Origin of the sequence: Leifsonia sp. Root1293 (assembly GCF_001425325.1) — a bacterium.
GTDB lineage: Bacteria > Actinomycetota > Actinomycetes > Actinomycetales > Microbacteriaceae > Orlajensenia.
The window spans coordinates 168,020-223,582 of record NZ_LMEH01000002.1 but is presented as its reverse complement, the minus strand read 5'-3'; the positions used below and the strand labels follow the sequence as shown (position 1 = coordinate 223,582).

Sequence of the window (55,563 nt, the reverse complement as noted above, 5' to 3'; positions counted from 1 at the left end):
CCGCTTCGACCGCGAGGCGGCGAACCTGCAGCGCCAGGGTCAGCTCGCCCTCTGGGTTCCGAGCCACGGCCAGGAGGCCGCCCAGGTGGGGTCGGCATTCGCCACCCGCCCGCAGGACCACATCTTCCCGTCGTACCGCGAGCACGTCGTGGGCAAGATCCGCGGTCTCGACGTCGTCGACGTGCTGCGGATGCTCAAGGGACTCACCCTCGGAGGCTGGGTTCCCGAGGAGAACGGAAACTTCCACCTCTATACCCTCGTGCTCGCATCGCAGACGCTGCACGCCACCGGCTACGCCATGGGGATGCAGTTCGACGGCGCCACCGCCACGGGCGATCCCGAGCGCGATGAGGCCGTGATCGTCTACTTCGGCGACGGCGCATCATCGCAGGGCGACGCCAACGAGGCCCTCGTCTTCGCAGCGAGCTACCAGACCCCGCAGGTGTTCTTCCTGCAGAACAACGGCTGGGCCATCTCCGTGCCCGCCAGTCGGCAGTCGCGTACGCCGTTCGCTCTCCGCGGCCACGGCTTCGGGATGCGGTCCAACCGCGTCGACGGCAACGACGTGTTCGCCAGCTACGCCGTCACGGCCAAGCACCTCGACGACGCTCGTGCCGGTCACGGACCCGCTCTCATCGAGGCGATGACCTACAGGGTCGGAGCGCACACGACGGCCGACGACCCGACCAAGTACAGGCTCGACGCCGACCTCGCCGACTGGGTCGCCAAGGATCCCATCGTGCGACTGAAGGCGTACCTCGAGAAGCGCGGCGTCGCCCAGGCCTTCCTCGACGACGTCGAGCAGGAGGCGGCCGACTTCGCCTCCGATGCCCGCAAGCGCGCACTCGAGGTGGTCGCCCCCGACCAGGACGTCATCTTCGACAACGTCTACGCCGAGGCGAACGCCTCTCTCGTCGAGGAGCGCGCCTGGTTCGAAGCGTACGAGGCATCCTTCGAGGAGGCGCAGTCATGACCGACACAGACACCAGGCCGGCGGCATCCGCAACTGAGTCGGCCGCTCGCCGCTCCGGCACCGAGAACCTGCCGCTCGGCAAGGCCATCACGGCCGGCCTCCGCCAGGCGATGCTCGACGACCCCAAGGTGCTCATGATGGGCGAGGACATCGGCCCGCTCGGCGGCGTCTTCAGGGTGACCGAGGGCCTGATCCAGGAGTTCGGCGACAAGCGGGTGCTCGACACCCCCCTCGCGGAGTCCGGCATCGTCGGCACCGCCATCGGCCTCGCCATGCGCGGCTACAGGCCGGTCATCGAGATCCAGTTCGACGGATTCATCTTCCCGGCCTTCGACCAGATCACCACCCAGCTCGCGCGCATGCGCAATCGGCACGAGGGCGGCGTGATCATGCCCGTCGTCATCAGAGTGCCCTACGGCGGACACATCGGCTCGATCGAACACCACCAGGAGAGTCCGGAGGCGTACTTCGCGCACACCCCGGGGCTGCGCGTGGTGAGCCCGTCGACACCGAACGACGCGTACTGGATGATCCAGCAGGCCATCCGGAGCGACGACCCGGTGCTGTTCTTCGAACCGAAGAGCCGCTACTGGCCGAAGGGCCCCGTCGACTTCGACAGCGAGCCCGCTCCCCTGCACGCGACGCGTGTCGTGCGACAGGGATCGGCCGTGACCGTCGTCGGTCACGGCGCGATGGTCACGACGCTCCTCGAGGCGGCCGACATCGCCGCCGAGGAGGGAACGAGCCTCGAGGTCATCGACATCCGCTCGATCTCACCGCTCGACTACGGCCCCATCCTCTCCTCGGTCGAGAAGACCGGGCGCCTCATCGTGGCTCAGGAGGCGTCGGGATTCGTGAGCGTCGGATCCGAGATCGCCGCCACGGTCGCCGAGCGCGCCTTCTACCTGCTGCAGGCGCCCGTGCTGCGGGTCTCCAGCTACGACACCCCGTTCCCGCCGGCCGCCGTCGAGACGCAGTTCCTGCCGAGCCCCGACCGGGTGCTCGAGGCCGTCGACCGCGCCCTGGCGTACTGAGAGGCTGCATCTGATGAGCGACCTGACCTTCCGCCTGCCGGACGTCGGTGAAGGACTGACCGAGGCCGAGATCGTGCAGTGGCGCGTCTCCCCCGGCGACACCGTTGCCGTGAACGACGTGCTCGTCGAGATCGAGACCGCCAAGTCCCTCGTCGAACTGCCTTCGCCGTATGCGGGCGTCGTCGGAGCGCTGCTCGTGGGCGAGGGCCAGACAGTCGACGTCGGCACCGCCATCATCACGGTGGCCTCGGATGCCGCCGGCGACGCCGCGACAGCGCCCGCCGCATCCGCCGCTGCACCTGCCGCGACACCGGTCGAGGCGGTTACCGGCTACACCCTTCCCTCGGAGGCCGCAGCGTCCGAGGCCGAGAAGCCCGAACCGATGCTCGTCGGCCACGGCAGCTCGGCGGGCGGCGGCACCCGCCGTCGGCGCACGCGTACGGCCCCGACGCCCCATGAGCACCTGGCGCCGGCGCCCGTCCACCAGACGACAGCGGCGCCGCTCGAGCGGCCCCTGCCTGCGGCATCCGTCGGCCCGGTGCTGGCGAAGCCGCCCATCCGCAAACTCGCGAAGGACCTCGGCGTCGACCTCTCGATCGTCACGCCCACGGGTCCGGTGGGCGATGTGACGCGCGACGACGTGATCCGCGAGGCCAGCCAGGTGAGCGTGTTCCGCAACATCCAGACGCCGGAGTGGCCCGAGACCCGCGAGGAGCGCATCCCGGTCAAGGGCGTGCGCAAGATGATCGCGCAGACCATGGTCAAGAGTGCATACAGTGCACCTCACGTGAGCTTGTTCGTCGACGTCGACGCCACCCGCACCATGGAGTACGTGAAGCGGCTGAAGGCCGGCACCGACTACGCCGGCATCCGCATCTCCCCCCTGCTCGTCATGGCGAAGGCGATCATCTGGGCCGTGCGTCGCAACCCGACGGTGAACGCGCAGTGGACCGACGAGGAGATCATCGTCAAGCACTACGTGAACCTCGGCATCGCAGCAGCGACGCCGCGCGGCCTCATCGTTCCGAACGTCAAGGACGCTCAGGCGATGAGCATGGTGCAGCTGGCCTCGGCCCTCGAGCAGCTCACCATCACGGCCCGCGAGGGCAAGACCAGCCCGGCGCAGATGGCCGGCGGCACCATCACCATCACGAACATCGGCGTCTTCGGGATGGACACGGGAACGCCGATCCTCAACTCCGACGAGGTCGGCATCGTGGCCCTCGGCACCATCAAGCCCAAGCCGTGGGTCGTCGACGGCGAGGTGCGCGTGCGCCAGGTGACCACGATCGGTGCGTCGTTCGACCACCGGGTCGTCGACGGCGACGTCGCCAGTCGCTTCCTCGCCGACGTGGCGTCGATCATCGAGGAGCCGGCGCTGCTGCTGGAGTAGGCGCCAGTCCGGCGCGCTTCGGACGGTCGCTTCGCTCGGTCCTCAGCGAGCGAGGGGGGAGTTGCGCTACCGAAACTCCGGCGCGCGCCCGATATTCGAGGCGCGCGGCCGAGAATCGGCAGCGTGGCTCGGGTCGACGAGGGCGGGTCGACGAGGGCGGGACGACGCAGCCCCCGCCGTTCAGGGGAACGACGGGGGCTGGAGTCTCGTGGCGGTGAGGTCGATCAGCTCGTCGCGAGGATGTCGATCACGAAGACGAGCGTCTCGCCGGCGAGCTCCGCCGTATTGCTGTCGCTCTTCTCGCCGTAGCCGAGTGCCGGCGGGATGACGACGATGACCTGCGAGCCGACGGTCTGGCCGGCGATGGCCTGGGCGAAGCCGGGAACCACTCCGGAGAGGGCGAACGAGCTGGCGCCGCGGCCCCAACTCTGATCGAAGACCGAGCCGTCGGACCACTTGGTGCCCTGGTACTGCACGGTGACGGTGGCGTCATCCGCGACGACCTCGCCGTCGCCCTTCTTGAGCACGCCGATCTTCAGCTCGGTGGGCGCGTCACCCTCGGGCAGGGTCACGGTCGGCGTGCCGTCGTCGGCGAGCTTCACCGTCGGGAGTCCCTCGGGAGCGGGCTGGTCGGCGCCCCACGCCTTGCTGGGCACGACGTCCTTCACGTCGACCACGACGACGAGCGAGTCGTCGGCCGCGATCTTCAGGTCGGAGTTGCCCGTGGTGCCGAAGGCGTCGGCCGGCGGGATCACGGACACGACGCGCGAGCCCTCGGTGACGCATCCGATGGACTTGGCGAGGCCGGCCATGAGGGAGTCGACGCTGGCGGTGAACGTGGGAACCTCTCCCCCGCCGTATCCGGCTGCGTCGATGCGCTCGCCGGTGGTGCCGTTGAACACGACATAGGCGACGGATGCGCTGCCGCCGGCCGCGAGCTCATCGCCCTTGCCCTTCACGACGACCGAGCGCTCGGTCTCGGAGGAGCTGAGCCCCTTCTCGAAGGTGGCCGTGGGCTCGGCGGCGAGGTCGGTCGAGACCTTCACCGCGTCGGATGCCTTCCCGGACGGAGTCGCGCAGACGTCGACGTCGGCGGCAGCAGCGGCTGTCGACGACGACGGTGTCGGCGAATCGTTCGAGCACGCCGCAAGGGTGGCGACGAGCGCCACGGCGGCGAATGAGGCGAGAACGGGCGCAGTGCGACGACGCATGAGTCACTTTCGATAGAGGGCGTGAGCAGCGACAGGCTATCGGGCGCAGCGGTGAGGCGGCTGGCAGGTGGCTGGCAGGCCCCTATGACCGGTACGCATGGACGGGCCGAGGTGAGGAGACGTGTGGACGGCATCCGACTGCCACGGGACGACCGGCGCCTACTGGTTTTGACAATCATTATCAATAACAGCTATGGTCGAGGACGTGAAGAGACGCATCAGACTGACGGCGGCCCTTGCTACGGCGATCGGCGCAACGCTCCTGCTCGCCGGCTGCATCGGCGATGACAACGGCGTCGGCGGTGTCGGCGCCCAGCTCGGAACGCTCAAGGTGGTGGCAACGACCACCCAGGTGGCCGACTTCACGCGAGAGGTGGCGGGGGATGGGGCATCCGTGACCCAGCTCATCCAGCCCAACCAGAGCGCGCACAGCTACGACCCGTCGGCAGCCGACCTGATGGCGCTGTCGAGGGCAGACGTGCTCGTGCAGAACGGCGCCGGTCTCGAGGAATGGCTCGATGACGCCGTCGAGGCGTCGGGCTTCAGCGGCGTCACCGTCGATGCGAGCACCGGAATCGAGCTCGACGAGACCGACTCGGATGCCGACTCCGACCACGCCGACGAAACCGAGGCCGAGCACGCCGACGAGGCCGACGACCACGGGCATGACCATGCCGCAGGCAACCCGCACATCTGGACCGACCCGAAGAACGCCGAGCAGATGGTGGAGACCATCACGACAGCCCTCAGCACCTCGTACCCGGCGAAGGCGGCAGACTTCCGCACGAACGCCGACGCTTACATCGCGAAGCTGACCGCCCTCGACGACTGGTCGCGCACCAACATCGACACGGTGCCCGAGGCTCGGCGCCTCTTCGTGAGCAACCACGATGCCTTCAGCTACTTCGTCGATGCCTACGACATCGACTATGTGGGAAGCGTCATCCCGAGCTTCGACGACAGCGCCGAGCCCAGCGCAGCCGAGATCGACGAGCTCGTCGCCGACATCAAGGCCACAGGCACGAAGGCGGTCTTCTCCGAGACGTCGCTCTCGCCCAAGACGGCGAACACGATCGCGAAGGAGGCGGGCGTCGAGGTGTACTCGGGTGACGACGCCCTCTACGGCGACTCGCTCGGCCCGGCCGACAGTGACGGGGCGACGTACATCGCCGCGCAGCTGCACAACGTGCGCATGCTCCTGCAGTCGTGGGGCGTGACGCCCACCGCCCTTCCGGCATCCTTGCAAGAATGACCGATGTGACGAGCGATGCCGTGATGGCCGGGGGAGTGGCGGATGCGTCAGCTCCCGTGCTGTCGTTGCGCGACGCCGCGTTCTCCTACGGAGGGGCGCCGGCGATCCACGGCGTCAGCGTCGACGTGCACGCGGGGGAGGCCGTCGCGCTCATCGGCCCGAACGGCTCGGGCAAGTCCACGCTGCTCAAAGGACTGCTCGGGCTGATCCCGGTGACGGCAGGACGCTTCGAGGCGTTCGGTGCCGCCCGCAGCGGATTGACCGGCAGGCAGGCGGATGCCGCTGCCCGTCTCTCGCGCCGCGACATCGGCTATCTTCCGCAGAGCGACGAGCTCGACCCCGAGTTCCCGATCTCGCTCGAGCAGGTCGTGATGATGGGCCGCTACCGCGCTCTCGGCTTCTTCCGCTGGCCCGGCCGCGCCGATCGGGCGGCCGTGGCCGAAGCGCTCGCCACGGTGGGGTTGTCGCACCGGGCGAAGGCGCGATTCGGAGAGTTGTCCGGCGGACAGCAGCAGCGGGGGCTCCTCGCCCGCGCTCTCGCATCCGGACCCCGTCTCCTCCTGCTCGACGAGCCGTTCAACGGCCTCGACCAGGCCAACCGCGATGCGCTCGTCGAGACCCTTCTCCTGTTGAAGACGCGCGGCGTCGCCATGATCGTCTCCACCCACGACCTCGAACTCGCCCGTGAGGTCTGCGACATCGTCCTTCTGCTGAACGCCGAGCAGGTGGCCTGCGGGCGCACCGCCGACGTGCTCACCCTGCCCAACGTGCAGGCGGCGTTCGGCGAGGTGGGCGTCGAGGTCGACGAGCACACCCTCGTCGTCCCCGGCCACGAAGGCCACTGATGGGCGACATCCTCTCCTCCTGGTTCGTGGAGCCGTTCTCCCTCCCGTTCATGGCGCGCGCCCTCGGCATGCTGCTGGCGCTGGCGGTCGTGGCTGGCGTCGTCGGCGTGATCGTGAACCTGCGCGGCCTCGAGTTCATCAGCGACGGCCTGACCCACGCCGTGTTCCCCGGCATCGCGATCGGCTTCGTCGCGGGCGGCCGTGACGGGCTCTTCCTCGGGGCCGTGGTCACTGCGGTGCTCGCCGCCGTCGTCCTCACCCTGCTCACGCGCAGCGGGGTCGCCTCCGATGCCGCCATCGCCATCGTGCTCACCGGCTTCTTCTCCGTCGGCGTGCTGGTGGTCTCGCGCCAGACCGACTACGCCGGCCAGCTCGACGCCCTGCTGTTCGGGCGCCTGCTGACCGTGACGGATGCCGATCTCTGGCGCACCGTCGCCCTCTGCGCCGTCGCCCTCGTCGCCGTGCTGGTCACGCTGCCCGGCCAGCTGTACCGCGCCTTCGATGCGCGGGGGAGCGAGGCGTCGGGATTCCGTCCGCTCATGAACGACTTGATCCTCACCTGCTCGATCGCGCTCGTCGTCGTGGCGGCATCGAGTGCCGTCGGAAACCTGCTGGTGCTCGCAGTGCTCGTCGTTCCCGGAGCCGTCGGGCGCCTGCTCACACGCCGGCTCTGGCTGCTGTTCCCCCTCGGCGCCCTCGTGACGGCGCTCGCCGCCTGGATCGGGCTGGGCATCGGCTTCGGCGTCTCGGTCGACGACGGGATCAGCCTGCCGGCGGGCGCCACAGTCGTCGTGACCCTCGTGTGCCTCTACGCCATCGTGCTCGTCGGCAGACTCGCGGTCGACAGGGTGGCAGGGGTGCGGGGCGCGCGCGATGCGCGCAACGCCACCGTGGGCGCCGACGCCGACCGCGCCACCATTCCCGGGTCCATCGAGGTGAACGCCTGATGGGCTACTTCGAACTCGCACTGCTCGCCGCTGTCGTCATCGGGGCGGCCGGCGGCCTGGTCGGCACCATCGTCGTGCTGCGCAAGCGGGTGTTCTTCGCCCAGGCGCTCACGCACGCCACCTTCCCCGGCGCCGTGGCCGCCGCGCTGCTCGGCATCAGCATCCCGCTCGGCGCCGCCCTCGCGAGCATCGTGATCGTCGGAATCATGGCCATGATCAGCCGGGTGCGTCGACAGGGCACCCAGGTGGCCGCCGGCATCGTGCTCACGGCGGGCTTCGCCCTCGGCGCCGTGCTGCAGGCACTGCATCCCGGGGTGCCGATCGAGATCGAGTCATTCCTCGTCGGGTCCATCCTCTCGGTGAGCACCTCCGATGTGGTGCTGGCATCGACGGTGCTGCTGATCACGGTGCTGGCGCTGCTCGCCTTCGGCAAGGAGTTGGTGTTCCAGACCTTCGACCGCCGTGGCTACGCGGCTTCCGGCTACAGGGAGTGGCCGATGGAGCTGCTCGCCCTCGTGCTGATCACCGCCACCGTCGTCACGGCCATGCCCGCCGTGGGCGCGATCCTGGCCATCGCCCTCATCGCGGCGCCCGCAGCGGCGGCGCGGGTGGTCGCACCGTCGCCTCGCTGGATGTTCGTGATAGCGCCCGTGATCGGGGCGGCATCCGGGATCATCGGCGTCGTGCTCTCGCGGGTGGCCGACGTGGCGGCGGGCCCCACCATCGCGCTCGTGGCGGCCGGCTTCTTCCTGCTCGCACTGCTGGTGCGACGGATGCCGCGGATAGGCTGGAGAAGCGGAGTGGAGACAGTATGAAGCGCAACACGTGGCAACGTGAGGCCGTGCGAGAGGCGCTGGACACCTCCGGCGGGTTCATCAGCGCCCAGGGCCTGCATTCGGCCCTGCACGCCGGCGGATCGCCGATCGGCCTGGCGACCGTCTACCGCGCGCTCTCGGACCTCGCCGACCAGGGCGAGGCCGACTCGCTGCAGTCGCCCGACGGCGAGAGCCTGTACCGAGCCTGCTCGACGACCGGCCACCATCACCACCTCATCTGCCGCAACTGCGGACTCACGGTGGAGATCGGCGCAGACGAGGTCGAGGCCTGGGCGAAACGGGTGGCGGGGGAGCACGGCTTCACCGAGGCCGCCCACGTCGTCGACGTCTTCGGCCTGTGCGCGAACTGCTCGGTGTCTGCCCGCTGACCATCCCCGGTCCGCGCTGGTCGAGTAGCGAGCGAGCGCAGCGAGCACGCGTATCGAGACCCGTCGAGCTCGCACAGCGGTGGGGAGCGGGCGAGCGGGATTTCGGTACGCGTCCGACTTCGTCGGGCGCTACTCAATCAGGGGGGCGAGGTCGGGCGCTACTCGATCAGCGGGCGGCGGAGCGGGGCCGGGCGAGCTGCTGCCCGCCCGGCCCCGTCGTCACTCAGGCGTCACTCGTCATTCGCCCGTTCGAGCGTGCCGATCTTCTTGCCCGTCTCGTCCATGACGGTCATGGAATCCCCGTCGATCGTGGCCGACGTGGCGGTGCCCAGCCAGGCATCGACGTCGTCGCACGCCATCATCGTGGAGGAGAAGGTGCCGAACGTGACGCCGTCGTCCGCCTTCTCCCACGTGCCGTTGAGCTGATTGCAACCGTCGGTGCCTGCGACGGCACCATCGCTCTCGAGCGTGAGCTCGGGTGCACCGGTTGCGTCGGACTCCGCCCAGATGCCGACGGGATCCGACCCGTCACCCCCGGACGACCCGTTCGCACAGCCGCTCACGGCGAACCCGATCACGACGGCGAGAGCGATGAACGGGGTGTAGCGACGCGCGCTCACAGGGCGGCCTTCCCGGTCGAACCGGCCGCACCAGATGGACCGTCCGTGGCGGTCGTGCCAGCCGTGCCCGTGGTAGCCGACGCCGGCGGGTTGACGAGCACGTCGTCGAAGGTCGCCTTCTCCTCCGCGGTGCGCTGGTCCCAGGTGGGTTTGCGCACGGCGTAGAAGATCAACGGCGGCACGCCCAGCGCGATCACGATGGCACCGACGAGCACGGGATAGACCCAGCCGGGGGCTCCGTCGCCGAAGCCGGCCGGCGGGATGAATCCCAGGCAGAAGGCGGCGAGGCAGGCGATGAAGCCGACGGCCGCGATTAACGTCATCGCCGGCACGCGATAGGAGCGCACGACGTGAGGCTGCTTCGACCGCAGCCGGATGGCCGCGGCGAACATCATCATGTACATGATGAGGTAGAGCGCAGCTGCCATGTCGACGAGCAGGATGAACGCCGTGTTGATGTTCGGCACGAAGATGAACAGCGAGGCGAGCAGCGTCACCACGATGCCCTGCACGCTCAGGATGCCGACCTGCACGCCCGCCTTGTTGCGACGCTGGAGGAAGACCGGGAGGTACCCGCTCCGCGCTGCCGCGAGGAGGCCGCGCGACGGGCCGGCGATCCAGGTCACCACCGAGGCGAAGGCGCCCAGGGCGATGAGGAGCGACAGGACCGGCGTGAGCCACGAGACTCCGAATGCGTCGAAGTACGCCTTGAACGCCAGATTGATGCCTGTCGTCAGTCCGAGCTGATCCGACGGCACCACGAGGCCGATCGCGATCGTCGGCACGATGAAGATGCCGAGGATGAGGAACGACGCGATGAGCACGGTCTTCGGATACTGCTTGCCCGGGTTCTTGAGGTCGTTCGCGTGCACCGCGTTGACCTCCATACCCGCGTACGCGAGCACGTTCGACACGATCAGCACGATCGAGGCGATGCCGGTGAACGGCGGGATGATCGACGAAGCGGTCAGCGGGATCTGGCTGGGGTTGCCGCTCGCCACCCAGAAGATTCCGAAGATGATCAGCAGGATGCCCGGGAAGATGGTGCCGGCGAGGCCGCTCCACGAGCCCACCTTGGCGAACAGGTTGCCGCCTTTCAAGGTGATGAAGGTCGAGAACCAGTACAGCACCAGGATGATGATCGCCGTGTAGAGGCCGGAGTTCGCCAGGTTCGGATCGAGGAAGACGAACGCGAGCGATGCGGCGATGAAGGCGATCTGCGTCGGGTACCAGACGACGTTCTGCACCCACTGCAGCCAGATGGCCTGGAAGCCCCACTTCTCCCCGAACGCCTGGCGCACCCAGGTGAAGATGCCGCCCTTCCACCCCGTCGCCAATTCAGCGGCGACGAGCGCGGTCGGGACGAGGAAGAAGATGGCCGGGATGATGAACAGGGTGATCGAACCGAGGCCGAATCCGGCCATGGCCGGCAGGCTGCGGAGCGACGCGACGGCGACGACCGTGAGGATCGCCAACTGCATCAGGGACATGAACTTCTGGGAACTGGCGGCAGGAGCACCGATCGCCGGCTTGTGGGGCACCTGATCGAACGGATGCGCCTTCACGTGCTCCGGCGAGGGTGCGACCGTTCCGTCCGCCCGCTTCGGCAGCTCCGAACCCGTGGCAGCCGCCCCGGGACGTGTTGTGGTCATGATGCCCGCCTAGTGGGTGTACGAGGACACTTGGCCCTCGGTCGGCATGGGGGACTCGAGGCGATCGAGGTAGTCGACTGCCTCCCTGATGTCGAGCATCAGTGACTCCGCGAGGTTGCGGCTCAGCCCGTTGCGCACCACGATGCGCTGCACGACGAGATCCGAGATGTCGTCCGGCATCGGATAGGCCGGGATGAGCCAGCCCTTCAGTCTCAGGCGCTCGGAGAGGTGGTAGAGGTTCCAGTTCTCCGTGTGACCCTTCTTCAGCTGCCATGCGAAGACCGGGATGTCGGTTCCGTCGTTCCAGAGCTCGAAGGCGTCGATCTTCGCGATCTCGCTGGACAGGTAGACGGCGACATCCTGCGACGCCTGCTGCACCTTTCGGTACCCGTCCCATCCGAGCCGGAGGAACAGGTAGTACTGCAGCAGCACCTGTGCGCCCGGGCGGGAGAAGTTGAGGGCGAACGTCGGCATGTGACCGCCGAGGTACGTGACGTCGAAGACCAGGTCGCTCGGCAGGTCGTCGATGGTGCGCCACACGACCCAGCCGAGACCGGGGTAGACGAGTCCGTACTTGTGGGCCGAGGTGCTGATGGACACGACGCGGTCGACCCTGAAGTCCCATTCGAGGTCGGGCTGCAGGAAGGGCGCGATCATGCCGCCGGATGCTCCGTCGACGTGGATCTTCACGTCGAGCCCTGTGTCGGCCTGGATCTTGTCGAGCGCCTCGGCGATCTGCTTCACCGGCTCGTACATGCCCGTGTAGGTGACGCCCATGATGGCGACGACGCCGATCGTGTTCTCGTCGACGTACTTGTCGAGGTCGTGGCCGTCGAGCACCTTGTGCTCGTCGCTGATGGGCACGTAGCGTGCCTCGACGTCCCAGTAGTTGCAGAACTTCTCCCAGCAGACCTGCACCGCGCTCGAGAGGATGAGGTTGGGCTTCTCCGTCGACTTGCCCGCCGCACGTCGCGCGACCTGCCAGCGGCGCTTCAGAGCGAGACCTCCGAGCATGCACGCCTCGGATGAGCCGATGGTCGACGTGCCGATGGCCCCGTCGGCGCTCGGCGCGTTCCACAGACTGGCGATCATCTTCCAGCAGCGCGTCTCGATGGCCGCAGTCTGCGGGTACTCGTCCTTGTCGATCATGTTCTTGTCGGCCGACTCGGCGTAGAGCTTCGCGGCGTACGGGTCCATCCAGGTTCCGACGAACGTCGCCAGGTTGAGGCGCGCGTTGCCATCGAGCATCGCCTCGTCATGAACGATCTGGTAGGCGGTCTCGGGCAGGGATTCGGAGTCGGGAAGTTGGTTGAGCGGGAAGTCCGTCGCCTCGCCTTCCCTGGCGAAGATGGGATTCAGTTGGTTGCGTCCGCTGATTCCGGTGAACGCGTGCGTCGAATCATCGGGCTGCACCTTGGCGTCGGCACTTCCGCGGACCGATGCGTTGGGATTGAGATCTTCCATTGCCTGTTTCCCCCTTGGGATTGCCCGCGCGTGGCTACGGCGGCCAGCCATCGACAGCCAAGCGAGGTGGAGTGGGTGGATCGTGTTGGGTGGAGCGAATCTGAGCGAGTCTCAGCCGTACGGTTTCGTTCTACTCTCTCCGCGACAGAGACGTCAACAGTCCGGGGATGTCGACGGGGTGACCAGCTCGGGCGGTTTGCCCCGGTGGAAGGAGGTTTCTGCCGAGCGGTAGGGTCGGGAACCATGACGGGTTCTCCAGCACGCGCCACACGCCTGCGGCGCGAGGCGTGGGGATTCGCGATCGGCTCCCTCGCGTTCCTCATCGGGGCCCTGCCGCCGTACGCCGAGGCCGTCGGAGCCGTCGTCACGAACGTCACGTTCTTCGTGGGCTCCATCTTCTTCACCCTGGCGGCCTTCGTTCAGCTGAGCCTCAGCGGGCGCAAGGTGTTGCCGCGGCACATGAACCTTGTCGACCGCTTCGACTGGTGGGCTGCAGCCTCCCAGTTCCTCGGAACTCTCTTCTTCAACGTGAGCACGGCCGAAGCGCTGCGCAGCGCTCTCCTCGACCCCGACGCGATCGGGGCAGGATGGCGGCCCGATGCATTCGGATCGGCCCTGTTCCTGATCTCGAGCGGGCTCGCCGTCGTGGCGACACGCGACCGTGGTCGCTTGTGGGATCCCGACGCCAGGTCATGGCACGGACTCTGGCTGAATGCCGTCGGATCCGTTGCCTTCGCAGCCTCGGCTGTCGGCGCCTGGGTGACTCCGGAGACGGGCACGTACCTCAGCCTGTTCTGGGCGAACCTCGGAACCCTGATCGGGGCTGCGTGCTTCCTGACGGCAGCACTGCTGTCCCGTCGCGGATCGGACTGACCGGCGCGTCGACACGGGTCATCGCACGAGTGCGTCCAACACCGCGAACGGACGCTCCACGTGCGCGAAGTGCCCGGTGTCGTCGACGGTTCGGGCCGACAGCTGGGGCACGACCCCGCCCAGTCGCTCGAGGTCGTCGCGTGCGAGGAAGACGTCGTGCTCACCCCGAAGGGCGGTGACCGGGCAGGTCACCATCGGCCAGATGTCCTCCGCGGGGTAGGCGCCTGCGGCATCCGACGCCAGAGTGAATGCCCGCGGGCGCACCTCCTCGGCGAGAGCGTCGTAGACCGACCCGTCGATGTATCCGGGATGCCGGAACAGCGGGGAGGCGAGGCCCCGCATGAAGCCGACCCTGCCGAGCCCGCGCACGACGGCGCGGCCGGCCCCCTCGCGCCAGTCGAGCATCCGCATGGCCTGGCGCATGCCCACGTAGGCGGGAAGTGCGGCGAGGCCAGCTGAGGGATGCCGGATCGCATCGAACACCCCGAACGTCGTCGGCGACACCAGGGTGAGTCCGGTCGTCGCGCGCGGCTCGGTGGCCGCGAGATGCAGGGCCAGGGTGGCGCCGAACGAGTGACCGACGATTCGCCAGCGCTCATAGCCCAGCCCGCGCAGCGCCGTGGCGATGGCACGCGTCACGTGATCGATCGTGAAGTGGGCGGCATCCGAGGGAAACGGGCTCGCACCCCACCCCGGGAGGTCGGGGATCACGAGATTGTCGAGAGCGCGGTCGCCCCGCAGCTCGACGGCCTGCAGCAGCGGAGTGAAGGTCGTCCATGATCCGGCTGCACCGTGCAGCATCAGGGTGGCGGTCTCGTCGGTCCGATCCCGTCGGCCGGTCTGCACCCGCAGCTCCCCGATGGCGGTGTGCACGGTGTGCGTCTCGAGATCGAGGTCGGCTGCGTGCGTGACGAGGCCGAACGGCGCGTAGGCCGTCGAGGTCTGCTCTGCGATCATGGGAGGAGTTCGGAGCTGGCGTCGGAACGGATGCCTCCTACTCCCAAGCCGACCGCGTTTTGCGCGACACGCCGTCGATAGCGTAGACTCTCCCCTTGGCTAGGCGTGATCTCAGCGCCTGGATTCGTATGCCGCCTCCCCGACTCGAAAGAACCCGGGGGAAACGCATGCCGACAAGAGATCTTGGGAGGGGCAACCGCCCCTCGGTATTGGAGGAATCACAATGGCAGCAGTGTGCCAGGTGACAGGAGCCGTTCCCGGCTTCGGTCACAACATCTCGCACTCGCACCGACGCACCAAGCGTCGTTTCGACCCGAACGTGCAGCGCAAGACGTACTACGTCCCGTCGCTTCGCCGTAGCGTCACCCTGAACGTCAGCGCCAAGGGCATCAAGGTCATCGACGCCCGTGGCATCGAGTCCGTCGTCAAGGACATTCTCGCTCGTGGGGTGAAGATCTAATGGCAAAGCAGCAGGACATCCGTCCCATCATCAAGCTCCGTTCGACGGCAGGCACCGGTTACACCTACGTGACCCGCAAGAACCGTCGCAACAACCCCGATCGTCTCGTGCTCAAGAAGTACGACCCCGTAGTGCGCAAGCACGTCGACTTCCGCGAGGAGCGCTAAACATATGGCTAAGAAGAGCAAGATCGCCCGCAACGAGCAGCGCAAGGTCATCGTCGCGCGCTACGCCACGAAGCGCGCCGAGCTGAAGAAGGCTCTCGTCGACCCCAACGGAACCGACGAGTCGCGCGAGGCAGCTCGCGTCGGCCTCCAGAAGCTTCCCCGCAACGCTTCGCCCATCCGCGTTCGCAGCCGCGACGCCATCGACGGCCGCCCCCGCGGTGTCCTCACGAAGTTCGGCGTCTCGCGCGTCCGCTTCCGTGACATGGCACACCGTGGCGAGCTGCCCGGCATCACCAAGTCGAGCTGGTAGCAACCACTCTCGCCTTGATGGCCTGAACATCCTGAACGGGATGCCGATTTCATATCGGCATCCCGTTCGGTGTTTAACGGTCGACCCGCGGATGCCGGCGGACGGCGTGGACGCTGAAACGACCCCGATGTGCCGCATCCGGGGGCGACTGAAGAGACGAATGTGGCCAATGCGACCGATTCCGCGTGTCGCGAACGCCCATACGGGCCCGAAATCCGCGGAATCTCGCGGATCTCTGTTACATTCGAGGCGGTCATCCGACCAAGAGGGGCAGGCGGAAGCGCCCACCCCGCCATCTCGAAAAGCTGTACGGCTCGAAATCGAGTCGGCACGCAGATGTACGTCCGAGGAGGACACTCAATGGCTGACAAGTCGCTTAACAAGACCGAGCTCGTCGCAAAGATCGCTGCGTCAACGGGTCAGAGCCAGGCCACGGTCGACGGCGTTCTCGGCGGTTTCTTCGACGCTCTCGCCGAGTCGGTCGGCAACGACGTCAAGGTCTCGATCCCGGGATGGCTCGCTGTCGAGCGCACCCACCGCGCTGCACGCACGGGCCGCAACCCGCAGACCGGCGCCACCATCGAGATCGCTGCCGGTTACTCGGTCAAGGTTTCGGCTGGTTCGAAGCTCAAGGCTGCTGCCAAGTAGTCTCTGCACCACGCCCGCGAGGGGCCCGGCTTCGGCCGGGCCCCTCGCGTCGTTAACCGGCGGCCCCGCTGATCGAGTAGCGCCGGACGCAGTCCGACGCGTATCGAGATCCGTCAACGACGGCGCTCCTCGACATGGCGGTCGGTTCTCGACGTGGTCTCGATACGCGTCCTCGCTGCGCTCGGTCGCTACTCGACCGGCGGAGCGGGGGGCTGAGCGGAAGGGATCGGCCGGAGCTGGAACGTAGACTTGTCAGGTGAAGCGATCCGCCCGAGTGCTCGGCCCCGCCGTGCTCGTGGCGGCAGCGCTGGTCGCGCTCATCGCCGCCCTCGGCTACGGCGGGGGAGCGGCACCGCAGGCCCTGGAGGATCCGGGCGCCGTCGTGCGATGGGGTCTTCCCGCCGCGAAGCTGCTCGTGAACCTCGGTGCAGCCGGCATGATCGGCGCTCTCGTGCTGGTGTGCTGGGCGCTGAGTCCCGATGAGGACGAGTTCGATGGGGCGCTCGACGTGGCAGCCGCATCCGCCGGCGTCTTCACGGTGGCGGCCGGAGCCACCGGGTTCCTCACCTTCCTCTCGGTCACCAACACCCCGGTGACCCTCGACGATCGCTTCGGAGCCACGCTCAGCCAGTTCCTCACCGCGATCCCCCTGGGCCAGGCCTGGCTCGCCACCACCCTCATCGGCGCCCTGGTGACAGTGCTGTGCTTCGCCGTGCGCAACCACACGGCCCTGGTCTTCGTGACCGTCGTCGCGATCGCCGCGCTGGTTCCGATGGCGCAGCAGGGCCACGCGGCAGGCACCGCCGGTCACAACGCCGCCATTATCGCGCTCGGCCTGCATCTGGTGTTCGCCGCGGTCTGGCTGGGCGGTCTGCTCACCATCGTGCTGCTGCGCACGAAGCTGCAGCCCGGCCGCCTCGTCGTCGTGCTCGGCCGGTACTCGACCGTCGCCCTCATCTGCTTCATCGTGGTGGCGGCATCCGGCTACGTGAGTGCCGCCCTGCGCATCGGCACCTTCGACAACCTGCTCACGCCCTACGGGGTTCTGGTGTTCGGCAAGATCGCCGCCCTCCTGGCTCTCGGATGCTTCGGAGCCGTGCAGCGTCGCTACGCGATCGGACGCATCGCCCGCTCGGCCGAGAAGGGCACGGGCAGCGCCCGCGGCTGGTTCTGGGGCATCGTGGTCGTCGAGCTCGCCTTCATGGGCATCGCCGCCGGTCTGGCTGCCGCGTTGGCCCGCACCGCTACCCCGATCGCCGAGACACCACCAGGTGCCGGAACCCCCGCCGAGCTGCTCACCGGGGAGCCGCTGCCGCCGGTGCTCACGGGCAGCCGCTACCTCACGGAGTGGAACTGGGACCTGCTCTGGGTGCTGGCCTGCGCCTTCGGCGCGTTCTTCTACCTGGCCGGGGTCTGGCGACTGCACCGTCGTGGCGACAAGTGGCCCGTCTTCCGCACCATCTCGTGGCTCGCCGGACTCGTGGTGCTGTTCTACGTGACGAACGGCGCCGTGAACCTGTACGGCCAGTACCTGTTCAGCGCCCACATGCTCGCCCACATGGTGCTCACCATGGGCGTGCCCGTTCTGCTGGTTCCCGGCGCCCCGGTCACCCTGGCCCTGCGGAGCATCCGCCCGCGCAAGGACGGCAGCCGAGGCGGCCGCGAGTGGATCATGCTCGCCGTGCACTCGCGCTTCGCCGGCGTCATCGCCAATCCCATCGTCGCGGCCGTGCTCTTCGCCTCGAGCCTCTGGATCTTCTACTACACGACCCTGTTCAGCTGGGCGACCACCGACCACCTCGGGCACGAGTGGATGACGGGGCACTTCCTGCTCACCGGCTACCTGTTCGTGCAGTCCATCATCGGCATCGACCCGGTGCCCTACAGGCTTCCGTACCCGTTCAGGCTGCTGCTCCTCCTGCTCACCATGGCGTTCCACGCCTTCTTCGGTCTGGCGATCATGACCGGCACCGGGCTGCTTCTCGCCGACTGGTACGGCGCGATGGGCTGGGGAACGGATGCGCTCGCCGACCAGCAGCTGGGCGGTGGCATCGCGTGGAGCGTGGGCGAGATCCCGACGGTGGCGTTGGCCATCGCCGTGGCCATCCAGTGGAGCCGGGCCGACGAGCGCGAGACCAAGCGCCGCGACCGCAACGCCGACCGCACCAACGAGGCCGAGCTCGAGGCCTACAACGCCCGCCTCGAGGCCATGGCGCAGCGGGACACGTCGGTTCGCTGAGGTCGGCTCGCTGGTCGAGTAGCGACCGAGCGAAGCGAGGACGCGTATCGAGACCACGGGACGGGTGGCTCCCGTGCGGGGTGCGCTGATGGTGTGATCTCGATACGCGTCGGACTGCGTCCGGCGCTACTCGATCGGCGGAGGGGGCTGCGTCCGGCGCTACTCGATCGGCGGAGGGGGCTGCGTCCGGCGCTACTCGATCAGCGGAGGGACTGCGTCCGGCGCTACTCGATCGGCGGAGGGGGCTGCGTCCGGCGCTACTCGATCGGCGGAGAGGGGCTGCGTCCGGCGCTACTCGATCAGCGGACGGGGGGGGGTCAGTGCAGCTGGATGTTGAGGTTGCCGTCCGGCCCGATCACGACCGTGGCGCCCATCGAGTAGCCCTCGTCGCGCTCGACGGTCGACTCCTCGCCGTCGTAGAGCGACTGCACTCCGACCGAGATGTGCGCGATCCCCTGCGTGGACGGCATCTGGAAGGCCGTGTCATCCGGAGTGAGGGTCACCTCGGGGTAACTCACGATGCTCCAGACCGGATCACTGATGACCCGGTCGTCGATCACGGTGCCGAAGGGGCAGCCCGTGGGCTGCAGCACCTTCTGGGTGGCGCACTGGTCGAGGAATCCGTTGATCTCGGCCTGCACCTCGTCGACGAAGGCCTGCGTCGGCTGCACGTCGATGGAGACATCCTGAGTGCCGACCTTCGTCACGGTCACGTCCTGAGGCTTGGCCTCCAGCTGCAGCGACGATCGGCTGAACTCGTAGAGGGCCGGCGCCAGCACCAGGTAGTCGGCCGAGTTGTTGAAGCTCGGGGCGGCGTCGGGTGCCGCGTGGGCGCGAGCGTCGAGCGTGAGCCCGTTGACGGTGAAGGTGTCGTCGTGGAGCACCGTCACGGTGAGGGCGGAGATGGGGCTCGTGGCGAACCGCCAGGAGTGGAAGACCCCGCCCCAGCTTCCAGCGCGCTCGACGTCGAAGGTCATCGTCTCGGTGGTGCCGCCCAGCTTCACCCGGTAGGTGACACTGTGGTGCCCCTCGTCGTCGTTCGTGTCGCTCACCAGCTCGACCGAGCTCGGTCCGCGCAGAACCGAGCTGCGCAGCAGCGTGTCGGCGGACTTCGGCGGCAGCCCGGCCGATGCGAGGTCCTCCGGGGCGATACGCACCCCCGGCATGGACAGAGCCGCGCTTGCGTCGCCGTCCTCGATGGCCGAGAGGTACTGCTCCACGAACCCGGCCGCACTGTAGATGCCGCGGTTGAGCGACCCGACCGTGGCGAGGAGTGCAGCGATGAGGAGCAGGGCGAGGGTCAGCCAGAGCAGCACCGCCGCGGCGGGATTCGTTACCCGGCTCTGCGTCGTCACGGATGCCGGCTCCGGCAACACGGCCGTGCCGGCCACGTAGGCACCGAGGCGGGGGCCCGGATCTCCGGCGGCGTGGGCACCGTGGTGCCCGATGCCCAGTTCGCGGTCCGAGACGATCGGCACGGGAACGGTGATGCCGAAAGGGCTCGTCGCAGGAACCGAGGTCGGCTCGATGTCCGGATCGTCCGAGGGATGCACGAGGGCCGGCTCCGGCTCCGGGCCCTGCACGATGGCCGGGAGAGCCTCGGGATCGGAGGCCGGCGTCGGCTCGGGTGCGATCTCCGGTTCAGGAGGGGGCGCGGATGCAGGCGCGCCGTCGCGCTCCTCGTCCCACCCCGGTTCCACGTGGTCATTCTATGGTGGGCCTCGCCGCCGAGCCCCGACGCGACCCGGACAGTACAGTGGGATGACCGTCTCCGTCGTGAAAGGCCGCTGTGTCAGTCCCCGCTCTGTCGGCCGAGCAGGCCGCGGTCTTCGAGGCCATCGAGGCCACCCGCGACCACGTCTTCGTGACGGGTCGTGCCGGCACGGGGAAATCGACCCTGCTCAATCACCTCAACTGGCACACCGAGAAGCAGATCGTCATCGCCGCGCCCACCGGGGTGGCAGCTCTCAACGTGGGCGGACAGACGATCCACTCGTTGTTCCGGCTGCCGATCGGCCTCATCGCCGACCACGACATCGACCAGAACGATGCCACCCGCAAGCTGCTGAACACCATCGACACTCTGGTCATCGACGAGGTGAGCATGGTGAGCGCCGACCTCATCGACGCCATGGACCGGAGCCTCCGTCAGGCTCGCAAGAAGCCATTCACGGCATTCGGCGGGGTGCAGGTGGTGCTGTTCGGCGACCCGTACCAGCTGGCACCGGTGCCGGGAGACGCCGACGAGCGCGCCTACTTCACCGACCACTACAGGTCGATGTGGTTCTTCGACGCCAAGGTGTGGCAGGAGGCCGACCTGCGCATCTTCGAACTCGGGCAGATCCACCGCCAGAACGACGCCGAGTTCCGGCACATGCTGAACGCCGTGCGGCACGGCCAGGTCACGGCGGAGGTGGGCGGACGACTCAACTACATGGGAGCGCGCAGGCCGCTGCCCGAGGAGGGCGCCATCACGCTCGCGACGCGCAACGACGCCGTCAACCGCATCAACGCATCGGCCCTCGCCCGACTGAGAGGCAAGTCGCAGGCCAACGAGGCCGACATCTCCGGCGACTTCGCCGGCCGCGCGTACCCGGCCGACCTGAAGCTCGAGCTCAAGGTGGGCGCCCAGGTCATGTTCCTGCGCAACGACTCGGCCATCGACGGCGGGCCGCGCTGGGTGAACGGCACCATCGGCGTGGTCACGGGCATCACCGACACCGTGCAGGTCGAGGTCGACGGCGAGGTGCATCACGTGGAGCCGGCGACCTGGGAGAAGTTCAAGTACACCTACAACGCCACCACCAAGAAGCTCTCGAAGGACATCGTCGCGGAGTTCACGCAGTTCCCGTTGCGGTTGGCCTGGGCCGTCACCATCCACAAGTCGCAGGGCGCCAGCTACGACACCGCCATCGTCGATCTCGGTCCGCGGGCGTTCAGCCCCGGCCAGACCTACGTCGCCTTGAGCAGACTGACCCGGCTCGAGGGGCTCTACCTCACGCGTCCCCTGCGCCCCAGCGACATCATCGTCGATGACGACGTGCGCCGATTCATGGACTCGGCGACGCAGATCCCGGCGATCGAGGCCGACGCCGCGCTCTGACGGCGCATCCGATTCGGCGGCGCCTGCCTTCTCGAGCGGGGAGGCTGGCGCCTAGTGCTCGTGGCCGGGAACGACGAGCTCCACGCTGTGCTCGCCGTGCGGGTGGGCGTACTGCCCGGCTTCGGTGGCGGCGAGAGCAGGGGTCGCGATGGCCGACACCAGAGCGGCGCTCGCCGCGAAGGCTCCGACGAAGCGCCATCCGCTGGAGGCCGGGACCGGGGCGACGGATGCTTGTGGCGCACCCGCGGCTGGCGTGGCCGGGCCGATGGAACCGGTTGATGCGGTTACGGTGGCGGCCGCATCCGTTCGTCGCAGCGATCGTGCGCAGATTCCTGCGACGGACAGCGTGAACAGTGTCGCCGCAAGAAGGGGGATCAGGGGAACGGATGCTGCCGGTTCGGCGGCTCCGACGGCCACGAGGGAGAAAGCGACGCCCACCCACAGCGCCGACGACGCCGACGACACGACGAGCGCCAGTCGGAGGAGAACAGGGTGCCCGGCGCGGAGCACGGCGATGCCCCATGCGACCTCGGCGATGCCGATCGCGGCGAGCAGCACCGCGAGTACCGCCGGGGCGCTCGCCGCGACGGCGAGGTGGATGAGACCCGCGCCCAAGGCCGCGAGCGGTGGCCAGGCCCGTGCCACCAGGGACGCCGACGGGAACGGCGACGTCTCTGATGGAACAGGAGCCGGGGTCGTCGCGGCCGACTCGGTCACTGCGGCCGGGGGGACCGGAGCCATCGAGGGGCGCGGGCGGCTCATCCGAGCGCTCATGGCAGTTACGCCACGGCCGCGTTCGTGCGAACGCCGCGCTCGGCTCCCAGACCGACGCCGAGCAGCAGGATCGCGCTGGCGAGGTGCAGGAAGTGGTCAGGCGTGTTGAGCGCCAGGATGTTCGCCGAGGTGCCGGCCAGGAAGAAGCCGACGATGCCGAGCAGCAGGTAGGCGGCGCCGATCACGGTGTTCACGCCCTTCGCGGCCTTCACGCTCGAGAGTCCGCCGATCAGCAGCACCGCGCCGATGAGGAGGTGGGCGATGTTGTGGAACGGGTTCACCTCGAAGATGCCGAGGAGGAGGCCGCCTCGGGTCGCCACGAAGTCGACTCCGTTGGTGACGAAGAAGCCGAGGACTCCCACGAGGAGGTAGACGGCGCCGAAGATGACTCCGACGATGCGGTTGGGTGAGGAATTCATGGCTTTCGCCTCCAGATTCTTGTCGGCGCGGCATCCGCCTCGCAGATCATGCGTGACTCCTGTCGCGCTCAGAGGGTTCGCCGCAGGAGCACCTATCGGATTGGGAGCCGTTCGTTATACGCCGTGCACAGGGCGTGATGGCCCGCGCGGTTAGGATCTAGTGAGCGGAACTCGAGGGGGATCGAAGTGACCGGCAGGACAAGAGCGCGTGGCTTCGCCAGTGCGGCGATCCTCGCGGTCGTCGCCCTTGTCGTGACCGCGTGTTCGAGCACCGGCGCCGCTCGCGCCGCCCTTCCAGAGCAGGTCGACACGCCGTTCGGCGCGAGCGTCGAGGAATCTCTCAGCGACGCTCTGAAGAACGCGATCGCACTCTCCGACGCGACGGGTGGAGTCGCCGGCGTGTGGGCACCGTGGAGCGGCCAATGGCTGGCCGCCAGCGGCAAGCTCGGCCTCAAGGACAAGTCTCCCGTCACCACCGACACCCACTTCCGCATCGGCGAACTGACGCAGGGCATGACCTGCACGGTTCTCATGAGACTCGTCGATGAGAAGGTCGTTAGCCTCGACGACTTCGTCTCGCACGTCCTTCCGTCGATCCCGGGCACCGCCGGGATCACCCTCGGCCAGCTCTGCCAGGGCACGTCGGGCATCGCCGACACCCGGGGAGCCCTCGGCGCCCAGTTCTCCAAGAATCCCGAGCGCCCCTGGCCGCCCATCGAGATCGTCTCCAACGCCCTCGCCCTGCCGCGCACCGGAGCTCCCGGTGAGAAGTGGGCGCCCTCCGACGGTGGCTACATGCTGCTCGGGCTCGCCCTCGAGGCGGCGACCGGGCGCAGCTGGAGCGACCTCGAGAAGCAGTACGTGCTCGATCCTCTCGGCCTCGACGAGACCACCATTCCCGGCGAGTCCACCATCGAGGTTCCCGGCGCTCACCCGGCCGGGTACGTCACCCCGGTCGTCGACGGTGCGCCGAAGTGCGACGCCATCCGTGCCGTCTCGAAGCTCTCGCCGTCCATGGCAGGCACCTCGGGCGGCGCTGTGTCGACGGTGCCGGAGCTCAAGGTCCTCGTTCAGTCGCTCGCGTCGGGGACGACGCTCACCGAGAAGACCCACAAGCTCCAGTGGAAGACCGTGCCGCTCGGAGGCGAAGCTCCGCAGTGGGAGCGCCAGGGCTACGGCGGCACCCAGATCGGTCCGTTGCGCGGCGGTTCCGGCAACTTCGGCGGCTACATCAGCGCCGCATACTCCGACCCCAGCAGTGGGCTCACGGTGGTCGTCATGCTGAACAACGCCACCGCGGGCCGCGAGTTCGCGAAGAACTTCGCGCTTCAGCTGGCTTCGCTCGGGGCCAGGACTGATGCCGCGGCCAAGTCGGGCCTCGACAAGCCGGTGATCGAGCTCCCGTGGTCGGCCGAACAGATGGCCGACAAGTTGAAAGCCGCGGCGATCTGCGTGCCCAAGGGCGACTAGCAGCCCGACGCGACTAGCGGCCAGCGGCCAGCGCAGCGTGCGTGGACGCCACCGGTCGCCGACGGACATTTCTGCGAGCATGGACTGATGACCGAATCGACGAAGGATGCCGCCCTCTCCGTTCTCCGTCGACTGGTCGGCAACGACGAGGCCCAGTTCCACGAGGGGCAGTTCGAGGCCATCGAGACTCTCGTCGACGACCGCCGACGCGCCCTCGTGGTGCAGCGCACGGGGTGGGGCAAATCGGCGGTCTACTTCGTGGCGACCCTGCTGCTGCGCCAGCGGGGTGCCGGCCCCACCATCCTGGTCTCGCCCCTGCTCGCGCTCATGCGCGACCAGATCGCGGCCGCGGCCCGTGCCGGCGTGCGCGCCGTCGCCATCAACTCCACGAATGCCCACGAGTGGGACGAGGTGCTCGCCCAGCTGGCCGCCGACGAGGTCGACGTGCTGCTGGTCTCACCCGAGCGGTTGAACAACCCGTCCTTCCGCGAGCAGCAGCTGCCAGCCCTCGTGCAGCGCGTCGGACTGCTCGTCGTCGACGAGGCGCACTGCATCAGCGACTGGGGGCACGACTTCCGGCCGGACTACAGGCGGTTGCGCGACCTCATCGCCCGCATGCCGGCGTCCGTGCCGGTGCTGGCCACCACGGCGACGGCCAACAGCCGGGTCGTCGCCGACGTGGCCGAGCAGCTCGGCGCCGGTGCCGACGGCACTGCCGTCGACGTCGTGACCATCCGCGGCCCGCTGGCCAGGGCATCGCTCCGCCTGGGGGTGCTGCGGCTTCCCGACGCCCAGGCGCGCCTGGCCTGGCTGCTCAGCCATCTCGGTGAGCTCCCGGCATCTGGCATCATCTACACGCTCACGGTTGCAGCAGCCGAGGACACCGCGAGGCTGCTGCGCCAGGCGGGCCACAACGTGCGCGCCTACACCGGGCAGACCGACCCGGGCGAGCGCGAGGAGTCCGAGGGCATGCTGAAGCGCAACGAGGTGAAGGCGCTCATCGCGACGAGCGCACTCGGCATGGGCTTCGACAAGCCCGATCTGGGGTTCGTGCTGCACCTCGGCGCGCCGTCGTCGCCCGTCGCCTACTACCAGCAGGTCGGCCGCGCCGGCCGCGCCACCGACAACGCCGACGTCCTGTTGCTGCCCGGCCGGGAGGATCCGGACATTTGGCACTACTTCGCCACCGCCTCGATGCCCAACCAGATCCGGGCCGAACGGGTGATCGCCGAGCTGGCTGCCTCATCGACGCCGACGTCGACCCCCGCGCTCGAGGCGCTGGTCGACATCCGTCGTACCCCGCTCGAGTTGCTCCTCAAGGTGCTCGACGTCGATGGGGCCGTCAAGCGGGTGCAGGGCGGCTGGATCGCCACCGGGCAGCCGTGGACCTACGACGCCGAGCGCTACGCCCGCATCGCAGCGGAGCGCACGGCCGAACAGCAGCACATGCTGGAGTACGAGACGACGACCGGCTGCCGCATGGAGTTCCTGCAGCGGGCCCTCGACGACGAGACGGCGGCGCCGTGCGGTCGCTGCGACAACTGCGCGGGCATCTGGTACCCGAAGGACCTCGCCGAGGGAGCAGCGGCCACGGCGTCGTCGGCTCTCGACCGCGTCGGGGTTCCCATCGACCCCCGTGCGCAGTGGCCGACCGGAGCCGACAAGCTCGGCGTTCCGGTCAAAGGACGCATCGCCGTCGACGAGCGGATGCTCGAGGGCCGCGCTCTCGCCCGCCTCACCGACCTGGGGTGGGGCGGCACCCTGCGTGCCGTCTTCGCGGCACGAGCACCGGATGCCGCAGTCTCGCCAGCCGTTCTCGACGCCTGCGTGCGGGTGCTCGCTGAGTGGGGCTGGGTCACGCGTCCCGTCGGAGTGGTGGCGGTGCCGTCGCGGCGGCATCCGCTGCTCGTGGACTCGCTCGCCCGGGGCCTCGCAAGCGTCGGCCGCCTGCCCTACCTGGGCGAGCTCGGCACGCGCAACGGCGGCCCGACCGGTGAACCCGGCGGAAACAGCGTGTACCGCCTCGGCGGGCTCTGGGACCGCTTCGACACCTCGACGCTCGACCTGGCCACGGCGGCGTCCGGGCCGGTGCTGCTCGTCGACGACCTGGTCGACAGTCGCTGGACCCTCACCGTTGCCGCCCGCGAGCTGCGCCGGGCCGGCGTTCCGGACGTGCTCCCGTTCGCGCTCGCTCTGCGCGGGTGACGCTCGCTTCTCAGCTCGGCGACGCGTACGAGTCAGCGGAGTCCGGCGTGCCTGCGGCAGGGGAACGGGCGGATTCGGGCTGTTCTCGTGGTGAAATCCGCTGACTCGTCCGGGCTTAGGCGCTCGGAGGCCACCCCCACAACGAGCATGACCGCCGTGGCGACGGGCGCTCGGCCCGTCGTCACTTGATAGCGTCTCGGGGGCGATCCGCCCGCACGACGACCACCAGCTTGCCGAGGCTCTGCAGATGAAACCCCGTTCCACGCGCCCACGCGCGACCCGAGCCCGCCTCGCTGGCGTGGCATCGGTCATCGCCGCGTGCGTGATCGCCATCGTCAGTGTCGGGCTCGCCGGCGATCCCGGACTGGGAGGCCCAGCGGGCGCGGGATCGAGCGCGACGGATGCTGCCCCGTCATCGTCGCGCTCTCCCTCCGCGGGCTCGTCCCCGAGATCGTCCGCGGTGGCGACCCCGACGCCTTCGCGGGCGGCCTCACCGACACCGAACGCGACGCCCACGTCCACATCCACACCGACTCCCTCCCCTGTCGGCACCGCGCTCGCCGTGCTCGAGGCCCTGCCGATCAAGGGGCGAGCCCCCAAGACCGGATACGACCGGGAGGGCGACTTCGGACACGCCTGGAAGGACATCGACCGCAACGGCTGCGACACCCGGAACGACGTGCTGGCCCGGGATCTCATCGCGATCGCGAAGGCGGGGCCGTGCAAGGTCATGACCGGGACGCTCGTCTCCCCGTACACCGGCGCGACCATCGAGTTCGTGCGAGGACAGGACACGAGCGCCCTCGTGCAGATCGACCATCTCGTGGCGCTGTCGAACGCCTGGCAGACGGGTGCCCAGCAGCTGACGCAGGTGCAGCGCGAGGCCCTGGCCAACGACCCACTCAACCTGCTGGCCGTCGACGGGCGCTCGAACATGCAGAAGGGCGACGGTGACGCCGCCACCTGGCTTCCGGCGCAGAAGTCGGTGCGCTGCAGCTACGTCGCGCGGCAGGTCTCGGTCAAGTCGGCCTACGGACTCTGGGTCACGCAGGCGGAGCACGACGCGATCGAGCGCATCCTCACGACGTGTCCGGAGCAGCGCGCGTATGCGGCGGAGGCGCCCGCTCGCTGAGGCCCGGGCGGAGCCCGCGGTTGAAGCCTGCGCGCCGTTCGATGCGCTTCGGGCGGTCGCTGCGCTCGGCCCTCAGCGAGCGGGGGGCGGGGGCGGGGGCGTGTGAGGGTGGTCTCGATACGCGTCCGACTTCGTCGGGCGCTACTCGACCAGCGGGTGGGGGTCGGGCGCTACTCGACCAGCGGGTGGGGGTCGGGCGCTACTCGACCAGCGGGTGGGGGTCGGGCCCTACTCGACCAGCGGGGCCAGCGGAGCGGACACGGGCGGGGTCAGTGCCGCCAGCTCGTACTGCCTCACCCGCAGCTGCCGGGTGGCCGAGCAGGTCGAGAGCAGGGGGTCGGACGATGACTCCGTGAGCTCGACTGTCACGGGGCCGGCATCAGTTCCGAGGGACACCGTCCACCCCGCCCGTCCGTCGTGCCCGGTCGTCGCCTGCTCGTCGAGCGGCGGGTACGCCTCGATGCCCTCGTCCCCGAGCGCCAGTCGTGCGTAGTGCTGCGCCGCCTGCACGGGATGCGACAGCGAGCTTCGTCCGCGATAGTGCTCCTCGACGACGCGCCCGTCGAGGTAGGCGTCGGCGATGCGCACGGCGTCTCCATCGTCGGCGTTGCCGTAGTACAGCCCGTGCGGCAGCATCACGAGCGTGCCGGCGAACCGGTCACCGCCCAGGTGCGAGCACTCCCAGGTCTCCTCGGGGAAGGCTTGTGCGAGCGTCGTGACGACCTGTCGTCCGCGCACGGCGCAGCACTGGTCGTGGCGCGCGTGGGCGCAGACGGCGAAGATCGGCCGGTCGGATGCCTCACCCGTCGAGCCGTCGAGCGGAACGTCGAGCAAGTGCTCCGGTCGGTCGACCGATCCCCAGCGCACGGACTCCTGCCCGGGCCGGGAGTCGACGCTCGCCCACGACCACGAGGTCTGCTCGGGGCGGCGTCCGGTGCGACGGATGGCGAGAGGGCGCATGCCGGCGCCCTCGATGCGCTGGATGAGCGCTCGCCCCAGCGTGGTGTCGAACGGCGGGTCAAGAAACGCCCGCGATCCCCACGGTCCGGAGACCTCGATGAGGAACCACTGCATGCCGCGCGAACCGGTACCGGCGAGTGGGTCCCCTCGCTCGCGCGCACGGTCGCTGCACGGCTGCCACCCGCTGTCGCCGAACGGTCCGTCCGTGCTCACGAGGCCGCCGGCCGGGTCGTCACTCGAGCGCCACGAGGAAGCCCTCGCGCAGCAGGCGCCGCGCCACGACCAGGGCATCCGACTCGTCGAGGCCGGGAATGTCGGCGACGGCTGTCGCGACGCCCGTGATCAGATGCCGGAGACCCGCTGCCGCCTCACCGGGAAGCGTGAGGGTGGTGAGCCGCGAGACTAGCCTCACCTTGTCTCCGACCTGCTCGACGCGGGCGCCCAGCGATCCGCGCCAGCGCACCCGGGTGGTTGCGGTGAGGTGCGCGATCGCGTCGACGGTGGCGAGGGGAGCGATCGGCTCGGGGCGGGTCGCCGCCATCAGCCGCGACGACAATCGGCGGGCGACGGTGGAGGCCGTGGTCGTTGCTGCTGCGTCGTCGGCCCGCGCCGACTCGAGCACGGCGACGAGCTGCTCCGCCGTCTGCTCGACGATGGCGCGCACGGCTGCGGCATCCGTCAGGTCGATGCCCAGCGGAAGAGAGGAGCGCAGGGCCTGTGAATCGGCGGCAGCCGCGACGAGCGTCTGCACGACGTCGGCGCGTGTGTAGGCGGCCATGCCGATGGTCAGGTGCACCGACGTGTCTCCGAGGGCCTCGGCGGAGTGGATCCAGCCGCGCGGCAGGTAGAGGGCGTCGCCAGGACGCAGCACGGCGTCGATGACGGGTGCGTGGGTCGCCGCCTCGGACACGGCGGCGCTGTGGTCGCTCCACGGCTGATCCCGCAGGGGGTCGACGTGCACGGGGGCATGGATGCGCCAGTGCTTCTCACCGCTGATCTGCAGCACGAACACGTCGTGCACGTCGTAGTGCGGGTCGAAGCCGCGCGACGACGCCGGAGTCACGTACGCGTTCACCTGAGCCGGATGAGAGATGTCATCGATGAGTCGCCTGGTGAAGTCGATGAGTGGGGGCCAGAGCCGATGCAGGCCCTGCAGCACGATGGTGGCGCCGGCGGCGAACTCGGCCAGAACCTTGTCGGAGCTGACCTGGTCACCCACCTCGGCGCCGAAACCGCCGGGCGCTGTGTACGACTCGGGCTTCAACACCAAACCCTCGTGCGCCATGCGGATGAAGGGGGTGCGGAGGCCGCGCTCGGTCACGAGTTCGTCGACGGCATCCGTTGAGAACAGGTCGTCGAAGGCCCCGCTCAGGGTTGCGGCCTCGGAGAGCAGTGGTCGCCGGCCCCAGTACTCCCGGGCGAACTCGTCGGCCGGAACTCGGATGCAGCGCGAAAGCGCGGGCCGGTCGCCCGGCCCGCGTTCCGTGTCGTTCATCTCAGGCAGAGCCGTCGGCGCCGCCGTCGTGGCCGTCGGGGTTCGCGCCCCCGTCGGCTGTGCCCTCGCCGGCAGAGCCGTCTGCTCCGCCGTCGTGGCCACCGGGGTTCGCGCCGCCGTCAGCCGGGCCCTCGCCGCCCGAGGCCGAGCCGTCTGCTCCGCCGTCGTGGCCGCCCGGGTTGGCTCCGCCGTCCGCGACGCCTTCGCCGCCGCCAGCGGCCTCGTTCGTGATGTCCTCGTCGTTGATCGCCATAGTCATCCTTCCCACCATGCGGCGTGGTCGCCGCGACTCTTCACAGTACGCCCGCCGCACCCAGGATTTCACCCCCTTGCGTCACGGGCGAGAACGAGTGCCCTTCAGTCCGATGCCTCCATCGACGACGTGCCGTCCGGATGCCAGGTGAAGGCGAAATCGCTCACGTTCGGCTGCCCGGGAAGGTCGCGATAGGGGGTCATGCTCTGCCATCTCAGCTGCAGGCCGCTCGCATCGATGTCGGCCTCCGGGCTGCACGTGGCCGCGAAGTCCTGCGTCTGGATGACGACGATCAGGCAGATCTCGTCGTCGACGTTGCGGGCGAGGTAGAGGGTGTCGAGGCCGGCTTCGAGCAGCTGGCGGAAGGATCCGGCGACGAATCTGTCGCCGAGTGGGATGTCGGGGACGTCGGCCTGGCCCTGCGGTCTGGCGAAGGCGACGGCTGCTGCCGACGGCTCCGGAGTCGCCGTCGCGCCGAGCGCTCCGGAGACGGCATCGCTGATCGGGCGCGATGACGTGACGCCGATGGCCACACCGACGATGAGGGCGACGACGGCGCACGCCGCGGCGAACAGGATGCCGCTGCGGCGACGAGCACGAGGGGTGGATGGTGCCGGTGAGGAGACTGCGGTCGCGGGCAGGGCTGCGCTGGCGCCACCGTCCGTCGACGCGGACGACGACGTCACGCCGACCGCGGGCAGCCCCGACTGCCCCAGCTCCGCGGCCCGCTCCGCCTCGAGAGCTCGCAGTTCCTCGATCACGGCGTCGCGGGAGGCATCCGTCACGGCATCGGCCGAGTACAGGCGACGCTGCAGCTGCCGGATGCGCTCGTCGCGCTCAGCGGGCGGCATGGGTCACCCGCTGTAGGCGGCGGCGCAGGTCTGCGTGGTCGCCGTGACACCCGTGAGGCCTTCGATGACCTGCGACGGCGCGGCGCCGGGAGCCTCCGGAACGCCGGCGGCTATGACCTCGGGGTCCTCGGTGGCCGGCGGCGTCGGCGTGGCGGGGTCCGGCGGCGTCGCGCTCGGATCGAGGATCGCGCCCCGGCCGAGCGAGTTCTCACCCAGGGCGATCGGCTGGTCGGCGGAGATGGCGGCGAACAGCTGGTCGGCGACCTCGGTGTCGGGGACCACCTTGCCCGGGAAGTTCGCGTCGTCGGTTCCACCGGGGTACTGCACGAACACCAACCGGTCGAGATCGACGTCCTTGAGGGCGTACGCCATGGCCACGATGGAGTCGAGGCTGGAGAGGTTGCTCGAGAGCTTCACGTTGGCGGTCGCCGCCCGAGCGAGACTGTAGAGCGTGCCGAGGTTGCCCAGCGTGTCCGCGCTCTTCATGGTGCGCATGAGAGAGGACATGTAGGTCTGCTGCGATGAGATGCGGCTCAGGTCGCTGCCGTCCCCCACGCCGTGGCGACTGCGCAGGAAGCCGAGTGCCGTGGCTCCCGAGATGGTCGAGGTCCCGGCCGGGAGGACGAGGGCTGCATCCGGGTCGTCGATGGCCTCCTCGACGCAGACGGGAACGCCTCCGACCGCATCCGTCATCGCGATCACGCCATTGAAGGAGATCGTTCCGGCGTAGGGGATGGGCTGGCCGGTGAGCCCGGACACCGTCGCGACCACGCAGCCGAGGCCGCCGCGCGACCAGGCCTCGTTCAGCGGCGCCGCCGACATGGCGTAGAACTCCTCGCCCGTCTCGGGATCGACGCAGTCGGGATGCTCCACGATGAGGTCGCGCGGAAGGCTGACGACGACACCGGAGGTGTGATCGGCTGAGACGTGCAGCAGGATGTTCACGTCGTTGAGGGTGGTCTCGCGAACGCCGTACGCATCGCCCTGGGCCGCGTCGTTGTCGGTGCCGACCAGGAGGAAGTTGAAGCCGCCCTCGATGGCGCCGATACGGGGCACAGGCAGGGGAGTGGCCGGCTCGGTGCCGTTGGAGATGTCGATGCTGTTCGCGGCCACCTGGCGGCCGATCTGGTCGAGCTCGAAGGCGCCGATGCCTCCGGCGGCGATCACCGCCACGGCCGCTGCCATGCCCACGGCCTTCAGCAGGGACAGGCCTGCGTGCGACCGGCGCAGCCGCCCGTGGCGCGGAGGGTGATACGGCAATTGCCGCGGTGCGCGCGGTTCGGGATCATCCGTGCCGGTCATCGGCTCGTCCCTCCCTCACTCGTCGCTGAGTTCATGCTGCCATGAGTATGTTTCGAAAGCCGTCACTCCGGCTTCGGCACTACCCCCAGAGATGGTTCGTCCGATGCCGACACTGTGAGCACGACGCGGGCCAGGTGCGGATCGCGTTCGAGATCCTTCTCGATTCGGCGCAGCTCCAGCGCGAGCGCGTCCTCCCGCACATTGCCGGCGAGATCGACGGCCGCGATGAGGAACAGCTGTGCTGGACCGATGAACTCCACGTGCAGGCTGGTCACCCGATCGATGTCGGGCCGGTGGAGGAGCCTGGCGAGAACCTCCTGCTCGTCCTCAGCCCCGATCGCCTCTCCGAGGAGGAATGCCCGATTGCGGCTGATGAGCACGATGGCGACGACGCCGAGGAGCAGGCCGACGCCGATGGACCCGATGGCGTCGAAGGTCGACGAGCCCGTGAGCTGGTGCAACAGGATGCCGAGGAAGGCGATGACGAGCCCGATCAGGGCGGCGGCATCCTCGGCGAACACCGCTCGCAGGGTCGGATTCGAACTGGCTATGACGTGCTGCAGGGTGCCGCGGTGCACCTCGCGTGCGCTCTGGCGGGCCTCGCGCAGCGCTCGCACGAAGGAGATGCCCTCGAGCACGAACGAGACGCCGAGCACGATGTAGGCGATGGAGTAGTCGGTGGCCGGCTCGGGGTCGAGCAGCCCCTGGATGCCGTGCTGGATCGACACGACGGCGCCGGCCGTGAACAGCCCGAACGCCGCGAACATCGACCAGATGTAGGCGTCCTTGCCGTAGCCCAGCGGATGCCGCACATCGGGCGCGCGCTGCGACCGCCTCTCGGCGATCAGCAGGAGCACCTCATTGCCGGCATCCGCCCACGAGTGCGCGGCCTCCGCGAGCATCGAGGCCGACCCGGTGATGGCAGCGGCGACGCTCTTGGCGATCGCGATGAGCACGTTCGCCGCGAAGGCCACGAGCACGGTGACCAGCGTGTCCCCGGTTCTGGGTGGAGGGGCGGCGACATCGTCGGCGGCGATGGTGGCGCCCGTCGTCGGGGCCACGTCGATCCTGATGTCGGGGTGCTGCTTCTGATCGCGCGGGGCGACGCCGGACTGCTCGACACCCATGACGATCTCCTTCCGCGTGCTTTTCTCGACCCGTCGAGTCTGACACCGACGCATCCGCCGGTCGAGGGCACGCCGGTGGCCCCGCCTAGGATCGAGAAGTGACGGACGAGCGGACTGCGGCGAACGCCGGCGCAGCACCCGACTCGCGCCGCGCGACGGTCGGTGCGCTCACCCAGGTGGGCACCGAGGTGAGCATCAATCTCGGATCGTCACTGGCCGGCGTCGTCATCCCCGTGGTCGGATCGTTCGTCGTGGTGGCCGTGCGGCAGGTGGTCATGGCGATCGTGGTGCTGCCCCTCTATCGTCCGAAGCGGGCGGAACTCACCTGGGTGCGGCTCTGGCCCGCCCCGGCGCTGGGTGTGGTGCTGGCCGTCATGAACCTGGCGTTCTACGAGTCCGTGCACCTGCTCGGACTCGGCGTCGCTGCGACCATCGAGTTCCTCGGGCCGCTCCTGCTCGCCCTGACGACATCGCGGCGGCTTCTCGACGTGATCTGCGTTCTCGCGGCAGGCGTCGGCGTGGTTCTGCTCACCGGTCTCGACGGGACCATCAACGCCTGGGGCGTCGTGCTGGCGCTCACCGCGGCGGCCAGCTGGGCCGCGTACATCCTGTTGACCCGTCGCGTCGCTCTCCGGTTGCCCGGCCTCGAGGGCCTCACCGTCGCGAGCATCGTGAGCCTGGTGCTGCTGCTTCCCCCGGCGCTGCTCACACTCGACATCTCGGTGATCGACTGGCGGGTACTCGGGCTGCTGATCGCCATCGGCGTGCTGTCATCGGCGCTGCCCTACAGCCTCGACACCTTCATCCTCCGTCGCATCCCGGCTCGCGTGTACGCCATCATCACGTCGTTCGGTCCGGTGATCGCGGCGATCTTCGGTTGGCTCATCCTGTCGGAGCAGTTCACCCTGGTGCAGGTGTTCGCCATCGCCCTGGTGTGCGGTGCGGCGGGTACAGCACTCGCGACGCAGCGCGATTCCCCGAGTTCCGACCTGGAGATGACCGCCGAGGGGCAGCACTAGCGTCGGTGACCGGCGCTTGAGGCGGCCGCTGCGCTCGGCCGTCGCCGAGCGGAGCTCAGAGGTTCGTCAGCCCGGCTCCGAAGATGGTGACGCCGACCATGAGCAGCACGATGAACGTGATCACGCCGCTCTTCTCGAGGATGTAGTCGCGCATGCGCACCAGCCTGTCCGCCATCGCCTCCTGGCGCGCGAGCGTCATGATGACGGGCACGCTCACCGTCACGGAACTCAGCACCGTGTACAGGATGAGGCAGGCCAACCATTCGCCCGGACTGAGGTTCGCGGTTCCGATCGCGAGCCCGGCGGCCGTGGCGAGCAGGAGCGCCTTCGGGCGCACATTGAGCAGCAGGGCGAACCCGACGGCAGGCCAGACCCCGAACGTCGCCACCCTGTCGAGCATGGCGTTCGACGTCTTGGGCTCGCGACCGCGAGTGCGTAGGAACTCGATGATCGCGAGAGCGATGAGGAGCAGCCCGAGCACGACCTCGACGACGCCGAGGCTCGTTCCGCGACGCACGTGGCGGGGCAGCGAGGCCAGCCCGAAGCTGAGCACGGCGGCCACGCCGAACATCCCGACCACGTACACCAGCAGGTACGGCAGCGCCGTGCTGTCACGCTTCGGCGACAGCAGCAGGATGACCGTCGTCAGGAAGGGAACGGAGCTCAGCGCCATCGCGAGGGAGATCGGGAGGAGTGCGCCGATGGCCTGCAGCATCCGTGGTCCTCATTCCGGGGCCGAATATGTTCGTGAGTCATGCTCAGGCGAGCACAGTGGTCACGCTATCGTGGCCACGTACGGCGCGCGCGCACTGTTCGCACCGGGTTGGAGGCGCACGTGTTCTGGTTCGGGAAGAAGAAGCCCCCGGTCGAACCCCATCACGACCTCGAGGAGGCCGTGGACCTCAGCGCTCCGCCCAACCGCAACGCCATGATCCTCATCGGACTCGGCGGCGCCACCATCACGGGCTTCGGCCTCGCGGCGACGCAGGGCGTCGTCGCGCCGATCTTCCTCGCCCTCGTGCTGACCATCTGCGTTCACCCTCTGCGCATCGCGCTGGAGCGGCGGGGTGTTCCGCGAGGGATCGCGACAGTCTCGGTCGTGCTCGCGGTCTTCATCCTGCTGGCGGCGTTCGTGACGGCGCTCATCGTCGCCTTCGCCCAGTTCGCGACTCTGCTTCCCCAATTCGCTCCCCAGATCCAGGACATCGGGGCGACGATCGGAAAGTGGCTGACGCAGGTGGGCTTCGGAGCCGACCAGGTGCAGGCCATCGTGAAGGGATTCGATCCGAGCAAGCTGGTCGGTCTGGTGTCGGGAGTGCTCGGAAGCATCACGAACATCACCGTCGCGCTGGTCATCATCCTGACGCTGCTGCTGCTCATGGCCATGGACGCCGGCTACCTCCAGACGCTGTTCCGCCAGCTGCGCCCGCGCCGCCCCCACATGGTCTCCGCCCTCGAGAGCTTCGCGCACGGGGTGCGCAAGTACATGGTGGCCACGACCGGGTTGGGCGTCGCCCAGGGCGTGCTCAACTGGGTGGCGCTGCTCATCCTGCAGGTGCCGGGCGCTCTGCTCTGGGGCCTGCTGTCCTTCCTGTGCAGCTTCATCCCGAACGTCGGCTACTTCATCGCCATCATCCCGCCGGTCGTCTTCGGTGCCCTGGTGGGCGGTTGGCAGACGGCCGTGGCCATCATCGTGATCTACGGGGTGATCAACGCCATCGTGCAGTCGGTCGTGCAGCCCCGCATCGTCGGCAACGCCGTGGCGCTCAGCCAGACCATCACCTTCGCCTCGGTGCTCGTCTGGCTGGTGATCCTCGGTCCGATCGGAGCGATCCTCGCCGTGCCGCTGACTCTCGTGGTGCGGATGATCCTCATCGACTCCAACCCCAACGCCCATTGGTGGAGACCTGTGCTCGGCGACTTCGACGAGACGAAGGTCATCATGAAGGCCGAGGACGTTCAGGCCAAACAGGCGAAGACAGCACGCAAGGCCGCGAAGAAGTAGGGAGCTCGGCCTAGTCTGGGGGCGATGCCCCACGACTACGCCCTGCACACCGCGCTCCAGGCGCGCTGCCTCTGCTGCGGATCGCTGCAGCCGTTCACGTTCTCCTCGCCGTCGGACCAGGTGGTGTGCGCCCACTGCCGCTCGCACCTCGGACCCGAGAAGGCCGAGCGCCGAGACCTGGCTCACATAGCGCTCTGGCGGGGGATCTCGGAGGCGCAGGCGCTGGCCGCCGCTGATGCTGCAGAGCAGGCGGAGACCGATGCCGCGGCCGCGAGCGCCCGCATCAGCGAGCTCGAAGCGAAGGTGACCGAGCTGTCGGCGACGGTCATCGGCCAGTTCGACTCGGCTCCGGCATCCGGAATTCGAGAAGAACTGCAGAGCGATCTCGTGCGGCGGGCGGAGCGAGCCACGGAGCTCGCCAACCGACGCACCGACCGCATGATGGCCGTGTTGTGGCGGGCGGCGACGCTGCACCATGTCGCGGCCGGCGCGGCGGCGTGCAGCTGCGGAAAGCCCGCCGCGACGTGCCCGGAGTTGCGCATCCTGAACTCGGAGCAGCAGGCGCTGCGGGACTGGGAGGCGAAGAACGTGGCGCTCGCCGCGTCGGGTGCCCGGCACGCGCTGCCGCCGGAGCATCCTGCGGTGCCGGATGCCGCTGGCACGGCAGGCGGGGCGACCGCGTACTCTTCGCGCCGGAAGCAGCGGAACTAGCCCGCTGCGGCTCCTGCCGCCGCGCGGTCGGCCTCGATCTGCAGGTACGACGGAGCGTCGCTCTCGCGCATGACGAGCATGCCGCCCTCGCTGAAGGCGCTGGCGTCGAGGGCCTGCAGCCACTGACGGTTGAGCTCGGGCGGACGCGAGCCCGAGAAGTGGAACTGCAGGGGAATCGACGGCGACGCCCAGATGCTGATGCGGCCCGAGCCCTGGTTCGAAGGGATGGCCCACGAGACGTAGAACGACTCCTGACGGCGCAGGCGCAGTCCGGTGGCCACCTTGATGTGCGCCAGGGTACGGTCATCCATCTCGTATGACGTCCCGGCTCCGTAGATCAGTTCTCCCACTGCGCAAGCATCTCACTTTCCAGGTCGGCTATTTCGTCGTTCCGCGGAGATTTCGAGCGGATCGACGACAGTGAAGGCCACAGAGGCCGCCGCGTCAACCCCTGATGGGCGACCGGGGCCCCGGCGTAGTCTCCATTGATGCTGCCCCAGACACTGACCATCGCCGATCCGGTGTCACCTGAGGGCGAGGCAGCCGACCACTCCGGCGACGGGCATCGCCCTGTCTCGTTGGGAGCTCTGGGCTGGCAGGAGAACTCCCCGCTGCTCGAGAGCATCCTGCACTCGACGCCGGAGCGGCCCATCGCGCTGAGCGAAGCGCTGGCCTGGTGCGTCGGGGTCGGAGTCGGGCTTCCGAGGCCGGGCTTCGGGGACACCGCTCTGGTGTGGGAGGTGCTGGCCTCCGTGGCGGCTGTCGACCTGAGCCTCGCCCGCATGCTCGAGCCTCATCTCGACGCCTTGGCGATCCTCGACCAGGCCGGTATCGACGACGTGGCCACGGCACTGGGCACCATCGGCGCGAGCGCCGACAGCAGCTGGGGCGTCTTCGCCGCCGAGGGACCCGACAAGAGGGTCACAGCCAGCCACACGGAGGACGGATGGCGGCTCACAGGGGTGAAGCCGTGGTGCTCCCTGGCGGGCAGCCTCTCTCACGCCCTGGTCACAGCCCACACCGAGGGCGGCCGGCGCCTGTTCGCGGTCGACCTGCGCGGCGATGGTGTCGAGGCATGGGATGGACCGTGGGTCTCGCGCGGATTGGCCGACATCGTCAGCGCCCCGGTGACCTTCACGGATGCTCCCGCGATTCCCATCGGCGACGACGACTGGTACCTGCGTCGCCCGGGCTTCGCCTGGGGCGGCGTGGGGGTGGCGGCCTGCTGGTGGGGCGGCGTCGTCGGGCTGGCTCGCACCCTGTATGCGGCATCCGAGGCCAGGGAGCCTGATCAGATCGGTCTCGCCCACCTCGGCGCCGTGGACATCGCCGTGGAGAGCGGCCGCCTCGCCCTCGCGGGCGCCGCCATGATCGTCGATGGCGCGGCGGAGCCGGCACAGCGGCCGGGAGTGATCGCCAGACGCGTGCGTTCCATCGTGGTCGACGCCGCAGAGTCCACCCTCGACCATGTGAACCACGCGATGGGGCCGCTGCCCCTCGTGGCAGACGACGATCACGCACGCCGCGTGGCCGACCTGCAGATCTACCTGAGACAACACCATGCAGTACGCGACGAGGCGGCACTCGGCCGAGCGTTGCTCGAGGCTGGAGGTGCACCGTGGTGACGTTCGACAGTTCCCAGACCGGCACGCTGGAGTCCGAGTGGGCTCACGCCGACCGATGGCAGCGCCTGCCGCGCTACAGCGGACCGACCGAGCACCTCGTGGTGCTCGCGGCTCATCCCGACGACGAGACTCTGGGCGCTGGTGGGCTCATCGAGAACGCCGGACGAGACGGCGCCCGCATCACGATCGTGGTGGCGACGGACGGCGAAGGGTCGCACCCGGCGTCGCCGACGCACACCCCATGGCAGCTCAGCCGCATCCGTCGTCGCGAGATGCGCAAGGCGATCGATCATCTGGCCCCGGATGCCGAGATCCACCACTGCGAGATCGCGGACGGCCGGCTCTCCGAGCACGTCGATGAGGTCACGGCCTGCATCGTCAGCGTGATCGAGGAGGCGGGCACCTCCGCCACCATCGTGGCTCCGTGGAACGGCGACGGTCACCCCGACCACCGTGCCGCAGCCGAGGGTGCGCGTGCCGCCGCCGAGAAGACGGGCAGCGAGTTCCTCGAATACCCGATCTGGATGTGGCATTGGGGCCGCCCCGACGACGACGGCCTGCCCTGGGGCGACATGGTCGCCATCGACCTCGACCCCGAGACCCGCATGGCGAAGAGCTCAGCTCTCATCGAGCATCTCAGCCAGACCGCTCCGCTCTCCGACCGTGCCGGTGACGAGGCCGTCATCGGCGTGGAGATGCGCAGTCATTTCGAGCGCCCGTTCGAGGTGTTCTTCTCGGGCAGGCACGGTGCTTCGCCGAAATCCGAACCGGCCGGTGCGTCGAATTCCGCGACCCCGAAGGATGGGGCTTCGTCGACGGATGCGGCATCCGGGACCCTCGGCCGCGACTTCTTCGATGACTTCTACAACGGTCGTGATGACCCGTGGGGCTTCGAGACCCGCTGGTACGAGAAGCGCAAGCGCGCCATCGTGCTGGCCTCGCTGCCGACCGAGCAGTACGGTCGCACGCTCGAGGTCGGCTGTTCGACCGGCAAGCTCACCGAAGCGCTCGCCGCCCGCAGCGACTCGGTGCTGGGAGTCGACATCGCTGCGGCGCCCCTGCGTGTGGCCGAGGAGCGCCTGGCCGGAAGCCCTCACGTTGAGCTGCGGCAGATGCAGGTTCCCGAGGAGTGGCCCGATGGGCGCTTCGATCTCGTCGTGCTCTCCGAGGTGGGCTACTACTGGAGCCCGGAGGACCTGGACCTGGCACTGAGCCGGGCGATCGGCGCGCTGAGTGAGGATGGAACCCTCGTGGCATGCCACTGGCGCCATCGCGTGGCGGAGTATCCGCTGTCCGGCGATGACGTGCACACCGCACTCGCCCGGCGGACCGAACTCGTCGCAACGGTGCTGCACCGCGAGGAGGACTTCATTCTCGAGGTCTTCCGTCGCCCGCCCGGCGTCTCGGTGGCGCGCGAGACGGGCCTGCTGTGATCGGCCTCTGGCGTGACGTCGTCGATGCGATCGGTGTGGTGATCCCCGTCAATGATGAGGAGGGCCTGCTTCCGCGGTGTCTCGCCGCGCTGCGCGAGGCCCTCGACGAACTCGCGGTGCAGCGCCGGTATCCGCCGGCCGTCTATGTCGTGCTGGTTCTGGACGACTGCACGGACGGGTCGGCTGCCATCGCCGCGGCGTCGGGCTTCGAGGTACTCGAAGTGTCAGCGCGCAACGTCGGCATGGCCCGATGCATCGGCGCATCCGCCGTCTTCGCCCATGTCGCCGAGGCCGGTGCCCTGAGCGGTGCACCGACCGACGCCGCGCACATCTGGATCGCGAACACCGACGCCGACTCCGCCGTTCCGCGCACCTGGCTCACGACGCAGCTCGCGCTGGCAGAGGAGGGCGCCGACCTGATGGTCGGTACCGTGCGCCCCGACTTCGCCGATCTCACACCGGCGCAGACGGCAGTCTGGCTGTCGACCCATGTTCTCGGCCACGCAGGCGGCCATGTGCACGGCGCGAACCTCGGCGTGCGCGGAGACAGCTACCTCGCGGCCGGCGGGTTCGCCGCGCTCGCCGAGCATGAGGATGTCCTGCTGGTCGAGAGCCTGCGGGCGCACCCGGACACGCGCGAGGTGCGCACCGACGCCTGCTGGGTGCTCACCTCCGGCCGCATGGCCGGACGGACTCCCGGCGGCTATGCCCAGCACCTGATGTCGACCCTTCCCCCGTCCAACCCGCTCACAGCGGACCCCGATCCCACTGCAGAGGAGAGCATCACCCGTGTCTGAGAACCCCTACGCCGCCCGCAATCCGCTCGACGCCTACCCGCAGCCGCCGTTCCCCGAGCAGAAGCAGTCCGAGCCCGGGCACACCTTCCAGATGGACCCGGTGCCCGATCACGGTGAGGAGTCCTACATCGGCCACGGCCGGTTGCAGGGACGCCGAGCGCTGATCACGGGTGCGGACTCCGGGATCGGCCGTGCTGTCGCCATCGCCTTCGCCCGCGAGGGCGCCGACGTGGCGCTCGTCTACCTGCCCGAAGAGCAGACCGACGCCGAGAGCACCGCTGCGCTCGTCACCGAGGCGGGCCGTACGGCCGTGCTGCTCCCCGGAGACATCAGCGACGAGGGCTTCTGCGCGACCGCGGTGACGGATGCAGTCGACGGTCTCGGCGGCCTCGACCTGCTCGTCATGGTGGCCGGCGACATGCAGACCGTCGACGGCATCGAGGACTTCACCACCGAGGTGCTCGAGAAGACCCTGCGCACGAACGTGCACTCGCTGTTCTGGCTGACGAAGGCCTCGCTCGAGCACTTCGAGCCCGGCGCCGCGATCATCACGACGTCGTCCATCCAGGGGTTCCAGCCGTCGCCGCAACTCGTGGAGTACGCGGTGTCGAAGGCGGGCATCGTCAACATCACCAGGGCCATGGCCGAGCAGTTGGCCGAGCGCGGCATCCGCGTCAACGGCGTCGCGCCCGGGCCGTTCTGGACTCCGCTGCAGCCGTCATCGGTTCCGCTGGACAAGCTGAAGTCGTTCGGCGAGCAGACGCCGTTCAATCGTCCGGGGCAGCCGGCAGAGCTGGCCTCGACGTATGTGTACCTCGCCTCGCAGGAGTCGAGCTACACCAGTGGCGAGACCATCATCGTGAACGGCGGGCAGGCCGGCCACTAGCCGCGGCCGAGGGCGCTTCGGCCGGCCCTCGGCGGGCGGGGGACGGACATGAGGGCGCTTCCGCCGCGGACTTCGTCCGGGCCTCAGCGAGCAGGGGTCGCACACCCGTTCGCTGAGGGCCGAGCGGAGCGACCGCCCGAAGCGCCTCAGCGGACGGACGGGCCTAGCGCTTCTTCGCGGGCGTGCGGTTCTCGGCGCTGACCATCCAGGCGTACTGCTCGAGCTTCTCGATGATGGCGTGGAGCACATCGGCGCTGGTCGGGTCCTCTTCGTCGACGTCGTCGTGCACGCGACGCATGGTCCCGACCGTGGCCTCGAGGCGCTGGGTGATGAGGTCCACGGTCGTGGCCGTGTCGACCTCACCGTGGGGATACTCGGGAAGCGTCGTCGTGGCGGCCACGGTGTCGCTGCGTCCATCGGGCAGTCCGTGGAGGGCCCGCATCCGCTCGGCGACGACATCGCTGAATTCGCGGGCCGACTCGATGATCTCGTCGAGCTGCAGGTGCAGGTCGCGGAAGTTCTTGCCGACGACGTTCCAGTGCGCCTGCTTGCCCTGGAGGTGCAACTCGATGAGGTCGACGAGCACGTCCTGCAGGGAATCGGTCAGCTTCTTCGAGGCCGTGAAGCCCTTCTCGGCGTTCTGACGCCGGGTGAGCTTGGCGCCGGATCCGGCGGGTGCCGTCGTGGTGGTTGGGCGTTCTGCTGTCGTAGTCATGACTTCGACGCTACTCCCGCCCCAGACGGATTTCAGGGGGTTGCTATTCGGAGACCGCCGCTGCCTGAGCCGCCGTCGGGGGCGCGGTCGGGTCTTCGCCGACGATGACCATGCCGCCCGTCGTGCTGGCTGCGCGCAGCAGGCGCTCCACCCATTCCGTGTTGATCTCGGGCGCCGTTGCCGTCTCGAATTCCCAGCGGATGAAACTCGCCGGGTCGATCCAGAGCGACGTGCGGCCGCCCTCGCGGCCGGGAGGGTGCACCCAGGACAGGGTGAACGACTCGCCGCGTCGAAGCTTCTGGGTGATCGCGACCTTGAGGTGCGCGAGCAGCCTGTCGTCGAATTCGAGGGGCGATGACATCTCGCCGTAGTAAAGGAGGCCCACGAGAGTGAGATTACGCCTAACCCGGCTGGAACGCCGAACAAATCGCCCGCGGTGACCGCGGCGGACGGGAGGGACGGAAGGGCGGGGAGCGCGGCCCCTCACCTGAGGGAGGGGCCGCGGCAGACTCGGCGTAACGCTCGAGCCGCATCGATCGGGAATCCACCCAGAACCCGACCGATGCATCACTTTACGGAAACCAGCAACTGGCCCGTTGACCCTTGACAACGGGCCTCCATCCATGCAGAGATCAAGTGACACCTGTGTTTCAGCGCTCGGTATTCACCAGTGAGCCACGACGTCGTCGGCCGTCCGGTCGGGCCGACCAGGTGCGTGTCCCAGGAGATGTCTGTGCTCGATTCGATCGACAAGCCGACCGGCGAGCCGACACGACAGTCCACCTCTCGATACGAGTTCCTCGAGCACCTCGGGAGCGGAGGAATGGCCGAGGTCTTCAGGGCGCGCGACAACGAGCTCGGGCGCGAACTGGCGATCAAGCTGTTCCGGGAGGGCGGGGACAGCCCGTTCGACGAACTGCGTCGAGAGCGCGAGATCCAGCTGCTCGCCGCCCTCCACCACCCGGGCCTCGTGGAGATCTACGACGCCGGCACCTTCGACGATCGCGGTCGTCCCCGTCGCTTCATCGCCATGGAGTTCGTGGCCGGGCGCTCGCTGGCCGCCCGCATCCGCTCCGGCATCCCGACCCACCGACAGGTGGCCGACATCGGTGCCCAGGTGGCCGACGCTCTCGCCTACGTGCACAGCCGGGACATCGTGCATCGCGACGTGAAGCCCGACAACATCCTGGTCACCGATGACCCGGCCTTCGGCTACACGCTGATCGCCAAGCTCGCCGACTTCGGGATAGCGCAGTTCATCGACGGCTCGAGGTTCACCAATCACGACTCCGTTCTCGGCACGGCGTCGTACATCTCGCCTGAGCAGGCTCTCGGCGAAGACGTGGGAACCCCGAGCGACATCTACTCGCTCGGCCTCGTGCTGCTCGAGGCGCTCACCGGTGAACGGGAGTACCGTGGGGCCCCGCTCGAGGCTGCGATGGAGCGTCTGCATCGGTCGCCGGTGGTTCCCGAGAGCCTGCCCGAGGAGTGGGTGCAGCTGCTGACGGCCATGACGCTGAGTGATCCGTCGGCGCGACCGACGGCGCACGACGTCGCAGCCACCACTCGAGACATCATCCGGGCGTCCATCATCGCCTCGCGGAATGCCGGCGGCAGGAGACGGGTCGGCGGATCGCGCGGTTCCGGCGCGCGCACCCGGTCGGGCGGCGGGTCGGATGCGACTGGACAGCGTGCGGGCTCGATGCGCCTCATCGCTCTCGTCGCCGTCGGCAACGCCGTGATCGGCCTCGGCATCGGAGTGCTGCTCGGCCTGCACGTCTGGGGCTGACCGTCTAGCGGCTCGCTGTCTGGGGCTAAGGCCCCGCGCGCTACTCCGCCTTGATGTCGGCGAGCACCTTGGCGAACTCCTCGTCGGAGAGCTCGATGCCCGAGTCGCCGAGTCGCCGGCGGAGGTCCTCCTCGGGATCGGGGCTCACGCCACTGTGGAAGTCGTGCCGGATCTGGGCAACGAGCCCGCGCAGCTTCTCGTCCTGGCCCGCCTCGTCGCTGCCGTCCTGGATGGGGCTGTCCTGGGTGCCGTTGCTGTCAGTCATGTGGCCAGACTAGGCAACCCGGCTGGGAGCCCATCAGGGGTTGACGGCGGAACGCAACAGGGTGAAGGAGACGTCGCGCACGATGATCGTCTCGCCCTCGCCCGTCACGGCCTGCTCGGGGTCGCTGCTCGCGACGAGTTCCCACGCCCCGCCCGGCGCCGCGGGAATGGTGAACTCGACTCCGTTCTCGGCCGCGTTGAGGGCCAGCGCGAAGCTGTCAGCGCCGGCGTGCTCCAAGACGAACAGGATCGAGCGGGCGTCGGGATTGTCCCAGTCCGAATCGGCGAAGGGCTGGGCATCGGAGCGGAGCACCACGACGGTGTCGGTGTCGCCGTGCTCCGGGGCCTGGCGGAACCAGAGCGGGCGCAGGGCCGGGTTGTCGCGGCGCAGGGCGATGAGGCTCTGCGTGAACGCCAGCAGACCGGCATCCGTCGCCGACCAGTCGAACCAGGAGATCTCGTCGTCCTGGCAGTACGCGTTGTTGTTGCCGCCCTGGGTGCGGCCCAGTTCGTCGCCGCCGAGCAGCATCGGAACACCGGCCGAGAGGAGGAGCGTCGCGAGGAAGTTGCGGCGCTGACGGCCCCGGCGTTCATTCACCGCCTCGTTGTCGGTCGGGCCTTCTGCGCCGTTGTTCGACGAGCGGTTGTCATCCTCGCCGTCGTTGTTGTCCTCCCCGTTGGCCACATTGTGCTTCTGGGTGTACGAAGTGAGATCGGCCAGTGTGAAGCCGTCGTGGGCCGTGATGAAGTTCACGCTGGAGAGCGGCGAGCGTCGGGACTCCTCGTAGACGTCGGGGCTGCCGAGCACCCGCTGCGCGAGCGTTCCGAGCACACCGTCGGCTCCACGCCAGAAGTCGCGCACGTCGTCGCGGTACTTGCCGTTCCACTCCGACCAGGTGGCCGGGAACCCGCCGACCTGATAGCCGGCGGTGTCCCAGGGCTCGGCGATCATCTTCACGCCGGCCAGAGTCGGGTCCTGTTCGATCAAGGTGAGGAAGGCGCTGTGCAGGTCGGCATTGCCGTCCTGGCGAGTGAGCGTGGTCGCGAGGTCGAAGCGGAAGCCGTCGACGTGCATCTCCGTGACCCAGTAGCGCAGCGAGTCCATGATGAGGCCGAGAGCGGCCGGATGCCCGACATTCAGGCTGTTCCCGGTTCCGGTGGTGTCGAAGTAGCTGCCCCGGTCGCCCTCGACGAGCCGGTAGTAGGAGGCGTTGTCGATTCCCTTGAAGCTCAGCGTCGGGCCCAGGTGATTGCCTTCCGCCGTGTGGTTGTAGACGACGTCGAGGATGACCTCGAGCCCCGCGGCGTGCAGCGACTTCACCATGTACTTGAACTCGCCGACCTGGCTGCCGTCGTCTCCTGCAGCGGAATACTCGCCGTGTGGGGCGAAGAAGCCGATGGAGTTGTAGCCCCAGTAGTTGCGCAGACCCTTCTCGAGAAGGTGGCTGTCCTGCACGAACTGGTGCACCGGCATGAGCTCGACGGCGGTGACGCCGAGGGAGGTGAAGTGCTCGATGGCCGCAGGATGCGCGAGACCGGCGTAGGTTCCGCGGATGTTCTCCGGCACATCGGGGTGCAGCTTGGTGAAGCCCTTGACGTGCGTCTCGTAGACCACGGTGTCGGCCAGCGGGATCGCCGGCGGTGCGTCATCGCCCCAGTCGAAGGAGGGGTCGACCACCACGCAGCGCGGCACGCAGGCGGCGTCGTCGGACTCGTCCATGAGCAGCGGGTCGGCGTGGTTGTGGCCGAAGACCTCCTGGCCCCAGGTGTATTCGCCCTCGACGGCACGAGCGTGGGGGTCGAGGAGCAGCTTGTGGGCGTTGTGCCGCAGCCCGTTCTCCGGGTCCCAGGGCCCGTCGACGCGCAGGCCGTAGCGGGTGCCGACACCGACGCCATCGACGCGTCCGTGGAAGACGTGTCCCGTGCGCTCCGAAAGTCGGGTGCGCTGCTCTCCGTCGGCGCCGAAGACGCAGAAGTCGACGGCATCCGCGGTCTCGGAGTAGACGGCGACGTTGACGCCGCCATCCTGGAGGGTCACGCCGAGCGGGTACGGGAGGGAGCGAACCGGTGTCATGGCACCAGTATGCAACCGGCGGATGACGTGCGCGTGACGAGGGGGCACCGCCGAAACGCATGAGATTGTCAACCCCCCGCCGAGCTCCCAGCCCCCGGCATACGCTCGCTGCAACCGACAGGAAGAGATCCCATGACGGATGCAGACAACGACCGCGACGACGTTCAGCAGGGACAGGCCTCCAACGCCGCCGACGCCGCCGACAACGCGCACAACCAGGGCAAGGCCACGTCGAACCCGGATGCGCCCGACTCCGATTCGCCGCAGCCCGAGGTCGACGTGCACGGCGAACCCGAGAACCCTGCAGGCTAGACCGTGAGCGACACCGACGGCACCAGGCCGCCTCTGCCCGACGACCCCGAGGTCGCCAACGGCGCCAACCCGGGCTCGCCTGCCGAGCCTCAAGCCGACAACGCCGTCGAGCAGGACACCGTCGAGGCGACGGAACCCGGCGGCGACTCGGAGTAATTCCTCCTACACGGCGGGCGGCCGACCGTCTACCGTGATGGGCATGACGGAATCCGTTGCGCCCCCGGATCGAATCGCCCGCGGTCTCGAGCGCCGGAAGCGCTGGGAGTCCTTCACCACGATTCCGCTCGTGGTGCTCGGCGTCGGCTTCATCGTCTTCTACTCGATCTACGTGCTGGTGCCGGATGCCGCCCCGTGGTTGCGTGTCGTCCTCGGAGTCGAGCTGATCGCCACCTGGGCCGTCTTCGTCATCGATTACCTCGTGCGCCTGCTGCTGACGCCGAGAACTCGACGCTGGATGTTCGTGCGCCAGAACCCCATCGACCTGCTCTCGGTCATCCTGCCGCTGTTCCGCGCGCTGCGCGTGCTCGTCCTCCTGCGAGACGTGCCGTACTTCCGCAACCACACAGGGGCGTCGATCCGCGCCGAGGTGATCACGTACGCGAGCGCCTTCACGGTCACCTTCGTGTACTTCATCGCTCTCGCCACCCTGCACGTCGAGCGCGATGCGCCCGGGGCCACCATCACGTCGTTCGGCGAGTCCATCTGGTGGGCGTGCGTGACGCTGGCCACAGTCGGCTACGGCGACGCCTATCCGATCACCTTCATCGGCCGGTGCTACGCCGTGCTGCTCATGGTCGGCGGGGTCGCCATCGTCGGCACCGCATCCGCCATCGTGATCTCCTACCTGAGCGAGCGGATGGCGCGGCTGCACCTGCGCCCGTCGCCCGCAGACAAGGCGACGCCCATGACGGGCGCCGATCCGGGTGTCGGGCCCGAAGCCGAGCCGGCGGAGCCCTCCGACTTCCCCGGGCTGCAGGCCGCGGCCAAACGACTGGATGACGGCGTCAACCAGTTTAGAATCGATGGATGAGCACCGCGGAGCCTTCTGTCGCCGACGTCGATGAGGCGTGGTCCTCGTTCCAACGTCTGCGGACGCAGCTCACGGGCCGCATCAATCGTGAGCTCACGCAATCGACGGGATTGTCGGAGGCCGACTTCGACATCCTGTTCGCCCTCGACGAGTCCGAGGACAAGTCGTTGCGCGCCCTCGCGTTGCGGTGCGGCCTCGACTGGGAGAAGAGCCGACTGTCGCACCAGCTGCGCCGTATGGAGTCGCGGGGTCTCGTGGCCAAGGAGGCCTGCATCGAGGACGCCCGCGGAACGACCATCGTACTGACGGATGCCGGCCGAGCCGCCATCGCCGCTGCGCGGGACTGCCACGCAGCGGCCGTGTCGCGCTACTTCGGTGAGGTGCTCTCGGCCGAGCAGCTGGCCGCCCTGAGTTCGATCTCGAGTGCCGTGCTGGAGCGTCTCGCCGAGGATGCGCCGGAGCCGGTGCACGGGAAGTAGGGGCGGGGCCGCTCTGGTCTCGATCCTTCGCGCGCCGAGGCCCGGCCGAAGTCTGCGGCCAAAGTCCGCGGCCGGGGCGGCATCCGTCATCGAGGCGCTTCGGGCGGTCGCTTCGCTCGGCCCTCAGCGAGCGGCACCCGCTATCCGCTCCACCACATTGAAGTTGTCCCTGAACAGGTTCTGCGGATCGATCTCGGCCTTGAGGGCCCTGAGCCTCGCCAGCGTCGCAGGGGGAAAAGCATCCGCGACCCGTTCCGGCCGCAGGTCGGTGTCGAAGCTCAGGTAGAGCCCCGTGAAGTGCTCGAGCAGCTGATCCCAGGCGGCGTCGACTCGCTCGCGGCTGGCACCGATGGCGACGACGGAGAAGTTGGCCGACCGGTGGGCATAGGCGGTGGCATCGGGTGCGACGTCGCCGACGGCGCCCCCGGCCGCGCGGATCTGGAAGAAGTGCACCGCCCCGCTGGAGATCAGCCCGGCCGCCGCCTCGGCGAAGTCGGCGTCGATGTGTTCGAGCAGCCCCGACCGCGAGGTGGGTTCTCCCTGGCCGTTGTGCGCTGCGTCGCTGGCGTTGGCCATGACGCCGGCATAGCTGGTGAGCACCACCGACTGGTCGAGCAGTGGTCCGAGGTCGACGAAGGGGTTCAGCCGATCCATGATCACGTCGGGGTCGGCTGAGTCGACCATGGCGAACACGATCGCGGACGCGCCACGCCCGCCGCGGGGAGGCGCGACGAGCACGAAGCTCGTGAGATCGCGTGGGGCGTTCTCCACGAGTGCGCCCCACCGCTCGAGGAATCCTGAAGTGTCGGAGGCGTCGAAGGTGAGCTGGGCCCAGCCGACGTCGCCCACCTCGTCGACCTCGAACTCGAACGACGTCACGATGCCGAAGTTCGCTCCGGCACCGCGCACGGCCCAGAAGAGCTCGGCGTTCTCGTCGTCGCTGGCGCGCACGACCGAACCGTCGGCGAGCACCATCTCGACGGCGCGGAGGTGATCGATCGTGAGCCCGTGCTCGCGCACCAGGAAGCCGATGCCTCCGGCCGTCGCCAGGCCGCCGACACCCACTCCGCCGTAGTCGCCCGAGCTCAGCGCCCAGCCGTGCTCGCCGAGCGCTGCCGCGACGTCCATCCAGCGGGCTCCCGGGCCGAGGCGCACGCGCCGGCTGGCGGCATCCGTCACCTCGATGACGTTCATCGCGGAGAGGTCGATGACGATGCCGCCGTCGTTGGTCGAGCGTCCGCTGATCCCGTGGCCGCCGCTTCGAACTGCGAGGGGCACCGCCGGGTGTGCCCGCGCGAAGGCCACGGCGTCGACGACCTCGGCTGTCGTCCGAACGGGCAGCACGATTCCCGGCGATCCTCCGCGCATATAGGTGGAGCGCACGCGCGAGAACTTCGCGTCGCCCGGTTCGATGGCGGATGCGGCCAGTGAGGCGCCCACGGAGTCGTAGTCGATGCCCTCTCGGCGCTTCGCGAGTGCAGTCCTGCTGCGCACCCGCGCGCCGGGAGCGGCTTGACCGGCGCCCCGCGACGCCAGTTCGGAGTCGACGGCCTCTCGCAGCGCCGGTGCGACCTCCTCGGCGAAGCGCTGCATCGTGCCGGGGTCGTCACTGGCGAGGATGAAGGTGCCCACGCCGTCATCGAGCACGTAGGGCAGCAACTCGTCGACCCACTGAGCGCTCGGCCCGCTGAGGAAGCCGCCGTTCGACGGGGTGAAGCGGCCCCCGATGTTCACGAGGCGGCGGATCTCGCGCGGATCGCGGCCGGCCTCGATGGCCGACTCATCGATGGTGGCGTTGCCGCGCGCGAGGTCGCCGGGCTTCAGATAGGCCAGGGAGGGCAGCCAGCCGTCACCCTTCCGCCCGATGAGCCGCAGCATCCGGGGCTTCAACGCCCCGATCCAGAGGGGGATGTCGTGGGCCGGTGCCGGGCCGCGCTTGGCGCCGTCGAGGGTGTAGTAGTCGCTGTCGAGGCGAAGCACGCTGCGGTCGTTCACGTCCCAGATGCCGCGGATCACGTCGATCGCCTCGCTCAGGGCGTCGACGGCCTGGCCGGGAGTGAGTCGGCGGCCGCCCATCGCCTCGATCGCGTCCCAGAATCCGCCTGCGCCCAGCGCCAACTCGAATCGACCGCCCGAGAGCAGGTCGAGGCTCGCGGCGGCGCGGGCGGTGACGGCTGCGGGGCGCAGCGGAACGTTGAGCACGTTCGGTGCGATGCGGATGCGCTCGGTCTGCGCCGCGACCCAGGTCATCAGGGTCCACGTGTCGGAGAAGGCCGGCTGGTAGGGGTGGTCCTGGAAGGTGACGAGGTCGAAGCCGAGTCGTTCGCTCAGCTGCGCTCGCACGACAGGTCCGTTCGCCGGGTCGTGCGACGGCGTGATGAAGGTTCCGAACTCGAGGGAGTGGCCGTAGTGCATAAGAAAGATGATACATCAACCAATTCGTCTTTCCCCTTGCCTCCTCTCGGCCCAGCGCATCCCGCCCGGCCCGCCTCCGGGCGGTCGGCCGGCGGTGCGGGAATGCCTCGCCGTCGGCTCCGGTTGCCACGAGGAGTGCCCCATCCCTGACGAAAGGCCGCTGCATGCCCACCATCGGATCGTCCGACCTCGACATCTTCCCGCTCGCCCTCGGCGGCAACACCTTCGGCTGGACCTCGGATGCCGCGGCCTCCTCCGCCGTGCTCGACGCCTTCACGGCGGGCGGCGGCAACTTCATCGACACGGCCGACGGCTACTCCTCGTGGGTTCCCGGCAACACCGGCGGTGAGTCGGAGACGATCATCGGCGAGTGGATGCGCGCTCGCGGCAACCGCGACGACGTCGTCATCGGCACCAAGGTGAGCCAGCACCCCGACTTCCAGGGCCTGTCATCGTTCAACGTGACCGCGGCATCCGAAGCGTCGCTCGCGCGTCTCGGCACCGACCACATCGACCTCTACTACGCGCACTTCGATGACGCCGAGACGCCGCTCGAGGAGACCGTCGCCGCCTTCGACGCACTCGTGACTGCCGGAAAGATCCGCTACGTCGGCGTCTCGAACTACTCGGCTGCACGCGTGCAGGAGTGGATCGACATCGCCACCCGCGAGGGCTTCGCCCTCCCGATCGCCCTGCAGCCGCACTACAACCTGGTGCACCGCGAGCCCTTCGAGAGCGAACTCGCTCCCGTCGCCGCCGAGCATGGCCTCAGCGTCGTGCCCTACTTCTCGCTCGCGAGTGGATTCCTCACCGGCAAGTACCGCACGGCGGCCGACCTCGAGGGTGCGGCACGGGCAGGGGGAGCAGGCGGCTACCTCACCGAGAACGGCCTCGCCGTCATCGACGCGCTCGACGCCGTCGCGTCAGCCCACGACGCCGCTCTCGCCACCACAGCGCTCGCCTGGCTGCTCGCTAAGCCCACCGTGGTCGCGCCTCTCGCCAGCGCTCGCACGGTCGAGCAGCTGCCCGAGTTGCTCGCCGTGGCCGAGCTGACGCTCACGGACGCCGAGATCGCGACGCTCGACGCCGCCTCCTCGCCCCTGGCCGACGCGGCGTAGCGCCTAGCACCTGGCGCCCCGGCACCTGGTGCGCCAGCTGCCCGACCCTCGGGCCCGAAGCAGGCCGGATGCTCCGGAACAGGCCCAGCTGGCCTGTTCCGGCGGCCGAACGCTCATCCGGCCTGTTCTGGCGCCTGGAGCTTCAGCGCTCGTCGAGGTCAGCCCGAGCCGCCTCGGCCACCGACTCAGCGCGTTTCAGCGCTGCCTCGGCCTTGTCGCGCTCGTCCTCCCGCTTCGATAGATCGTCCTCGGCCTCCGTGAGCTTCTTGGTCGCCAGCCGCAGGCGGTCCTCGAGGTCGTCACGCTCGTGCTCGGCCTCGCCGCGCCGCCGTTCTGCCGTGGCGATTCTTCCCTGGGCATCGTCGAGGGCGCGGCGTGCGGATGCCGCCGCCTTGTCGGCCTCGTTCGCGGCCTGTTCGCGCCGCTTCTTCTCGCGGCGCGCAGCCAGGTCCTCAACGGGCCGCATGGGCTGCGCCACCGGAGCTGGGCCGCCGGCCACGGCTCCATCGAGGTCGACCGGGTCGAAGCCCACGGTCATCAACGGCCGCAGCAGGCGACCTGACAGCACTGCATCGGTCGCCGCTGCGTCCGCGATGCCGGCCGTCACAGTCTGCTCCACCTCATCGAGGGTCGGGCGCCCGACCGACGAGCCGAGCTCCTCGGCCAGCGCAGCGGCGTCGCGCCCCAAGTCTGCGACGGCAGTGCGTCGCGTGCGTGTGAGGCGTGAGAGCTCGGGACCGTCGCGCCGCTCCTGGGCGTCACGCAGCTCGTCACCGAGGTCCAGCACCTCGCGCAGTTCTGCCGAGCGATGGCGCACCAACTGATTCACGAGCCAGGCAGCCGGGGTCGGCTTCTTGAGCGCACGGATGCTCTCCGACAGGGCGCGATCATCCGACCGCACGGCCTGCGCACGCGCGTTGCGCGCCGCCGTGAACTCGCTCGGGGCGAGGGCGTAGAGCTCGTCGGCCACGGCGATCAGGGCGTCTTCAGGCATGCGCCCATACTCCCGCTTTCGGCGGCGGCTCGCTCAGTGCCCGCGCAACGCGTCGATCAGATCCTTCTTGCGCTTGCCCGAGTAGCCCGTGAGGCCGATCTCCTTCGCGCGCTTGCGCAACTGGGGCACGGTCCAGTCGTCGTAGTCACCGGATTCTCCGCCGCGATGACCGACGGCCTTGCGTCCGTCGCGGGCGGCGGCGTTGGAGATGCGCGCGGCCTTCTCCTTCGAATTGCCGTCGTCGCGCAGCTTCTCGTACAGCTCCGGATCCTTCAGGCTCGAATTGCTCTTGCCCGGCATGGGCCCCTCCTTCACTGATGTGAGGCGGCCGTCGTGCCGCATCCGTTCCCATTCTGCGAGCGGATGCCCCGAGCCGAGTAGTGCTTGACAGGAGGCGTGCGGGTGGCGTTCTCGCCCGGGTGTCGCGCGCTAGTCGAGCTGGTCGACCCACGAGCGCACGAGCGTGATGAAGGCGGGTTCCGCGACCGCCGCCTGCTGGTCGCTGGTGATCGTGACGACGAATCGGTTGCGGTCGAGGCGCTTCGCTAGCCCTGCCGGGTCGTCGATGACGATCTCCGGATGCTCGGGCTTGGGCTTGGCTCCCGTGTGCAGGATCACCTGGACGGCGTTCGGTCGGCGCAGGCTGAAGGTGGCGAAGTCGTCGGTTGTGGCGAAGTTCGGCGCCTTCCACTTGATCGATTCGACGATCGACGGGGAGACGCCGAGGATCGCCGTGCGCAGGCGGAGGGCGGCATCCGTCAACGGATGCTCGAGATCGTCGAACCAGAGGTCGACCTCGGAGCCTGACTCGGGCGGCATGCTGCCAGTATGACGAGGCGAGGCATCCGGACGCACGTGTCCGGTTCGTGGCAGGATGGCCTTCCGTCCAACGAGGAGGATGCATGTCGGCTTTCCACCCGGATCTCGCCATCGCTCGCTACATCCCGAAGTTCTCCTTCGGGCCGCGCGTGACCCGACTGATGCAGAAGGGGAAGCCGCGGGTTCCGGATGCTCCAGACGACATCCGGATCGAGAACATCAGCGTGCCGGGCCCAGACGGCGCCGGGCCGGTGTCGTTGCGGGTCTACCGACCTCGTTCGCTGCGCGGAACTGCTCCGGCCCTGTTCTGGATTCACGGCGGCGGCTTCATCAGCGGGTCGCCCGAGCAGGATGAGGCCTCGAGCATCGGCTTCGCACGGTCACTCGGCATCACCGTGGTCGCCCTGCGCTATCGACTCGCGCCGGCGCATCCGTCACTCGCGGCCGTCGAAGACGCCTATGCCGGGCTGCGCTGGGTGTTCGCGAACGCCGCCGACCGGGGCATCGATGCGTCGCGGATCGCCGTCGGTGGTGCGAGTGCCGGGGGAGGGCTGGCGGCCGGGCTGGTGCTGTACGCGCACGACAGGGGCGAGGTGGCGCCGGCGTTCCAGTTGCTCGTGTATCCGATGCTCGACGATCGCACGGTGCTGCGCACCGACATGGACACCCGCAATGTGCGCATCTGGTCGTCCGGGAGCAACCGCTTCGGCTGGACGTCGTACCTGGGCGCAGAGCCGGGGTCGGACGGCGTCTCGCCCTACGCAGCGCCCGCGAGGCGGGAGGACCTGACCGGCCTTCCGCCGGCGTGGATCGGCGTGGGGACGCTCGATCTGTTCCACGACGAGGACATCGCCTACGCGGCTCGCCTGAACGCGAGCGGTGTTCCGTGCGAGGTCGTGACGATTCCCGGTGCACCCCATGGGTTCGACGCCGTCTTCCGCAAGGCGAACGTGTCGCGCGAGTTCTGGCGCACCCAGGCGGAGGTGCTCCGGCGGGAGTTGTTCCCGGTCGACGCCCCGCCGCCCACCACCCGCTGATCGAGTAGCGCCCACCCGCTGATCGAGTAGCGCCCACCCGCTGATCGAGTAGTGACCACCCGCTGATCGAGTAGCCACCACCCGCTGATCGAGTAGCGCCGGACGGAGTCCGACGCGTATCGAGATCAACCGAGGCCGGCCGCCGCGTGGGCCTGCGGCATCCGTGGCGTGGTCTCGATACGTGTCCTCGCTCCGCTCGGGCACTACTCGACCAGCGGGCGTGTGTCCTCGCTGCGCTCGGGCACTACTCGACCAGCGGGCGCGGTGGTCTCGATACGTGTCCTCGCTCCGCTCGGGCACTACTCGACCAGCGGTGTGTGTCTCCCCGCAGTGAGCGATGATGGACCCGATGACGAAACTCGCCAGACTCAGCCCAGACGGACTCACCTTCGTCACCGACCGCCACCTGGCCACGCTCTCGACGATTGCGCCCGACGGCAGCATCCATGTCGTCGCTGTCGGCTTCACCGTGGAACAGCGGGACTCGGGTGAGCTGATCGCGCGCATCATCACCTCGGGCCCATCGCAGAAGGTGCGCAACGTCGAACGCGGCGTGCTCGCCACCATCGGCCAGGTCGAGGGCCGGCACTGGCTCTCTCTGGCGGGAACCGCCCAGATCCTGCGCGATCCGGAGAGCGTCGCGGATGCCGTCGAGCGGTACTCCGCCCGCTATCGTCAGCCCCAGCCGAATCCGTTGCGCG

At 69.0% G+C, this 55,563-nt stretch carries 57 protein-coding genes (2 of these 57 only partly in view); 33 read left to right on the top strand and 24 right to left on the bottom strand.

Features of this window, described 5'->3' with window-relative positions; translation table 11 throughout:
* The 3 genes in view from ASC59_RS12905 to ASC59_RS12895 are tightly spaced (at most 13 nt apart) and all read left to right on the top strand, a layout consistent with a single transcriptional unit that may run on beyond the window.
* Positions 1-973, top strand: the 3' portion of a protein-coding gene (locus ASC59_RS12905) for a thiamine pyrophosphate-dependent enzyme (RefSeq protein ID WP_055823823.1). Its footprint begins 161 nt before the window's first position; only the last 973 of its 1,134 coding nucleotides appear in the window; its start codon lies beyond the left edge, outside the window; the stop codon is at positions 971-973.
* Positions 970-2,007 (top strand): alpha-ketoacid dehydrogenase subunit beta, encoded by a 1,038-nt coding sequence (locus ASC59_RS12900; RefSeq protein WP_082513671.1) that lies wholly within the window; start codon positions 970-972, stop codon positions 2,005-2,007. The genes ASC59_RS12905 and ASC59_RS12900 overlap by 4 nt, the downstream gene beginning before the upstream one ends.
* A 13-nt stretch (positions 2,008-2,020) precedes the next feature.
* The gene (locus ASC59_RS12895; protein WP_055823820.1) at positions 2,021-3,400 is read left to right on the top strand and encodes a dihydrolipoamide acetyltransferase family protein; all 1,380 of its coding nucleotides are present in this window, start codon (positions 2,021-2,023) and stop codon (positions 3,398-3,400) included.
* A gap of 224 nt (positions 3,401-3,624) precedes the next feature.
* Here ASC59_RS12895 and ASC59_RS12890 read toward each other — a convergent pair whose 3' ends face one another.
* On the bottom strand, positions 3,625-4,611 hold the full coding sequence (locus ASC59_RS12890) for an FKBP-type peptidyl-prolyl cis-trans isomerase (RefSeq protein ID WP_055823818.1): 987 nt from the start codon (positions 4,609-4,611) through the stop codon (positions 3,625-3,627).
* Between the two features lie 205 nt (positions 4,612-4,816).
* Here ASC59_RS12890 and ASC59_RS12885 point away from each other — a divergent pair, with 205 nt between their 5' ends.
* From ASC59_RS12885 to ASC59_RS12865, 5 genes are read left to right on the top strand one after another with little or no spacing between them, the layout of a single operon-like run.
* A complete protein-coding gene (locus ASC59_RS12885) occupies positions 4,817-5,863 on the top strand; it encodes a metal ABC transporter substrate-binding protein (RefSeq protein ID WP_200942399.1) in 1,047 nt (348 codons plus the stop codon).
* The gene (locus ASC59_RS12880) at positions 5,860-6,708 is read left to right on the top strand and encodes a metal ABC transporter ATP-binding protein (protein ID WP_235492725.1); all 849 of its coding nucleotides are present in this window, start codon (positions 5,860-5,862) and stop codon (positions 6,706-6,708) included. The genes ASC59_RS12885 and ASC59_RS12880 overlap by 4 nt, the downstream gene beginning before the upstream one ends.
* Positions 6,708-7,655, top strand: coding sequence for a metal ABC transporter permease (locus tag ASC59_RS12875; protein WP_055823811.1), 948 nt, complete (start codon positions 6,708-6,710; stop codon positions 7,653-7,655). Before ASC59_RS12880 ends, ASC59_RS12875 begins: the two co-directional genes overlap by 1 nt.
* Positions 7,655-8,470, top strand: coding sequence for a metal ABC transporter permease (locus ASC59_RS12870; RefSeq protein ID WP_055823809.1), 816 nt, complete (start codon positions 7,655-7,657; stop codon positions 8,468-8,470). The genes ASC59_RS12875 and ASC59_RS12870 overlap by 1 nt, the downstream gene beginning before the upstream one ends.
* A complete protein-coding gene (locus ASC59_RS12865) occupies positions 8,467-8,859 on the top strand; it encodes a Fur family transcriptional regulator (protein WP_055823806.1) in 393 nt (130 codons plus the stop codon). Before ASC59_RS12870 ends, ASC59_RS12865 begins: the two co-directional genes overlap by 4 nt.
* Before the next feature lie 230 nt (positions 8,860-9,089).
* On the opposite strand, the gene ASC59_RS12860 is transcribed toward ASC59_RS12865, so the two are convergent.
* Genes ASC59_RS12860 through ASC59_RS12850 form a run of 3 tightly spaced genes read right to left on the bottom strand, consistent with a single transcriptional unit; the run spans position 9,090 to position 12,595 of the window.
* The gene (locus ASC59_RS12860; protein ID WP_055823803.1) at positions 9,090-9,479 is read right to left on the bottom strand and encodes an META domain-containing protein; all 390 of its coding nucleotides are present in this window, start codon (positions 9,477-9,479) and stop codon (positions 9,090-9,092) included.
* Positions 9,476-11,131, bottom strand: coding sequence for an amino acid permease (locus ASC59_RS12855; protein ID WP_082513670.1), 1,656 nt, complete (start codon positions 11,129-11,131; stop codon positions 9,476-9,478). The genes ASC59_RS12860 and ASC59_RS12855 overlap by 4 nt, the downstream gene beginning before the upstream one ends.
* Positions 11,132-11,140: 9 nt before the next feature.
* Entirely contained in the window at positions 11,141-12,595 is a 1,455-nt protein-coding gene (locus tag ASC59_RS12850; RefSeq protein WP_082513669.1) for a glutamate decarboxylase, read from the bottom strand.
* A 243-nt stretch (positions 12,596-12,838) separates the two neighbouring features.
* Here ASC59_RS12850 and ASC59_RS12845 point away from each other — a divergent pair, with 243 nt between their 5' ends.
* The gene (locus ASC59_RS12845; protein WP_055823800.1) at positions 12,839-13,468 is read left to right on the top strand and encodes a hypothetical protein; all 630 of its coding nucleotides are present in this window, start codon (positions 12,839-12,841) and stop codon (positions 13,466-13,468) included.
* An 18-nt stretch (positions 13,469-13,486) separates the two neighbouring features.
* On the opposite strand, the gene ASC59_RS12840 is transcribed toward ASC59_RS12845, so the two are convergent.
* Complete coding sequence (locus ASC59_RS12840) at positions 13,487-14,425, bottom strand: alpha/beta fold hydrolase (protein ID WP_055823797.1); 939 nt, start codon at positions 14,423-14,425, stop codon at positions 13,487-13,489.
* Between the two features lie 223 nt (positions 14,426-14,648).
* Between ASC59_RS12840 and rpmB the strand changes: the two genes are divergently transcribed.
* From rpmB to ASC59_RS12815, 5 genes are all read left to right on the top strand, one after another.
* Positions 14,649-14,885: a 50S ribosomal protein L28 gene (gene rpmB / locus ASC59_RS12835; RefSeq protein ID WP_055823794.1), complete on the top strand. Its 237-nt coding sequence runs from the start codon at positions 14,649-14,651 to the stop codon at positions 14,883-14,885.
* Positions 14,885-15,052, top strand: a complete 168-nt coding sequence (gene rpmG / locus ASC59_RS12830; protein WP_021760158.1) for a 50S ribosomal protein L33 — start codon at positions 14,885-14,887, stop codon at positions 15,050-15,052. Before rpmB ends, rpmG begins: the two co-directional genes overlap by 1 nt.
* A gap of 4 nt (positions 15,053-15,056) precedes the next feature.
* A complete protein-coding gene (gene rpsN, locus ASC59_RS12825; RefSeq protein WP_055823792.1) occupies positions 15,057-15,362 on the top strand; it encodes a 30S ribosomal protein S14 in 306 nt (101 codons plus the stop codon).
* Between the two features lie 360 nt (positions 15,363-15,722).
* A complete protein-coding gene (locus ASC59_RS12820; protein ID WP_055823789.1) occupies positions 15,723-16,010 on the top strand; it encodes an HU family DNA-binding protein in 288 nt (95 codons plus the stop codon).
* Positions 16,011-16,266: 256 nt separating this feature from the next.
* Entirely contained in the window at positions 16,267-18,249 is a 1,983-nt protein-coding gene (locus ASC59_RS12815; protein WP_200942398.1) for a cytochrome c oxidase assembly protein, read from the top strand.
* Between the two features lie 317 nt (positions 18,250-18,566).
* On the opposite strand, the gene ASC59_RS12810 is transcribed toward ASC59_RS12815, so the two are convergent.
* Positions 18,567-19,949: a hypothetical protein gene (locus tag ASC59_RS12810; protein WP_055823781.1), complete on the bottom strand. Its 1,383-nt coding sequence runs from the start codon at positions 19,947-19,949 to the stop codon at positions 18,567-18,569.
* Between the two features lie 89 nt (positions 19,950-20,038).
* Here ASC59_RS12810 and ASC59_RS12805 point away from each other — a divergent pair, with 89 nt between their 5' ends.
* Complete coding sequence (locus tag ASC59_RS12805) at positions 20,039-21,352, top strand: ATP-dependent DNA helicase (RefSeq protein WP_055823778.1); 1,314 nt, start codon at positions 20,039-20,041, stop codon at positions 21,350-21,352.
* A gap of 51 nt (positions 21,353-21,403) precedes the next feature.
* On the opposite strand, the gene ASC59_RS12800 is transcribed toward ASC59_RS12805, so the two are convergent.
* A complete protein-coding gene (locus tag ASC59_RS12800; RefSeq protein ID WP_055823776.1) occupies positions 21,404-22,114 on the bottom strand; it encodes a hypothetical protein in 711 nt (236 codons plus the stop codon).
* 17 nt (positions 22,115-22,131) lie between these two features.
* Positions 22,132-22,545: a DUF4383 domain-containing protein gene (locus ASC59_RS12795; protein WP_055823772.1), complete on the bottom strand. Its 414-nt coding sequence runs from the start codon at positions 22,543-22,545 to the stop codon at positions 22,132-22,134.
* A 186-nt stretch (positions 22,546-22,731) separates the two neighbouring features.
* Here ASC59_RS12795 and ASC59_RS12790 point away from each other — a divergent pair, with 186 nt between their 5' ends.
* The 3 genes from ASC59_RS12790 to ASC59_RS12780 all read left to right on the top strand — a co-directional run bounded on the left by ASC59_RS12790 (position 22,732) and on the right by ASC59_RS12780 (position 27,352).
* Positions 22,732-24,015 (top strand): serine hydrolase domain-containing protein, encoded by a 1,284-nt coding sequence (locus ASC59_RS12790; protein WP_055823769.1) that lies wholly within the window; start codon positions 22,732-22,734, stop codon positions 24,013-24,015.
* Between the two features lie 87 nt (positions 24,016-24,102).
* On the top strand, positions 24,103-26,220 hold the full coding sequence (locus tag ASC59_RS12785) for a RecQ family ATP-dependent DNA helicase (RefSeq protein ID WP_055823766.1): 2,118 nt from the start codon (positions 24,103-24,105) through the stop codon (positions 26,218-26,220).
* 298 nt (positions 26,221-26,518) lie between these two features.
* Entirely contained in the window at positions 26,519-27,352 is an 834-nt protein-coding gene (locus ASC59_RS12780) for an HNH endonuclease family protein (RefSeq protein ID WP_235492724.1), read from the top strand.
* Between the two features lie 228 nt (positions 27,353-27,580).
* On the opposite strand, the gene ASC59_RS12775 is transcribed toward ASC59_RS12780, so the two are convergent.
* The 6 genes from ASC59_RS12775 to ASC59_RS12750 all read right to left on the bottom strand — a co-directional run bounded on the left by ASC59_RS12775 (position 27,581) and on the right by ASC59_RS12750 (position 33,340).
* Positions 27,581-28,525 carry a sucrase ferredoxin gene (locus ASC59_RS12775; RefSeq protein WP_055825460.1) on the bottom strand — a complete coding sequence of 315 codons (945 nt, stop codon included), beginning with the start codon at positions 28,523-28,525 and terminating at the stop codon, positions 27,581-27,583.
* Positions 28,526-28,544: 19 nt separating this feature from the next.
* The gene (locus ASC59_RS12770) at positions 28,545-29,807 is read right to left on the bottom strand and encodes a cupin domain-containing protein (protein ID WP_055823761.1); all 1,263 of its coding nucleotides are present in this window, start codon (positions 29,805-29,807) and stop codon (positions 28,545-28,547) included.
* 1 nt (position 29,808) lies between these two features.
* On the bottom strand, positions 29,809-30,060 hold the full coding sequence (locus ASC59_RS17725) for a hypothetical protein (protein ID WP_055823758.1): 252 nt from the start codon (positions 30,058-30,060) through the stop codon (positions 29,809-29,811).
* Positions 30,061-30,164: 104 nt separating this feature from the next.
* Positions 30,165-30,911: a hypothetical protein gene (locus tag ASC59_RS12760; protein WP_055823754.1), complete on the bottom strand. Its 747-nt coding sequence runs from the start codon at positions 30,909-30,911 to the stop codon at positions 30,165-30,167.
* Positions 30,912-30,914: 3 nt separating this feature from the next.
* Positions 30,915-32,213 (bottom strand): LCP family protein, encoded by a 1,299-nt coding sequence (locus ASC59_RS12755; protein ID WP_055823752.1) that lies wholly within the window; start codon positions 32,211-32,213, stop codon positions 30,915-30,917.
* A 62-nt stretch (positions 32,214-32,275) separates the two neighbouring features.
* Positions 32,276-33,340 (bottom strand): cation diffusion facilitator family transporter, encoded by a 1,065-nt coding sequence (locus ASC59_RS12750; protein WP_082513666.1) that lies wholly within the window; start codon positions 33,338-33,340, stop codon positions 32,276-32,278.
* Between the two features lie 98 nt (positions 33,341-33,438).
* Here ASC59_RS12750 and ASC59_RS12745 point away from each other — a divergent pair, with 98 nt between their 5' ends.
* Positions 33,439-34,359: an EamA family transporter gene (locus ASC59_RS12745; RefSeq protein WP_055823748.1), complete on the top strand. Its 921-nt coding sequence runs from the start codon at positions 33,439-33,441 to the stop codon at positions 34,357-34,359.
* A gap of 55 nt (positions 34,360-34,414) precedes the next feature.
* Here the strand turns inward: ASC59_RS12745 and ASC59_RS12740 are convergent, their stop codons facing one another.
* Positions 34,415-35,074, bottom strand: coding sequence for a GAP family protein (locus tag ASC59_RS12740; protein WP_055823745.1), 660 nt, complete (start codon positions 35,072-35,074; stop codon positions 34,415-34,417).
* A 120-nt stretch (positions 35,075-35,194) separates the two neighbouring features.
* On the opposite strand from ASC59_RS12740, the gene ASC59_RS12735 reads away from it, so the two are divergent.
* Positions 35,195-36,364 carry an AI-2E family transporter gene (locus tag ASC59_RS12735; protein ID WP_235492723.1) on the top strand — a complete coding sequence of 390 codons (1,170 nt, stop codon included), beginning with the start codon at positions 35,195-35,197 and terminating at the stop codon, positions 36,362-36,364.
* Between the two features lie 24 nt (positions 36,365-36,388).
* On the top strand, positions 36,389-37,075 hold the full coding sequence (locus tag ASC59_RS12730; protein ID WP_055823739.1) for a hypothetical protein: 687 nt from the start codon (positions 36,389-36,391) through the stop codon (positions 37,073-37,075).
* Here ASC59_RS12730 and ASC59_RS12725 read toward each other — a convergent pair.
* Complete coding sequence (locus ASC59_RS12725) at positions 37,072-37,425, bottom strand: DUF7882 family protein (protein WP_055823736.1); 354 nt, start codon at positions 37,423-37,425, stop codon at positions 37,072-37,074. The genes ASC59_RS12730 and ASC59_RS12725 overlap by 4 nt on opposite strands.
* Before the next feature lie 138 nt (positions 37,426-37,563).
* On the opposite strand from ASC59_RS12725, the gene ASC59_RS12720 reads away from it, so the two are divergent.
* The 4 genes from ASC59_RS12720 to ASC59_RS12705 are packed head-to-tail and all read left to right on the top strand — an operon-like array spanning position 37,564 to position 41,816.
* A complete protein-coding gene (locus tag ASC59_RS12720; RefSeq protein WP_055823734.1) occupies positions 37,564-38,700 on the top strand; it encodes an acyl-CoA/acyl-ACP dehydrogenase in 1,137 nt (378 codons plus the stop codon).
* Positions 38,697-40,133, top strand: coding sequence for a bifunctional PIG-L family deacetylase/class I SAM-dependent methyltransferase (locus tag ASC59_RS12715; RefSeq protein ID WP_235492721.1), 1,437 nt, complete (start codon positions 38,697-38,699; stop codon positions 40,131-40,133). Before ASC59_RS12720 ends, ASC59_RS12715 begins: the two co-directional genes overlap by 4 nt.
* Positions 40,130-40,930, top strand: a complete 801-nt coding sequence (locus ASC59_RS12710) for a glycosyltransferase (RefSeq protein WP_235492720.1) — start codon at positions 40,130-40,132, stop codon at positions 40,928-40,930. Before ASC59_RS12715 ends, ASC59_RS12710 begins: the two co-directional genes overlap by 4 nt.
* Positions 40,923-41,816, top strand: a complete 894-nt coding sequence (locus tag ASC59_RS12705) for an SDR family oxidoreductase (RefSeq protein ID WP_055823726.1) — start codon at positions 40,923-40,925, stop codon at positions 41,814-41,816. Before ASC59_RS12710 ends, ASC59_RS12705 begins: the two co-directional genes overlap by 8 nt.
* A gap of 163 nt (positions 41,817-41,979) precedes the next feature.
* Here ASC59_RS12705 and ASC59_RS12700 read toward each other — a convergent pair whose 3' ends face one another.
* Together ASC59_RS12700 and ASC59_RS12695 are read right to left on the bottom strand one after the other, a co-directional pair.
* Positions 41,980-42,531 carry a Dps family protein gene (locus ASC59_RS12700; RefSeq protein ID WP_055823723.1) on the bottom strand — a complete coding sequence of 184 codons (552 nt, stop codon included), beginning with the start codon at positions 42,529-42,531 and terminating at the stop codon, positions 41,980-41,982.
* Positions 42,532-42,574: 43 nt separating this feature from the next.
* Entirely contained in the window at positions 42,575-42,916 is a 342-nt protein-coding gene (locus ASC59_RS12695) for a DUF7882 family protein (protein ID WP_082513664.1), read from the bottom strand.
* A gap of 348 nt (positions 42,917-43,264) precedes the next feature.
* Here ASC59_RS12695 and ASC59_RS12690 point away from each other — a divergent pair, with 348 nt between their 5' ends.
* A complete protein-coding gene (locus ASC59_RS12690) occupies positions 43,265-44,320 on the top strand; it encodes a serine/threonine-protein kinase (protein ID WP_055823717.1) in 1,056 nt (351 codons plus the stop codon).
* Between the two features lie 40 nt (positions 44,321-44,360).
* Here ASC59_RS12690 and ASC59_RS12685 read toward each other — a convergent pair whose 3' ends face one another.
* Complete coding sequence (locus ASC59_RS12685) at positions 44,361-44,585, bottom strand: hypothetical protein (protein ID WP_055823714.1); 225 nt, start codon at positions 44,583-44,585, stop codon at positions 44,361-44,363.
* Positions 44,586-44,618: 33 nt separating this feature from the next.
* Positions 44,619-46,658, bottom strand: a complete 2,040-nt coding sequence (glgX, locus tag ASC59_RS12680; RefSeq protein WP_055823711.1) for a glycogen debranching protein GlgX — start codon at positions 46,656-46,658, stop codon at positions 44,619-44,621.
* Between the two features lie 132 nt (positions 46,659-46,790).
* Here glgX and ASC59_RS12675 point away from each other — a divergent pair, with 132 nt between their 5' ends.
* Genes ASC59_RS12675 through ASC59_RS12665 form a run of 4 tightly spaced genes read left to right on the top strand, consistent with a single transcriptional unit; the run spans position 46,791 to position 48,479 of the window.
* Entirely contained in the window at positions 46,791-46,970 is a 180-nt protein-coding gene (locus ASC59_RS12675) for a hypothetical protein (protein ID WP_055823708.1), read from the top strand.
* Positions 46,971-46,973: 3 nt separating this feature from the next.
* On the top strand, positions 46,974-47,126 hold the full coding sequence (locus tag ASC59_RS17280; protein WP_157488132.1) for a hypothetical protein: 153 nt from the start codon (positions 46,974-46,976) through the stop codon (positions 47,124-47,126).
* Positions 47,127-47,169: 43 nt separating this feature from the next.
* Positions 47,170-48,000 carry a potassium channel family protein gene (locus ASC59_RS12670; protein WP_056010136.1) on the top strand — a complete coding sequence of 277 codons (831 nt, stop codon included), beginning with the start codon at positions 47,170-47,172 and terminating at the stop codon, positions 47,998-48,000.
* Positions 47,997-48,479: a MarR family winged helix-turn-helix transcriptional regulator gene (locus ASC59_RS12665; protein ID WP_055823702.1), complete on the top strand. Its 483-nt coding sequence runs from the start codon at positions 47,997-47,999 to the stop codon at positions 48,477-48,479. Before ASC59_RS12670 ends, ASC59_RS12665 begins: the two co-directional genes overlap by 4 nt.
* Before the next feature lie 123 nt (positions 48,480-48,602).
* Here the strand turns inward: ASC59_RS12665 and ASC59_RS12660 are convergent, their stop codons facing one another.
* The gene (locus tag ASC59_RS12660) at positions 48,603-50,894 is read right to left on the bottom strand and encodes an LLM class flavin-dependent oxidoreductase (protein WP_055823701.1); all 2,292 of its coding nucleotides are present in this window, start codon (positions 50,892-50,894) and stop codon (positions 48,603-48,605) included.
* A gap of 164 nt (positions 50,895-51,058) precedes the next feature.
* On the opposite strand from ASC59_RS12660, the gene ASC59_RS12655 reads away from it, so the two are divergent.
* The gene (locus tag ASC59_RS12655) at positions 51,059-52,012 is read left to right on the top strand and encodes an aldo/keto reductase (protein ID WP_055823698.1); all 954 of its coding nucleotides are present in this window, start codon (positions 51,059-51,061) and stop codon (positions 52,010-52,012) included.
* A gap of 142 nt (positions 52,013-52,154) precedes the next feature.
* On the opposite strand, the gene ASC59_RS12650 is transcribed toward ASC59_RS12655, so the two are convergent.
* The 3 genes from ASC59_RS12650 to ASC59_RS12640 form a co-directional block, all read right to left on the bottom strand.
* Positions 52,155-53,006, bottom strand: coding sequence for a hypothetical protein (locus ASC59_RS12650; RefSeq protein WP_055823695.1), 852 nt, complete (start codon positions 53,004-53,006; stop codon positions 52,155-52,157).
* 33 nt (positions 53,007-53,039) lie between these two features.
* The gene (locus ASC59_RS12645; RefSeq protein WP_055823693.1) at positions 53,040-53,306 is read right to left on the bottom strand and encodes a DUF7218 family protein; all 267 of its coding nucleotides are present in this window, start codon (positions 53,304-53,306) and stop codon (positions 53,040-53,042) included.
* Between the two features lie 129 nt (positions 53,307-53,435).
* Entirely contained in the window at positions 53,436-53,825 is a 390-nt protein-coding gene (locus ASC59_RS12640; RefSeq protein WP_055823690.1) for a DUF1801 domain-containing protein, read from the bottom strand.
* 83 nt (positions 53,826-53,908) lie between these two features.
* On the opposite strand from ASC59_RS12640, the gene ASC59_RS12635 reads away from it, so the two are divergent.
* A complete protein-coding gene (locus tag ASC59_RS12635) occupies positions 53,909-54,862 on the top strand; it encodes an alpha/beta hydrolase (RefSeq protein ID WP_055823688.1) in 954 nt (317 codons plus the stop codon).
* A gap of 349 nt (positions 54,863-55,211) precedes the next feature.
* Positions 55,212-55,563, top strand: partial view of a TIGR03618 family F420-dependent PPOX class oxidoreductase gene (locus ASC59_RS12630; RefSeq protein WP_055823685.1) — the 5' portion only. The gene runs 59 nt beyond the window's last position; 352 of the gene's 411 nt are visible here — the first part of the coding sequence; its start codon is at positions 55,212-55,214; its stop codon lies beyond the right edge, outside the window.

Coding starts and splice junctions, on each gene's coding strand:
- ASC59_RS12900 (WP_082513671.1), top strand. CDS start 970: ATGACCGACACAGACACCAGGCCGGCGGCATCCGCAACTGAGTCGGCC.
- ASC59_RS12895 (WP_055823820.1), top strand. CDS start 2,021: ATGAGCGACCTGACCTTCCGCCTGCCGGACGTCGGTGAAGGACTGACC.
- ASC59_RS12890 (WP_055823818.1), bottom strand. CDS start 4,611: ATGCGTCGTCGCACTGCGCCCGTTCTCGCCTCATTCGCCGCCGTGGCG.
- ASC59_RS12880 (WP_235492725.1), top strand. CDS start 5,860: ATGACCGATGTGACGAGCGATGCCGTGATGGCCGGGGGAGTGGCGGAT.
- ASC59_RS12875 (WP_055823811.1), top strand. CDS start 6,708: ATGGGCGACATCCTCTCCTCCTGGTTCGTGGAGCCGTTCTCCCTCCCG.
- ASC59_RS12870 (WP_055823809.1), top strand. CDS start 7,655: ATGGGCTACTTCGAACTCGCACTGCTCGCCGCTGTCGTCATCGGGGCG.
- ASC59_RS12865 (WP_055823806.1), top strand. CDS start 8,467: ATGAAGCGCAACACGTGGCAACGTGAGGCCGTGCGAGAGGCGCTGGAC.
- ASC59_RS12855 (WP_082513670.1), bottom strand. CDS start 11,131: ATGACCACAACACGTCCCGGGGCGGCTGCCACGGGTTCGGAGCTGCCG.
- ASC59_RS12850 (WP_082513669.1), bottom strand. CDS start 12,595: ATGGAAGATCTCAATCCCAACGCATCGGTCCGCGGAAGTGCCGACGCC.
- ASC59_RS12845 (WP_055823800.1), top strand. CDS start 12,839: ATGACGGGTTCTCCAGCACGCGCCACACGCCTGCGGCGCGAGGCGTGG.
- ASC59_RS12840 (WP_055823797.1), bottom strand. CDS start 14,425: ATGATCGCAGAGCAGACCTCGACGGCCTACGCGCCGTTCGGCCTCGTC.
- rpmB (WP_055823794.1), top strand. CDS start 14,649: ATGGCAGCAGTGTGCCAGGTGACAGGAGCCGTTCCCGGCTTCGGTCAC.
- rpmG (WP_021760158.1), top strand. CDS start 14,885: ATGGCAAAGCAGCAGGACATCCGTCCCATCATCAAGCTCCGTTCGACG.
- rpsN (WP_055823792.1), top strand. CDS start 15,057: ATGGCTAAGAAGAGCAAGATCGCCCGCAACGAGCAGCGCAAGGTCATC.
- ASC59_RS12820 (WP_055823789.1), top strand. CDS start 15,723: ATGGCTGACAAGTCGCTTAACAAGACCGAGCTCGTCGCAAAGATCGCT.
- ASC59_RS12800 (WP_055823776.1), bottom strand. CDS start 22,114: ATGAGCCGCCCGCGCCCCTCGATGGCTCCGGTCCCCCCGGCCGCAGTG.
- ASC59_RS12795 (WP_055823772.1), bottom strand. CDS start 22,545: ATGAATTCCTCACCCAACCGCATCGTCGGAGTCATCTTCGGCGCCGTC.
- ASC59_RS12785 (WP_055823766.1), top strand. CDS start 24,103: ATGACCGAATCGACGAAGGATGCCGCCCTCTCCGTTCTCCGTCGACTG.
- ASC59_RS12770 (WP_055823761.1), bottom strand. CDS start 29,807: ATGAACGACACGGAACGCGGGCCGGGCGACCGGCCCGCGCTTTCGCGC.
- ASC59_RS17725 (WP_055823758.1), bottom strand. CDS start 30,060: ATGGCGATCAACGACGAGGACATCACGAACGAGGCCGCTGGCGGCGGC.
- ASC59_RS12760 (WP_055823754.1), bottom strand. CDS start 30,911: ATGCCGCCCGCTGAGCGCGACGAGCGCATCCGGCAGCTGCAGCGTCGC.
- ASC59_RS12755 (WP_055823752.1), bottom strand. CDS start 32,213: ATGACCGGCACGGATGATCCCGAACCGCGCGCACCGCGGCAATTGCCG.
- ASC59_RS12750 (WP_082513666.1), bottom strand. CDS start 33,340: ATGGGTGTCGAGCAGTCCGGCGTCGCCCCGCGCGATCAGAAGCAGCAC.
- ASC59_RS12740 (WP_055823745.1), bottom strand. CDS start 35,074: ATGCTGCAGGCCATCGGCGCACTCCTCCCGATCTCCCTCGCGATGGCG.
- ASC59_RS12730 (WP_055823739.1), top strand. CDS start 36,389: ATGCCCCACGACTACGCCCTGCACACCGCGCTCCAGGCGCGCTGCCTC.
- ASC59_RS12720 (WP_055823734.1), top strand. CDS start 37,564: ATGCTGCCCCAGACACTGACCATCGCCGATCCGGTGTCACCTGAGGGC.
- ASC59_RS12700 (WP_055823723.1), bottom strand. CDS start 42,531: ATGACTACGACAGCAGAACGCCCAACCACCACGACGGCACCCGCCGGA.
- ASC59_RS12685 (WP_055823714.1), bottom strand. CDS start 44,585: ATGACTGACAGCAACGGCACCCAGGACAGCCCCATCCAGGACGGCAGC.
- glgX (WP_055823711.1), bottom strand. CDS start 46,658: ATGACACCGGTTCGCTCCCTCCCGTACCCGCTCGGCGTGACCCTCCAG.
- ASC59_RS12675 (WP_055823708.1), top strand. CDS start 46,791: ATGACGGATGCAGACAACGACCGCGACGACGTTCAGCAGGGACAGGCC.
- ASC59_RS12670 (WP_056010136.1), top strand. CDS start 47,170: ATGACGGAATCCGTTGCGCCCCCGGATCGAATCGCCCGCGGTCTCGAG.
- ASC59_RS12665 (WP_055823702.1), top strand. CDS start 47,997: ATGAGCACCGCGGAGCCTTCTGTCGCCGACGTCGATGAGGCGTGGTCC.
- ASC59_RS12660 (WP_055823701.1), bottom strand. CDS start 50,894: ATGCACTACGGCCACTCCCTCGAGTTCGGAACCTTCATCACGCCGTCG.
- ASC59_RS12655 (WP_055823698.1), top strand. CDS start 51,059: ATGCCCACCATCGGATCGTCCGACCTCGACATCTTCCCGCTCGCCCTC.
- ASC59_RS12650 (WP_055823695.1), bottom strand. CDS start 53,006: ATGCCTGAAGACGCCCTGATCGCCGTGGCCGACGAGCTCTACGCCCTC.
- ASC59_RS12645 (WP_055823693.1), bottom strand. CDS start 53,306: ATGCCGGGCAAGAGCAATTCGAGCCTGAAGGATCCGGAGCTGTACGAG.
- ASC59_RS12640 (WP_055823690.1), bottom strand. CDS start 53,825: ATGCCGCCCGAGTCAGGCTCCGAGGTCGACCTCTGGTTCGACGATCTC.
- ASC59_RS12635 (WP_055823688.1), top strand. CDS start 53,909: ATGTCGGCTTTCCACCCGGATCTCGCCATCGCTCGCTACATCCCGAAG.